This window comes from Aestuariispira insulae, assembly GCF_003385955.1.
GTDB classification, from domain to species: domain Bacteria; phylum Pseudomonadota; class Alphaproteobacteria; order UBA8366; family Aestuariispiraceae; genus Aestuariispira; species Aestuariispira insulae.
The window spans coordinates 988,470-1,044,478 of record NZ_QRDW01000001.1 but is presented as its reverse complement, the minus strand read 5'-3'; the positions used below and the strand labels follow the sequence as shown (position 1 = coordinate 1,044,478).

At 55.9% G+C, this 56,009-nt stretch carries 58 protein-coding genes (2 of these 58 cut by a window edge); 34 read left to right on the top strand and 24 right to left on the bottom strand.

The window, feature by feature from the left end; all coding sequences use genetic code 11:
* A protein-coding gene (locus DFP90_RS05145) for a Rieske (2Fe-2S) protein (RefSeq protein WP_115935299.1) crosses the window boundary here: on the top strand, window positions 1–188 show its final stretch. 1,411 nt of this gene lie to the left of the window's left edge; 188 of the gene's 1,599 nt are visible here — the last part of the coding sequence; its start codon lies beyond the left edge, outside the window; it ends in the stop codon at window positions 186–188.
* A gap of 53 nt (window positions 189–241) precedes the next feature.
* Here the strand turns inward: DFP90_RS05145 and DFP90_RS05140 are convergent, their stop codons facing one another.
* The 5 genes from DFP90_RS05140 to DFP90_RS05120 form a co-directional block, all read right to left on the bottom strand.
* Window positions 242–703 (bottom strand): SRPBCC family protein, encoded by a 462-nt coding sequence (locus DFP90_RS05140; protein ID WP_115935298.1) that lies wholly within the window; start codon window positions 701–703, stop codon window positions 242–244.
* Window positions 704–707: 4 nt separating this feature from the next.
* The gene (locus tag DFP90_RS05135) at window positions 708–1,034 is read right to left on the bottom strand and encodes an ArsR/SmtB family transcription factor (RefSeq protein WP_115935297.1); all 327 of its coding nucleotides are present in this window, start codon (window positions 1,032–1,034) and stop codon (window positions 708–710) included.
* Between the two features lie 74 nt (window positions 1,035–1,108).
* Window positions 1,109–1,690, bottom strand: a complete 582-nt coding sequence (locus tag DFP90_RS05130; protein ID WP_115935296.1) for a TetR/AcrR family transcriptional regulator — start codon at window positions 1,688–1,690, stop codon at window positions 1,109–1,111.
* An 84-nt stretch (window positions 1,691–1,774) separates the two neighbouring features.
* A complete protein-coding gene (locus tag DFP90_RS05125; RefSeq protein WP_245956966.1) occupies window positions 1,775–2,785 on the bottom strand; it encodes a permease in 1,011 nt (336 codons plus the stop codon).
* A gap of 97 nt (window positions 2,786–2,882) precedes the next feature.
* Entirely contained in the window at window positions 2,883–3,182 is a 300-nt protein-coding gene (locus tag DFP90_RS05120) for an ArsR/SmtB family transcription factor (RefSeq protein ID WP_281269680.1), read from the bottom strand.
* Window positions 3,183–3,340: 158 nt separating this feature from the next.
* Here DFP90_RS05120 and DFP90_RS05115 point away from each other — a divergent pair, with 158 nt between their 5' ends.
* Together DFP90_RS05115 and DFP90_RS05110 are read left to right on the top strand one after the other, a co-directional pair.
* Window positions 3,341–3,568: a DUF1289 domain-containing protein gene (locus DFP90_RS05115; protein ID WP_115935294.1), complete on the top strand. Its 228-nt coding sequence runs from the start codon at window positions 3,341–3,343 to the stop codon at window positions 3,566–3,568.
* Window position 3,569: 1 nt separating this feature from the next.
* Window positions 3,570–4,064, top strand: a complete 495-nt coding sequence (locus DFP90_RS05110; protein WP_115935293.1) for a GNAT family N-acetyltransferase — start codon at window positions 3,570–3,572, stop codon at window positions 4,062–4,064.
* On the opposite strand, the gene DFP90_RS05105 is transcribed toward DFP90_RS05110, so the two are convergent.
* The 4 genes from DFP90_RS05105 to DFP90_RS05090 form a co-directional block, all read right to left on the bottom strand.
* Window positions 4,061–5,056 (bottom strand): threonine ammonia-lyase, encoded by a 996-nt coding sequence (locus DFP90_RS05105; RefSeq protein WP_115935292.1) that lies wholly within the window; start codon window positions 5,054–5,056, stop codon window positions 4,061–4,063. The genes DFP90_RS05110 and DFP90_RS05105 overlap by 4 nt on opposite strands.
* 69 nt (window positions 5,057–5,125) lie before the next feature.
* A complete protein-coding gene (locus DFP90_RS05100) occupies window positions 5,126–5,674 on the bottom strand; it encodes a TlpA disulfide reductase family protein (protein ID WP_115935291.1) in 549 nt (182 codons plus the stop codon).
* 32 nt (window positions 5,675–5,706) lie between these two features.
* Window positions 5,707–6,630, bottom strand: coding sequence for a DMT family transporter (locus tag DFP90_RS05095; RefSeq protein ID WP_181905195.1), 924 nt, complete (start codon window positions 6,628–6,630; stop codon window positions 5,707–5,709).
* Window positions 6,631–6,781: 151 nt separating this feature from the next.
* Window positions 6,782–7,678, bottom strand: coding sequence for a LysR family transcriptional regulator (locus DFP90_RS05090; protein WP_115935289.1), 897 nt, complete (start codon window positions 7,676–7,678; stop codon window positions 6,782–6,784).
* A 146-nt stretch (window positions 7,679–7,824) separates the two neighbouring features.
* On the opposite strand from DFP90_RS05090, the gene DFP90_RS05085 reads away from it, so the two are divergent.
* The 6 genes from DFP90_RS05085 to DFP90_RS05060 are packed head-to-tail and all read left to right on the top strand — an operon-like array spanning window position 7,825 to window position 13,320.
* Window positions 7,825–8,451: an FMN-dependent NADH-azoreductase gene (locus tag DFP90_RS05085; protein WP_115935288.1), complete on the top strand. Its 627-nt coding sequence runs from the start codon at window positions 7,825–7,827 to the stop codon at window positions 8,449–8,451.
* A 43-nt stretch (window positions 8,452–8,494) separates the two neighbouring features.
* Complete coding sequence (locus DFP90_RS05080; RefSeq protein WP_115935287.1) at window positions 8,495–9,466, top strand: glutathione S-transferase family protein; 972 nt, start codon at window positions 8,495–8,497, stop codon at window positions 9,464–9,466.
* A gap of 6 nt (window positions 9,467–9,472) precedes the next feature.
* Entirely contained in the window at window positions 9,473–10,252 is a 780-nt protein-coding gene (locus tag DFP90_RS05075; protein WP_115935286.1) for a dioxygenase family protein, read from the top strand.
* Between the two features lie 53 nt (window positions 10,253–10,305).
* Entirely contained in the window at window positions 10,306–11,004 is a 699-nt protein-coding gene (locus tag DFP90_RS05070) for a gamma-glutamylcyclotransferase (protein WP_115935285.1), read from the top strand.
* Entirely contained in the window at window positions 10,997–11,395 is a 399-nt protein-coding gene (msrB, locus tag DFP90_RS05065) for a peptide-methionine (R)-S-oxide reductase MsrB (protein WP_115935284.1), read from the top strand. Before DFP90_RS05070 ends, msrB begins: the two co-directional genes overlap by 8 nt.
* Window positions 11,392–13,320 carry a tetratricopeptide repeat protein gene (locus DFP90_RS05060; protein WP_115935283.1) on the top strand — a complete coding sequence of 643 codons (1,929 nt, stop codon included), beginning with the start codon at window positions 11,392–11,394 and terminating at the stop codon, window positions 13,318–13,320. Before msrB ends, DFP90_RS05060 begins: the two co-directional genes overlap by 4 nt.
* A gap of 15 nt (window positions 13,321–13,335) precedes the next feature.
* On the opposite strand, the gene DFP90_RS05055 is transcribed toward DFP90_RS05060, so the two are convergent.
* Window positions 13,336–14,118, bottom strand: a complete 783-nt coding sequence (locus DFP90_RS05055) for an HpcH/HpaI aldolase family protein (protein ID WP_115935282.1) — start codon at window positions 14,116–14,118, stop codon at window positions 13,336–13,338.
* A 13-nt stretch (window positions 14,119–14,131) separates the two neighbouring features.
* Complete coding sequence (locus tag DFP90_RS05050) at window positions 14,132–15,292, bottom strand: pyridoxal phosphate-dependent aminotransferase (RefSeq protein ID WP_115935281.1); 1,161 nt, start codon at window positions 15,290–15,292, stop codon at window positions 14,132–14,134.
* Between the two features lie 69 nt (window positions 15,293–15,361).
* On the opposite strand from DFP90_RS05050, the gene DFP90_RS05045 reads away from it, so the two are divergent.
* Window positions 15,362–15,808, top strand: a complete 447-nt coding sequence (locus DFP90_RS05045) for an Lrp/AsnC family transcriptional regulator (protein WP_115935280.1) — start codon at window positions 15,362–15,364, stop codon at window positions 15,806–15,808.
* A gap of 101 nt (window positions 15,809–15,909) precedes the next feature.
* Here the strand turns inward: DFP90_RS05045 and DFP90_RS05040 are convergent, their stop codons facing one another.
* Both DFP90_RS05040 and apbC read right to left on the bottom strand, forming a co-directional pair.
* Window positions 15,910–16,806 carry a CAP domain-containing protein gene (locus DFP90_RS05040; RefSeq protein WP_115935279.1) on the bottom strand — a complete coding sequence of 299 codons (897 nt, stop codon included), beginning with the start codon at window positions 16,804–16,806 and terminating at the stop codon, window positions 15,910–15,912.
* A gap of 94 nt (window positions 16,807–16,900) precedes the next feature.
* On the bottom strand, window positions 16,901–18,007 hold the full coding sequence (apbC, locus tag DFP90_RS05035; protein WP_115935278.1) for an iron-sulfur cluster carrier protein ApbC: 1,107 nt from the start codon (window positions 18,005–18,007) through the stop codon (window positions 16,901–16,903).
* Window positions 18,008–18,286: 279 nt separating this feature from the next.
* Here apbC and hflK point away from each other — a divergent pair, with 279 nt between their 5' ends.
* The 6 genes from hflK (at window position 18,287) to DFP90_RS05005 (ending at window position 24,811) form a co-directional block, all read left to right on the top strand.
* Window positions 18,287–19,405 carry an FtsH protease activity modulator HflK gene (gene hflK / locus DFP90_RS05030; protein WP_115935277.1) on the top strand — a complete coding sequence of 373 codons (1,119 nt, stop codon included), beginning with the start codon at window positions 18,287–18,289 and terminating at the stop codon, window positions 19,403–19,405.
* Between the two features lie 10 nt (window positions 19,406–19,415).
* Window positions 19,416–20,288, top strand: a complete 873-nt coding sequence (hflC, locus tag DFP90_RS05025; RefSeq protein ID WP_115935276.1) for a protease modulator HflC — start codon at window positions 19,416–19,418, stop codon at window positions 20,286–20,288.
* 150 nt (window positions 20,289–20,438) lie between these two features.
* Window positions 20,439–20,636, top strand: a complete 198-nt coding sequence (locus DFP90_RS05020; RefSeq protein WP_115935275.1) for a DUF2065 domain-containing protein — start codon at window positions 20,439–20,441, stop codon at window positions 20,634–20,636.
* A 117-nt stretch (window positions 20,637–20,753) separates the two neighbouring features.
* Window positions 20,754–22,259 carry an SH3 domain-containing protein gene (locus tag DFP90_RS05015; RefSeq protein ID WP_115935274.1) on the top strand — a complete coding sequence of 502 codons (1,506 nt, stop codon included), beginning with the start codon at window positions 20,754–20,756 and terminating at the stop codon, window positions 22,257–22,259.
* A gap of 166 nt (window positions 22,260–22,425) precedes the next feature.
* Window positions 22,426–23,016 carry a superoxide dismutase gene (locus DFP90_RS05010; RefSeq protein ID WP_115935273.1) on the top strand — a complete coding sequence of 197 codons (591 nt, stop codon included), beginning with the start codon at window positions 22,426–22,428 and terminating at the stop codon, window positions 23,014–23,016.
* Window positions 23,017–23,293: 277 nt separating this feature from the next.
* A complete protein-coding gene (locus DFP90_RS05005; RefSeq protein ID WP_218044571.1) occupies window positions 23,294–24,811 on the top strand; it encodes a Do family serine endopeptidase in 1,518 nt (505 codons plus the stop codon).
* A 60-nt stretch (window positions 24,812–24,871) separates the two neighbouring features.
* Here DFP90_RS05005 and DFP90_RS05000 read toward each other — a convergent pair whose 3' ends face one another.
* The gene (locus DFP90_RS05000) at window positions 24,872–25,483 is read right to left on the bottom strand and encodes a CBS domain-containing protein (RefSeq protein ID WP_115935272.1); all 612 of its coding nucleotides are present in this window, start codon (window positions 25,481–25,483) and stop codon (window positions 24,872–24,874) included.
* Window positions 25,484–25,533: 50 nt separating this feature from the next.
* On the opposite strand from DFP90_RS05000, the gene DFP90_RS04995 reads away from it, so the two are divergent.
* Window positions 25,534–26,754, top strand: a complete 1,221-nt coding sequence (locus tag DFP90_RS04995) for an MFS transporter (protein WP_115935271.1) — start codon at window positions 25,534–25,536, stop codon at window positions 26,752–26,754.
* Here the strand turns inward: DFP90_RS04995 and serB are convergent.
* Window positions 26,744–27,634, bottom strand: a complete 891-nt coding sequence (gene serB, locus DFP90_RS04990) for a phosphoserine phosphatase SerB (protein WP_218044570.1) — start codon at window positions 27,632–27,634, stop codon at window positions 26,744–26,746. The two genes, DFP90_RS04995 and serB, sit on opposite strands and share 11 nt — an antisense overlap.
* A gap of 165 nt (window positions 27,635–27,799) precedes the next feature.
* Here serB and miaA point away from each other — a divergent pair, with 165 nt between their 5' ends.
* From miaA to ilvN, 3 genes are all read left to right on the top strand, one after another.
* On the top strand, window positions 27,800–28,753 hold the full coding sequence (gene miaA, locus DFP90_RS04985) for a tRNA (adenosine(37)-N6)-dimethylallyltransferase MiaA (RefSeq protein WP_115935270.1): 954 nt from the start codon (window positions 27,800–27,802) through the stop codon (window positions 28,751–28,753).
* A 201-nt stretch (window positions 28,754–28,954) separates the two neighbouring features.
* Window positions 28,955–30,715 carry an acetolactate synthase 3 large subunit gene (locus tag DFP90_RS04980; RefSeq protein ID WP_115935269.1) on the top strand — a complete coding sequence of 587 codons (1,761 nt, stop codon included), beginning with the start codon at window positions 28,955–28,957 and terminating at the stop codon, window positions 30,713–30,715.
* Window positions 30,716–30,768: 53 nt separating this feature from the next.
* Entirely contained in the window at window positions 30,769–31,347 is a 579-nt protein-coding gene (gene ilvN, locus DFP90_RS04975) for an acetolactate synthase small subunit (RefSeq protein WP_115935268.1), read from the top strand.
* Between the two features lie 80 nt (window positions 31,348–31,427).
* Here the strand turns inward: ilvN and DFP90_RS04970 are convergent, their stop codons facing one another.
* Entirely contained in the window at window positions 31,428–32,201 is a 774-nt protein-coding gene (locus DFP90_RS04970) for a substrate-binding periplasmic protein (RefSeq protein WP_115935267.1), read from the bottom strand.
* Window positions 32,202–32,379: 178 nt separating this feature from the next.
* Between DFP90_RS04970 and DFP90_RS04965 the strand changes: the two genes are divergently transcribed.
* The 3 genes from DFP90_RS04965 to DFP90_RS04955 all read left to right on the top strand — a co-directional run bounded on the left by DFP90_RS04965 (window position 32,380) and on the right by DFP90_RS04955 (window position 35,368).
* On the top strand, window positions 32,380–33,207 hold the full coding sequence (locus DFP90_RS04965) for a substrate-binding periplasmic protein (RefSeq protein ID WP_181905194.1): 828 nt from the start codon (window positions 32,380–32,382) through the stop codon (window positions 33,205–33,207).
* 206 nt (window positions 33,208–33,413) lie between these two features.
* Window positions 33,414–34,433 carry a ketol-acid reductoisomerase gene (gene ilvC, locus DFP90_RS04960; protein ID WP_115935265.1) on the top strand — a complete coding sequence of 340 codons (1,020 nt, stop codon included), beginning with the start codon at window positions 33,414–33,416 and terminating at the stop codon, window positions 34,431–34,433.
* A 131-nt stretch (window positions 34,434–34,564) separates the two neighbouring features.
* Window positions 34,565–35,368 (top strand): substrate-binding periplasmic protein, encoded by an 804-nt coding sequence (locus tag DFP90_RS04955; RefSeq protein ID WP_181905193.1) that lies wholly within the window; start codon window positions 34,565–34,567, stop codon window positions 35,366–35,368.
* Between the two features lie 16 nt (window positions 35,369–35,384).
* Here the strand turns inward: DFP90_RS04955 and DFP90_RS04950 are convergent, their stop codons facing one another.
* Window positions 35,385–36,275, bottom strand: a complete 891-nt coding sequence (locus DFP90_RS04950) for a GNAT family N-acetyltransferase (RefSeq protein WP_147300937.1) — start codon at window positions 36,273–36,275, stop codon at window positions 35,385–35,387.
* Between the two features lie 435 nt (window positions 36,276–36,710).
* On the opposite strand from DFP90_RS04950, the gene DFP90_RS04945 reads away from it, so the two are divergent.
* The 6 genes from DFP90_RS04945 to DFP90_RS04920 all read left to right on the top strand — a co-directional run bounded on the left by DFP90_RS04945 (window position 36,711) and on the right by DFP90_RS04920 (window position 42,990).
* Window positions 36,711–37,751: a rod shape-determining protein gene (locus tag DFP90_RS04945; RefSeq protein ID WP_115935262.1), complete on the top strand. Its 1,041-nt coding sequence runs from the start codon at window positions 36,711–36,713 to the stop codon at window positions 37,749–37,751.
* Window positions 37,752–37,816: 65 nt separating this feature from the next.
* Window positions 37,817–38,674 (top strand): rod shape-determining protein MreC, encoded by an 858-nt coding sequence (gene mreC / locus DFP90_RS04940; RefSeq protein WP_147300936.1) that lies wholly within the window; start codon window positions 37,817–37,819, stop codon window positions 38,672–38,674.
* A 111-nt stretch (window positions 38,675–38,785) separates the two neighbouring features.
* Complete coding sequence (gene mreD / locus DFP90_RS04935) at window positions 38,786–39,298, top strand: rod shape-determining protein MreD (protein WP_115935260.1); 513 nt, start codon at window positions 38,786–38,788, stop codon at window positions 39,296–39,298.
* Between the two features lie 10 nt (window positions 39,299–39,308).
* A complete protein-coding gene (gene mrdA, locus DFP90_RS04930) occupies window positions 39,309–41,201 on the top strand; it encodes a penicillin-binding protein 2 (protein ID WP_115935259.1) in 1,893 nt (630 codons plus the stop codon).
* Window positions 41,201–42,355: a rod shape-determining protein RodA gene (rodA, locus tag DFP90_RS04925; RefSeq protein WP_115935258.1), complete on the top strand. Its 1,155-nt coding sequence runs from the start codon at window positions 41,201–41,203 to the stop codon at window positions 42,353–42,355. Before mrdA ends, rodA begins: the two co-directional genes overlap by 1 nt.
* 5 nt (window positions 42,356–42,360) lie before the next feature.
* Window positions 42,361–42,990: a tetratricopeptide repeat protein gene (locus tag DFP90_RS04920; RefSeq protein ID WP_115935257.1), complete on the top strand. Its 630-nt coding sequence runs from the start codon at window positions 42,361–42,363 to the stop codon at window positions 42,988–42,990.
* On the opposite strand, the gene DFP90_RS04915 is transcribed toward DFP90_RS04920, so the two are convergent.
* From DFP90_RS04915 to DFP90_RS04895, 5 genes are all read right to left on the bottom strand, one after another.
* Window positions 42,977–43,582 carry a hypothetical protein gene (locus DFP90_RS04915; RefSeq protein ID WP_218044569.1) on the bottom strand — a complete coding sequence of 202 codons (606 nt, stop codon included), beginning with the start codon at window positions 43,580–43,582 and terminating at the stop codon, window positions 42,977–42,979. The genes DFP90_RS04920 and DFP90_RS04915 overlap by 14 nt on opposite strands.
* 117 nt (window positions 43,583–43,699) lie before the next feature.
* Entirely contained in the window at window positions 43,700–44,509 is an 810-nt protein-coding gene (locus DFP90_RS04910) for an ABC transporter permease (RefSeq protein WP_115935256.1), read from the bottom strand.
* A gap of 21 nt (window positions 44,510–44,530) precedes the next feature.
* Complete coding sequence (locus DFP90_RS04905) at window positions 44,531–45,574, bottom strand: ABC transporter permease (protein WP_245956965.1); 1,044 nt, start codon at window positions 45,572–45,574, stop codon at window positions 44,531–44,533.
* Window positions 45,561–46,646, bottom strand: coding sequence for an ABC transporter ATP-binding protein (locus DFP90_RS04900; RefSeq protein WP_115935255.1), 1,086 nt, complete (start codon window positions 46,644–46,646; stop codon window positions 45,561–45,563). Before DFP90_RS04900 ends, DFP90_RS04905 begins: the two co-directional genes overlap by 14 nt.
* A gap of 105 nt (window positions 46,647–46,751) precedes the next feature.
* Entirely contained in the window at window positions 46,752–47,867 is a 1,116-nt protein-coding gene (locus DFP90_RS04895) for an extracellular solute-binding protein (protein ID WP_115935254.1), read from the bottom strand.
* Window positions 47,868–48,278: 411 nt separating this feature from the next.
* Between DFP90_RS04895 and DFP90_RS04890 the strand changes: the two genes are divergently transcribed.
* From DFP90_RS04890 to DFP90_RS04870, 5 genes are all read left to right on the top strand, one after another.
* On the top strand, window positions 48,279–49,352 hold the full coding sequence (locus DFP90_RS04890; protein ID WP_147300935.1) for an AAA family ATPase: 1,074 nt from the start codon (window positions 48,279–48,281) through the stop codon (window positions 49,350–49,352).
* Between the two features lie 67 nt (window positions 49,353–49,419).
* Window positions 49,420–50,535 carry a hypothetical protein gene (locus tag DFP90_RS04885; protein ID WP_115935252.1) on the top strand — a complete coding sequence of 372 codons (1,116 nt, stop codon included), beginning with the start codon at window positions 49,420–49,422 and terminating at the stop codon, window positions 50,533–50,535.
* 26 nt (window positions 50,536–50,561) lie between these two features.
* Entirely contained in the window at window positions 50,562–52,511 is a 1,950-nt protein-coding gene (locus DFP90_RS04880) for an AAA family ATPase (RefSeq protein ID WP_115935251.1), read from the top strand.
* Between the two features lie 8 nt (window positions 52,512–52,519).
* On the top strand, window positions 52,520–53,809 hold the full coding sequence (locus DFP90_RS04875; protein ID WP_115935250.1) for a DUF6638 family protein: 1,290 nt from the start codon (window positions 52,520–52,522) through the stop codon (window positions 53,807–53,809).
* A 16-nt stretch (window positions 53,810–53,825) separates the two neighbouring features.
* Window positions 53,826–54,545 carry a DUF1523 family protein gene (locus tag DFP90_RS04870; RefSeq protein WP_115935249.1) on the top strand — a complete coding sequence of 240 codons (720 nt, stop codon included), beginning with the start codon at window positions 53,826–53,828 and terminating at the stop codon, window positions 54,543–54,545.
* A gap of 10 nt (window positions 54,546–54,555) precedes the next feature.
* On the opposite strand, the gene DFP90_RS04865 is transcribed toward DFP90_RS04870, so the two are convergent.
* Together DFP90_RS04865 and DFP90_RS04860 are read right to left on the bottom strand one after the other, a co-directional pair.
* Window positions 54,556–55,836 carry an HlyD family type I secretion periplasmic adaptor subunit gene (locus DFP90_RS04865; RefSeq protein ID WP_115935248.1) on the bottom strand — a complete coding sequence of 427 codons (1,281 nt, stop codon included), beginning with the start codon at window positions 55,834–55,836 and terminating at the stop codon, window positions 54,556–54,558.
* Window positions 55,833–56,009, bottom strand: the end of a protein-coding gene (locus tag DFP90_RS04860) for an ATP-binding cassette domain-containing protein (protein ID WP_115935247.1). The gene runs 1,518 nt beyond the window's last position; the window shows 177 of its 1,695 coding nt (coding positions 1,519–1,695); its start codon lies off the right edge, out of view — the gene reads right to left on this strand; the stop codon is at window positions 55,833–55,835. The genes DFP90_RS04865 and DFP90_RS04860 overlap by 4 nt, the downstream gene beginning before the upstream one ends.

The following is a 56,009-nucleotide window of genomic DNA, read 5'->3' as shown; positions in this document are numbered from 1 at the left end:
TCATCATCTCCTGCCACAAGGTCAAAGTGACAGCGGCATTGCGGGCCGAATATGAACACAATCCCGGGGCGGATTGGGTCCAATTGGCCTTTGCGGCGGTGAACCGCTATCTGCATTCGCCCATGAAGCGGCGGCATGCCTTGCGCACCGCGAAACAGTCACTGAATTTTGTCCGGGCGGAAGGCTGAAGCAGAAAAGCCCCGGCGGACGCCGGGGCTTTTCATTGCCATTGGGAAAAGGCTCAGCCGAGGAATTCCTCCAGCGAGGCCAGGCAACCGGACCAGCCGCCCATATGATTGTCCCGTGCGGCTTCATCAATGAAGTTGCTGTGGGTGAGGACAAGCCTTGTGCCATTCGGGGTCGGATGAAATTCCAGCCGCACATCCATCTGTTGGCCTTGTGATCCATCATCCTGTTTCCAGGACCAGCTGATATGCAGCAATTCGTTCGGGACAATGGCCAGCACCTCGCCCTGGGCGGTATGGATGGAGCCTTCGGGATCCTTGATCGGGAAGGCGTAACGACCACCGGCCCTGGCTTCCATCTCGGCATCCTCGCAGCTGTACCCGGTCGGGCCCATCCATTGGCGAAGCGCATCGGTTTCTGTCCAGGCGCGGAAAACAGCTTCAACCGGATGTTTGAAATTGCGTTCTATGGTCAGGCTCAGCGGCGCCTGGTCTGTTTCAAGGGCGGCATCACTCATGGCATCAATCCTTGGCTTGTTTCAAATCATCCAGGTATTTTTCCAGCCCATCCAGGCTTTCGGTCCACATGCGGCTATAGAGATCAACCCAGTCAGAGGCGGTCTTGAGGGCTTGCGGCTGCAGGAAGCAGCGGCGTTTCTGTTTTTCCACTTCACGCCGTATCAGGTTGGCGCTTTCCAGAACTTTCAAATGCCGTGAAACAGCAGGCAGGGAAATGTCAAACGGTTCGGCCAGCTCATTGACGGTGGCGCTGCCTTCCGCCAGGCGGGCCAGAATGGCACGCCGGGTCGGGTCGGCCAGGGCGGAAAATGTCGCGCTTAATGGGTCCATGATATCTCTAACATAAAATTAACCTATTAATTAAATAACATATCGGTTAACTTAATGAAAGCGTGTTTTGAGAATTAGCGCAAGATCCCGACCGCCTGATCGGCAATGGATTTCAAAATGGCTGGGTCGGGCTGGACCTTGCGCATGACCTGCATGCCATGAATGGTATTGAGGAAGAAGCCGGCGGCCGCATGACAATCCAGATCGGCGGCAAATTCGCCCGACCGTCGGCCACCTTCCAGAATTTCCTCCAACGCGCCCTGCATGCGGGCCAGGCCCTGTTGCATGGTTTGTGCGACATCGGAATCACAGGAACAAAGCTCGCAGATGGTGTTGGTGATGAAACAGCCCCGTTGATCGGAATCGCAGTTTTTTTCCTCTGCCAGATGATAGAGCAGGCCGCGGATCACCTCCCGTGCCGGATGGCCGTCGTCATCGGCGGCGAGCATCCGGATCGAGTTTTTTTCCATATAGCGATTCAGGGCCTTCAGATAGAGCGCATGTTTGTCACCGAACGTGTCATAGAGACTGCCCCGGTTGATGCACATGCAATCGACCAGATCCTGCATGGATGTGTTTTTATATCCCCTGGACCAGAACATCTCCATTGCCTTGTCCAGTACTTGATCGGGATCGAATGCCTTGGGGCGCGCCATTATTGTCCGGTAGCTATCTGTTAAACTCTCCAGCAAATATGGTTTTGCGCGCCCGGAATTTCAAACCCGTTTTTGAATGTATGTTCAGGAAAGTTGGGTGATCCAGCCAAGATAGGCGAATCCTACCGCCATGGATCCGAGCAGGGAGACCGCCAAATAGGTCAGGAAAACCGGCCAGCGCGCCAGGGCCTGGACCGCGATGGCGGCGGGAATGCTGGTCACGCCGCCTGCCACCATGAAACTAAGGGCGGCCGCGGGCGACAGGCCCATGGTGATCAGCATGTCAGCCAGTGGAATTGCGGCATAACCGTTGAGATAGGCGGGGACGCCAACAACGGCCGCCAGCGGCACCGACCAGAAACCGATGGTGGTCAACCATTCGCCGATGGCTTCCATGGGGGCGTGATCCAGCATGATTGCCTCCAGCAGGAAAGCGAGCGACAGCCATTTCAACAGGAACCAGCCGTTGGAACGTATTTCGCGCAGAAAAGCGACACGGCGTTCGGCCTGGAGCCAAAAACGCCAGACCGGTTTTTCATCCCTAGTGATGGCACCGGCGCCACAGGTGGAAATAGCGTGATTTTTCAAAGGATCGGAAAAGCCCCCGGCTTTCTGGATCAGCATGACCAGGCCGCCGCCCATAAGCCCTAGCGCTATGGCGGAGAAGGTTTTTGCGATAGCAAATTCCGTCCCCAATGCCGCGCCGGTCAGGATCATCATTTCAGGATCAATCACCGGGGAGGCCAGCCAGAAAGCCATTACCGGCGCCAGCGGCACGCCAGCCGCCAGCAGGGCCGCGATCAAGGGGATGACGCCGCAGGAACAAAAGGGCGAAAAAGCCCCGAGCAGGGATGCCACCAGAACGGCTTTGCCCGCGTGGCTCCTGAAGGCGGCGCCGATCAACCGGTCCGCGCCGCTGGCTTTAATGCTGGCAGCCAACAGTACTGAGAGGCCCAAGAAAATGGCGATCTCCAGGATATTGCCGCCGACAAAGGCCAGATTGGGCATCAACCGATCAGGGCTCAGCACAAAAAGCGCGGCCAGGATCAGCAGGAATGCGATCAAGACCCGATCGACCTTCTTCAATTTTGTCATAATTCTGTAATTTCTAGAATTATCGAAATTACTATCCGAGCAAGATCCAGTGGTGCTTTCCGTGCTCATGGCCCGATCCTTACAGTCTGGGGTTATGTCAGCCGCAATTTGCGTCCTGACAGCAGTTTTCCGTCAAAAAGACCAGCAGCGCATCCATCGCATGATAGTCTGCACGGCAGGTATGGGTGGTGCCGTGTTTTTCCCGCTTCACCAACCCGACCTGTTCCAGATGTTTCAGATGGTGGGTCAGTGTGCTTGCCGGGATATCCAGCGCCTCTTGAATCTTGCCCACGGGGCGACCATCTCCCCCTGCGCGCACAAGATAGCGATACAGCGCGAGGCGGGTTGGATTGCCCAGAGCATCCAGGCGGTTTGCGGCGAGGTCCAATTCAATCATGCCAGCAATATGAGGTCGCAAAAGTGAATTGTCAACTATAATACTAGAATTATCGAAATAATAGTTTGGACAGAATATGTCGCATCCGGCGCTTGAAAGCCTGAGCAATCTGACCTAATTGCGAAGGAGATAAATGAAATCTAAGGGGCGATTGCCTGATGTCGTCATTGCCGGATATTCCATCCCCTTGCACTGGGGTATGCACGCTGGATAAACAAAGCGGGCTGTGCAAAGGCTGCTTGCGCAGCCGGGATGAAATCCGCATCTGGGGCAAATCGGATAATGAGGCGAGGCTGGCGATCCTTCAGGAACTGAAAAAGCGTCGCATGGCCGCGGGCCGCATCAGCGAGAGCGACCTGCGCCCGCGCCGCCGCCGCCGGGGCTGACATGCCTGATCACAGCGCATCTCTGGCGGATCCATTCATTGTACGACCGGCTGTGCTCTGGGAGGCGGCTGAGATCTTTGAGGTCTATCAAAAGGCGTTTGAACAGTTGGAAGGGCGGATCGATCCCCCGACCAGTGCAAAATCACAAACGGTGGAAAGCCTGTCCAAATCCTTCGGTCGGGTTGGTATTGCAGTCTGTGTCCTGGGTGAAACCATTGTCGGCTGTGTCTTTTTCAAACCCGATGGCAACGGTCTTTATCTATACCGTCTGGCAGTCAGCCCCTTTCATCAGGGCAAAGGTGTTGCGAAACGCCTGATTGCCCATGTGGTGGACCAGGCGAGGGTCGAAGGCCGGGAATTTGTTGCGCTGAATGTGCGCATTCCCTTGGTCGATAACCAGCGTTTGTTCCAATCCGCCGGTTTCCGCGAGGTCTCCCGCCATTGCCATGAAGGCTATGACGAAGAGACCTTTATCCGGATGGAATATTCGCTCTAGAAGAGGGCGCGGCCTTCACCGGCGAGTTTCCCGAATTTTTCTTCACTGATGTTGGAGCCGCAGGCGATCACACCGACCTTCCTGCCCCGCATTTCTTCCCGAAGGACAGTGCCTAGGGCGGCAGTGGAGGCAGCGCCTGCCGGTTCCACGGCAATTTTCAGCGCATCAAACAACAGTGCCATGTATTTTCTCAGGCTGTCATCCTCGACCCGGATGATCCGGTCCACATTGTCTTTGGTTACGGCAAAGCTGTAGGGCATGGCAAGAGGAGAGCCCAGGCTGTCAGCGATGGTATGGACCTTTTCCAGCTTTTCCGGCTGGCCGGTCTCGAAACTGCGATACATGCTGTCGGCACCAAACGGTTCCACGCCGATAATCTCGATATTCGGGTTCATTTGGCGGAAGGCACAGGCCATGCCGGAAATCAATCCGCCGCCGCCGACCGGAATGATGACTGCATCCAGATCCGGGACAGCGGTTGCGAATTCCAGGCCACAGGTCGCAGTGCCAAGGGTTGTTCGCGGGCCCTCGAACGGATGGACGACGGTTCGGCCCTCATCATCGCGAATCCGTTCCATCTCGGCAAAGGCGGCATGGACATCACGGGTCAAGATAACCTCCGCCCCCATTTTACGGCAGCCCTCCACCCGGACGGGATCACTGGCTTCGGGCATGACGACTTTGGCATGCACCTTTTCCTGGGCTGCGGCCCAGGACAGTGCGAGCGCATGATTGCCGGCGCTGACGGTGGTCACACCGCGTTTGCGTTCCTCATCTGTAAGGGCGGAGACATTCAAGAGCGCGCCACGGGCTTTGAAGGAGCCGGCATGCTGGAAAAGTTCCAACTTAATCGATACCTCGGCACTTTCCGGCAGATAAGGTTTGATGCGATCAGAGGCCAGCATAGTGACCGGGGTTTCAATAATACGACCGCGCAATTGCTCTGCGGCGTCCCGGATCGCCTGGATGGAGGGGCCCTGCCTGTCTGTCATGTCTGATACCTGTGGAAAGAAATGATGTGGACTGCGAGGATATAAAGGCCCAGCGAATTGGCAAGCGTGTCATCGGAGATTGTTCAACATTTCTTCCATGTTGGAATGTTGTTTGGCAGCGCCTTCCTCATGGATAAAGCGATAAACATTCTTGCCGGTTTGATCGAAAATAAGAACGGAGGGAATGCGCTCTATTTTCCCGAAGAGCGCTGTCAGGCCAGGTTTTCCCGATGATGAAAACAGCGGGAATTGTGGCTTGGTACGGGCCAGGAAACGCGCGAGGCGTTTGCCCGCAGGGTCGGGGAAAAAATCCTCAAACAGATTTATCGCCAGGATGTTCACCTCCTGCGGGCCCCGTTTAGCCTGCAATCGGTTCAGTTCCCGAAATTCGGCTGTGCAGGGTGGGCACCAGCTGGCAAAAAAAGCCACCACCAGCGGTTTGCCGGACAAGGGCCGAATGTCACTGTCCCCAATGGGGCTGAGGTTTTGCAGGTAGCTGTAGCCGTCCGCATCCAGCGTGGGGCCCGCCTGCGCGGGATGCAGTGGAAGTAGAAGAATAGCCAATAGGAAGGTGAGCTTTTTCATGGCCGATTTATGGACCAGGCCGGGGCGATCCACCAATCACGGTCATGCACAAATCTGTGTGGGATTTATTTTGGCCAGAGGCGCGGCCATTTGCGGCGCTGGCCCGGCGCGTAGTTGCGGGTTTCACGATGCATGATGTAAAGGCCGCTGGCGGCGATGAATACCGCGCCGGCATAAAGCCTGGTATCGGGGGCTTCCTGCCAGAAGAGATAGGCGATGATCGCTCCCCAGAGGATCTGGGTGTATTCAAAGGGGGCGACCACGCTCAATTCGGCCAGACGGAAGGCGCTGGTCATGGAAAATTGCGCAATGCCGCCCAGGATCCCGACCATCATCAGCAGGATGAAATCCTCCAGCGGCGGGGTGCGCCAGCCCTGGATGCCAACGCCGATGGCCCCGACAATTATCCCCGCCAAGGTGAAATAGGTGGTGATGGCGACCACATGATCTTTGCGCGAAAGCTTGCGTACGGTGATCATGGCAAGGGCGATGAAAAAGGCACCTGTCAGGGCGATCCAGGTGCCATCGCCGATCACCTCTGCACCGGGGGCCATGATGATCACCACACCGGCAAAGCCAGCCAGGACCGCGCCAAGCCGGTGCAGCCCAACTTTTTCGCCCAGTAACGGGATGGAGAGCAGGGTCATGAAAAGCGGCGCGGAGAAATTAATCGCGATCGCATCGGCCAGCGGCATCAGGGTGAAGGAGGTGAACACACAATACATGGCCGTCATGCCAAAAAGCGCGCGCAGCAGATGCAGGCCCGGCTGCTCGGTTTTCAGGATTTTCAGGCCACCCGCCCGATAGAGCAGAATACCGACCGGGATCATGGCGGCCAGGCAGCGAAAGAAAACAATCTGGGTGACCGGGTAATCATGCCCCAGATGCTTGATCAGGGCATCCATCACGGCAAAGGTCAGCATGCTGGCCATCATATGGGCCATGCCACGCAAGGTATCCCGCGGGTCTTGCACCGCCTGGCTGGTCATTCCTGTCATGTTCCGGCTTTCGAATTTTCTGGGATTGCGTCCAGGATCGGACGGGCCCATCAATATATCAGAAGAAAGAGATTAACCGCATGATCAGGATTGCGGAAGTGTCTTTCAGGAAAAGATCTTGTGCCATTGTGAAAACAGGCGGCTAAAAGCTGGCATGTTTCAACCGCTCTACCAGGAAATCCACAAAGACCCGAACCTTGGTGGAGAGATGCCGGGAATGGGGATAGACCGCATAAACCCCTGATGGCGGGCGGTTAAAGTCATCCAGCACCGTTTCCAGCCGGCCATCTTCATAAGCGTCGGGCGCAAAGAAGGTGGGTAGGGCCGCAACCCCAAGCCCGTCCAGGGCCGCCTTCAGGGCGAAATCACCGCTGTTGCCATGCAGGTTGCCCTGGACCGGCACCCAAAGATCCCGGCCGTTTTTATCCTGAAACTGCCAGCTTCTGGGTGAGGGGGCATAGGCATAGGTGAAACAGTTATGCTGGCTCAGTTCCCGGGGATGTTCCGGTCGGCCATGCCGGTCCCAATATTCCGGACTGGCGGCGACGGCAAAATGCACATCGGCCAGTTTGCGTGCAATCAGGCTGGAATCACGCAGGTTGCCGACCCGGATCGCCAGATCGAACCCTTGCTCCACCAAATCAACCATTTGCCCGGACAAGTGAATTTCCAGTGAAATATCGCCATATTTCTTCATGAATTCAGGCAAGAGCGGGGCGATATGACGGCTCCCGAAACTGTGAGAGGTGCTGATCTTGAGAAGCCCGCGCGGACTGTCCTGCATGGTGGTGACCGCCAGCTCCGCTTCCTCCGCTTCTTCGACGATCCGACGGCAACGCTCGTAATAATCCTGGCCCACATCGGTCAGTTTCAGCTTGCGGGTGGTCCGGTTCAGCAGCCTCGCGCCCAGCCGGTCCTCCAGTTTGGTGATCTGCTTGCTGATCGAGGATTTGGACTGGCCAAGATTCTGGGCGGCGGCGGTGAAGCTGCCCGCCTCCACGACGGCGGCAAAAACAGCCATGCCATTCAGGATATCCATGGGAAGGGTGCTTCTCTATTGGTTTAAAATTGGAAACAATCAATTTCCAATATATGGGTTTATGCATCAATCGTCTACAATATATCTTCTCCGTAACGCAAGAATTCAAAACCAGGCTCTGGCCTGTAGCGCTTAAGGAGACTGACATGAGAAATCTTTTAATTGTGAATAGCAGCCCGAACCCGGAACAATCCGTCACCCGTGGCCTGACAGCGGAATTCGTGGAGGCCTGGACATCGAAAATTGACGACCCGAAGGTGGTTCATCGCGATATCGGACAAAACCCGCCGCCGCATCTGGATCAGGCGACCATCGGCAGCTTCTATACGATGCCGGAACAGCGCTCTGCCGAACAGAAATTGGCGATTGCCCTGTCGGAGACTTTGATTGCGGAGTTGCGTGAGGCTGATGTGATCGTGATCGGCGCGCCGATGCATAACTTTGGCAGCCCCTCTTCGCTGAAAACCTGGTTCGACCATGTGGCCCGTGTGGGGGAAACCTTCCGCTATACGGAAAACGGCCCGGAAGGCCTGTTGAAGAATAAGAAGGTTTTTGTGATCACCGCGCGCGGCGGCAATTACGCGGAAGGCGCGCCGGCGGCACCGATGGATATCCAGGCCCCCTATATCCGCACGGTTCTGGGCTTCATCGGTCTGACTGATGTGACCTTCATCCACAGCCAGGGCCTGAATATGGGGGACGAGGTGCGCGAACAGGCGATCCAATCTGCCAGCACGGCCATTGAAACAGCGGTATCCGACCTGGCGGCATAAGTTATCATCCATAGTGAACGAGTATTTGGGAAGGAATTGGGACATGGGCAAATTGGTTGACGGCAAATGGGTCGATGAATGGTATGACACGGCCAAAACCGGAGGAAAATTTGTCCGGAAACAGTCCCATTTCCGAAACTGGGTAACGGCGGACGGGGCGGCAGGCCCCAGTGGTGACGCGGGTTTCAAGGCGGAGCCGGGCCGCTATCACCTTTATGTTTCCTATGCCTGTCCCTGGGCGCACCGGACCCTGATTTTCCGGGTGCTCAAAGGGTTGGAGGAAATGATCGATATCTCGGTGGTCCACTGGCATATGGGACCGGAAGGCTGGCATTTTGCTGCGGGTGAGGATGTCATACCCGACCACGTTAACGGCATGACCCGGATGCATGAAATCTATACGGCCGCCGATTCCCATTATTCCGGCCGGGTCACGGTGCCGGTGCTCTGGGACAAGGAACGAAACACCATCGTTTCCAATGAGTCTGCTGAGATTATCCGTATGTTCAATCAGGCATTTGACCAGGTGGGCGCCCGGGAAGGGGATTTCTATCCTCTTGATTTGCGTGAGGAAATCGATGCGATCAATCAGCCCATTTATGACCATGTGAATAATGGGGTCTATAAGGCGGGCTTTGCCACCACGCAAGAGGCCTATGAAACGGCGGTTACCGATCTTTTTGCCGAGTTGGACCGGCTGGAAAAACATCTGGAGACCAACCGCTATCTGGCAGGGGATCGGATCACGGAGGCCGATTGGCGGCTGTTTACCACATTGATCCGCTTCGATCCGGTTTATGTGGGCCATTTCAAATGCAATATCCGCCGGATTGCGGATTATCCTAACCTGATGGGGTATCTGCGTGAGCTGTATCAGGTGCCGGGTGTGGCCGGGACAGTGAATATGGAGCATATCAAGCGCCATTATTATGAAAGCCATGGGGGCATCAATCCAACCGGCATCGTGCCGGTCGGCCCGGAAATCGATCTCTGGGCACCGCATGGTCGGAGGTAACGAAACATGAAACGGATACCATCGCTGTTTGTATCCCATGGCGCGCCCACATTGGCATTGGACCCTGGTATTGTTGGTGAAAACTGGCGGGCGGTTGCCGGCGGTTTTCCCAAACCCGAAGGCATCTTGGTCATCTCTGCCCATTGGGAAGCGGAAAGGCCGACGGTCTCAATCACGGAAAAGCCGGAGACCATTCACGATTTTTACGGCTTTCCTGCTGCCATGTATGAAATGGACTATCCAGCACCAGGGGCACCCGACCTGGCCGGAAGGGTCCGGGACCTGATCGACGGTGGTGGTTTGGATGTTGCTGTTGACCAGGACCGGGGGGTGGATCACGGCGCCTGGGTGCCCTTGATGCAGATGTTTCCCGACGCGGATATTCCGGTGGCCCAGCTTTCGGTCCAGCCGGCGCTTGGCCTGGACCATCATTTCACCCTAGGGCGGATCCTGGCACCTTTGCGCCAACAGGGAACTTTGATTCTGGCGTCCGGTGCATTGACCCATAATCTGGCGGATTTCAGGCACTATCAGCACGACAGGGATGGGCCGCCGCTTGATTATGTTCAACGTTTCGAAGACTGGGTGACAGAAAAGGTTGAAGCGGCCAGCTGGGATTGCCTGATGCATCTGGACTATGCCCCGGACTATCGGCGCAATCATCCAACGGTGGAACATATCCTGCCGCTTCTTGTGGCAGCGGGCACGTCCGGCGGTCCGGGGCGGTCCTTTTCGGAGAGCTATGCCTACCGCATCCTCTCGATGAAGGGGTTTATCTTTGATTGACCGGCGCTTTCTCCGTTGGGATAGTGAACGGGTAACAAACCACCCGGTGAAAGATGTCGGTCCTCAATCGAGACAGTATCAAAAACGGCTTCGTACAGAAAATCGCTGAAGAGGGAGAGCGGCTTGGCCTGGTCAAGCGCCTCTCCGTGGAAGAGCGGGTGGCCAGTCGGGAGGCAACCCTGGCCCGCAAACCGGACCATGTCCGGGATATCTGGGTTTTTGCCTATGGTTCCTTGATGTGGAACCCAGCCTTTCATCATGTGGACAGCTGCCGGGCCAAACTGTTCGGTTATCATCGCGCTTTCTGCCTTAAGGCGGTGATCGGACGCGGCACCATGGATTACCCGGGACTGTTGCTAGGGCTGGAACATGGCGGATCCTGCCTGGGACTGGCCTTGAAGGTTGATCCTGAAAATGTTGAAGAAGAACTGGATGTGGTTTGGTCCCGGGAAATGGTGACTGGTGCCTATCGACCGGCCTGGGTTACGCTGGCATCCGATAAGGGGCCGCTTACCGCGCTGACCTTCTTGATGAACCGGGATTATGAACGCTATGTGCGCGGGCTTGGTGAGGCGGAAACCGCCCGGCTGATCGCGACCGCGGAAGGGCCGCTTGGCAAATGTTCCGACTATCTTGAACAAACTGTGATCGCGCTTGATCAGCTGGGCATTGCTGACGGCCCCATGCATCGTTTATGGGAACGAGTGGAAAATTTGCAGAAAAAGTCAGGAGGAGGAACCGCCCATGTCTGACAAGGTTACAAAAACCGATGCGCAATGGCGCGAGCAGATGACGGCGGATGAATATCATGTCTGCCGGGAAAAAGGCACGGAGCGGGCCTTCACCGGGGCCTATTGGGATCACTGGGAACCGGGCCAGTATCATTGCACCGGGTGTGGCGAGCCGCTGTTTGATGCGGAGACCAAATTTGACGCAGGCTGCGGTTGGCCCAGTTTCAATGCGCCATTGAAGGACGGGGTCGTTGACGAGCATGAGGATCTCAGTTTCGGCATGCGCCGGGTCGAGGTCACCTGTCATAAATGCGGCTGTCATCTGGGACATGTCTTTCCCGATGGGCCGGCTCCAACGGGCCAGCGTTATTGTATCAATTCGCTTTCCATTAAGCACGACCAGGATACATGAGCCGGAAACATTCCACGGGCGCTGCAGCGGTTTCACCGGCACAGGAAGGGGCCTGGCTTCAACAGGCGGCTCATCTGCATCAGGCCGGTCGACTGGCAGAAGCCGAGCAGATCTACAAGCGCGTGGTGGAGGCTTTTCCAAAAAGCCGGGATGGGTGGCATCTGCGCGGAAATCTTTATTTCCAGGCCGGTCAGCCGGATAACGCCCGGAAATTTATCAAACGGGCGATCAAACTGGCACCGAAAGAAGGGATCTTCTGGTCCAGCCTGGCGGTGGTCGAAGAAAAGGTCGGCAATCGAAAAGCGGCGGAAAGCGCCTATGCCAAGGCGGTGAAATTTGCCCCGGATCATGCGGAAGCCTGGAATAACTACGGGACTTTTCTGTCCGCCTGCGGCCGGGTGGAGGAGGCGATCAAGGCCTTTGGCCGGGCGGTTGATATCCAGGCCGGCTATATGCAGGCGATCTATAACCTTGCCGTGACCCTGATGAATGCGGGACAATTTGACCAGTCCCTGCCGGTCTTTGAGCAGGGGTTGGCGCATGAACCCGGTCATCCGGAGCTACTGATCAGCTACGGGGTCGCGCTCAAGAAACTAAAGCGGCTGGACGATGCCGAAGCGGCGCAATTGGGTGTCCTGGAGGCACTTCCGGAAAATCCGGGCGCGCTGGCCAATCTGGCGTCGATCTACTATGAAACCAACCGGATGGAACAGGCGGCGGATGCGGCCGCCCGTGCTGTCAAACAGGCCCCCAACCTGGCAGAAGCCTGGAACAACCTGGGGAATGCGCAATCTGCGCTGGAACAGTTTGGCGATGCGGAATGCGCCTTTCGCAAGGCTCTGAACCTGGACCCCGGCAATGCGGATGCCCATGGCAATCTGGCGAACTTGCTGAAGGTAACCAACCGTCTGGAAGACGCCGAGCAAAGCTATCGCAAGGCCATAGAAATACACCCCCAAAACCCCCGTCATACGTTTCAATTGGCCATGCAGCGACTGATCGTGGGCGATCTGGAACAGGCCTGGCCGCTATATGAGGCGGGGTTTGAATGCGGTGAGCGCAGTCCGAACCGGTGCCAGACTCACCCGGCCCCGCGCTGGCAGGGGCAGGCCATGCCGGGGGAATGTCTGCATATCTGGCCGGAACAGGGCATCGGAGATGAATTGATCGCCGCTTCCATGTATGAAGAGGTGCGGGGGAGATCCCTGGCGAAACGGGTGGTGATTGAATGTGACCGGCGTCTTCAGCGGGTTTTTGAACGGGCCTATCCCTGGGCGGAAATTGTTGCATGCGGCGATTTCGATGAAGAACAGGCACAAGCGCAGATACCGCTCATGTCCCTTTGCGGAATCCTGCGCAAAGATCCTGCGTCATTCCCCAGACATCAGGGATATCTGACCGCTGATCCTGCATTGGCGGAAAAATGGCGCGCGCGTATCGGCGCGTTAGGGCAGGGGCTCAATATCGGGATTGCCTGGGGAAGCGGTCTGGTGAATGCCAAGCGCAATCGGGCGCTGACGGACCTGTCTGACTGGGCGGATATTTTCCGGCTTGAGGGGATCAAGCTGGTCAACCTCCAGCATGGCGACCGCGAGGCGGAAATCAAACGGGCGGAAGAAGAGCACGGTTTCACGTTGCACCGCTGGCAGGATCTCGATCTGCGCGATGATATTGAAGATGTGCTGGCGCTGATGGCCAATCTAGATTTGGTGATTACTGTCGGGACCTCCGTCGCCGCCATGGCAGGTGCTTTGGGAACCCCTTGCTGGGCCTTGTTGCGCCAGCCGGAATGGAGCCAGTTTGGCACCGGGAATCTGCCATTTCTCCCAAAATTGAAAATCTATGGCCGCGATCATGACATGTCCTGGCGCCAGGTCTTGAGCCGGGTGGCAAAAGATCTGGCGGCGATGGATGGTTCGCGCTAATCAGGCCGAGGAGTGTCAGTATCCAGGCAGGCTTTCTTTACCGCCACGAAGAGTTTCCAGGGTCTCGGATGCGGCCTTCAGTAGATAGCCGATATCAGTGGAGACGGATGCAAAGCGATAGCCCCAGTCAAACATCTCCCGTGCCATAGCGGTGTCGCCGCAATGAATGCCGGCAAATATCCCCTTTTCGGCGCAGGCTTTGGCCACTCGCTTCATCGCCTCGACCACTTGCTTGTCATCGGGCATGGCTTTGGGCCAGTTGCCATAGGTGAAACCCAGGTCATTGGGGCCGACCAGGATGCCGTCCAGATGCGGTGTCGCCAGGATGTCGTCCAGATTGTCGATGGCTTCTCTGGTTTCAATCTGGGCAATGGCCAGGATCTGGTTGTTGGCTTCCAATGTGTAGTCACTGCCGTAATGAATGTTTGGCCGCATCGGTCCCCAGCTGCGGCCGCCTTCCGGGGGGTAGCGGGTGGCTTCGACAAAGCGGGCGGCCTCCTCTCCGGTATTGACCAGCGGGCAGACCACGCCCAGTGCACCATAATCCAGGGCGCGCATGATGGCACCCGGTTCGTTGGAGGATACCCGCACGATCGGGGTGCATTCGGTGGTGTTGATGGCGGTGATCATGCCCAGCATATCCTTGTCCCCGATCAGGCCATGCTGCTGGTCGACAAAGATGAAATCGAACCCGAGACCGGCCAGGCCTTCGGCGACGATGCTGCTGTCGATATCGGCAAAGAGGCCGATGCCGGTGCCGCCGTTTTTCAACAGAGTAAGCAGTTTGTTCGCTTTCATGTATTTCTCTTTCCTAACGGTCAAAATAGTCGGCAAGACGGTCCAGCGCCTCTGCCATCCGATCGGTCCGGTTGGCAAAACAGATCCGGAGATAGCCTTCCCCTTCCGGACCAAAGGCGGCCCCGGGCGCAAGCCCGACCCTTGTCTGGGCCAGGATATCCTTGGCGGTCGCAACGGAATCAGACATGCCTTCAACGGCAAAGAAGGCATAAAAGGCGGCATCCGGCGGGCTGATCCGCAGCCGGGTGCATCCGCCCAGCCTATCCATGACCAATTGCCGGTTGGTTTTCAGTTCCGCCATCATCTCGGCCAGGGCATCTTCGCCTTTTTCTAGGGCGGTGATGCCGGCATGTTGAACGAAGGGTGGCTGGCAGGAGGTGTTGAATTCGGTCAGTTTGGCATATTGGTTCAATAGTTCCGGCGGTGCGACCACCCATCCCAGCCGCCAGCCGGTCATGCGCCAGGCCTTGGAAAAGCTGTTGATGGAAATGAACCGATCACCGGGTTCAACCAGTTCCAGGAAGGAGGGCGCGTGACGGCCATGATAAGTGATCCTGGAATAAACATCGTCGGACAAGAGCCAGACTCCGCGTTCCCGGGCGAATGCCAATAGGGTTTCCTGTTGTTCGCGCGGCATGACCCAGCCGGTCGGATTGCCCGGGGAATTGATGAAAATCACTCGTGTATGTTGATCGACCCTGGCCATCAGCTTGTCGAGATCCAGGCTCCAGACCCCGCCATGCTCATCCAGGGGCACAATGCGCGGCTCGGCACCCATGATATCGACCGTTCCGGGGATGTTTGGCCAGGTCGGGCCAGTGGTCACCATATTATCGCCCGGTTCCAGCAGCATCTGGATGGAGAGCATGACCGCCTGCATCCCGGACCCGGTCACGGCGATCTGGTCCAGATCCAGCGCGCAGCTATAGAGATTATTTGAATAAGTCCGAATAGCTTCGCGCAGGCCGGTCAGGCCCACATTGGCGGCATAAAAGGTTTCATCCCGGTCCAGGGCCTCGACGGCGGCCTGTTTGATCACGGCCGGTGTCGGGCGGTCGGATTCCCCGAACCAAAGCGGGATCACGCCATCAAGCCCCATGCCCGCATCGGCGACCTCGCGGATGCGGCTTGCGGGCATGGACTGAATCTTCGCGCGAATGGCCTGATCATTCATGGTTTTATTCCTGATTGACGCTGGTGGTTGAATATTTCACTAATCCTGAAAAAGCGGGAGGCAAAATTCATGGCGGGACTGGACGGAACCGACCGGAAAATCATCGCGGAACTATCCGCCAATGCCCGGCTGCCGGTAACCAAACTGGCGGCCAGGGTCGGTTTGTCGAGGACGGCTGTGCAACTGCGCATCGACCGGATGGAGCGGGATGGCATGATCCGGGGATATCGTGTGGAACTGGCCGAATCGGCCATCGAGAAACCGAAACCAACAGGGGCCTTCATTGAAATCCGGCTGAAAGAGCGGATGAAATATGCGCCGATTGTGGCGGTGATGAAAAAGATCCCGGAAGTGCGTGAATGCCATAATGTCAGCGGCGACGGAGATTTAATTCTGGTGGTGGAACAGGCGACGCCGGAACGCATCCAGGAGATTTGCGAGCATCTCTGGAACCATCCCAATGTGCAATCCACCAATACCATCTTTGTTCTGTCCTCACCCATTTCCCCGGTCTGAACGCCGGTTTTTCCTGATCAGCAGTTTCATTCTGCCCTGGCAGATTGCAAGCCGCCATCTGGCATAGTGCAAGTTTGTCGTCAGATTGCCTGTCCGGTTGGTTATGGATAAGGTTGTCCCATGGTGATGGCCCAGTAATGGCTGAGACGCACCCGACCGCGGTCATCGGGCAGATAGCGATAGCCGACCCCGATCTCGCTCACCCGCTTGTCCAGCATCGCTTCCCGGTGGCCGTCTTTTGATGCTTTCCATTGTTCAACGGTTTCCCGCGGATCCCGGGCACCGCCTGCCAGATTTTCGCTGACCATGTAAAACCGGTAATTGAAAGATTTTGCCCGTTCACCAGGGCCAGTTCCCAAGGGAGAGGTATGGTCGAAGTAATCCTTCACGGCCATATCGTCTGCGTGATATTGCGCCGCCCGGTTTAAAACCGGATTGATCGTCAGGGGGGGCAGGCCATGTTGCCGTCGGAACAGATTGACGTATTTCACAATGCCTTCGCGCCAGCCCGCATCTGCCATGGTATCGTGCTGGGCGGCAATCACGACCCAGATGGACCGGATGTTACGGGGCAGTCTTGCGCTGTTGGCATCCAACACAGCAATGCCGATCTCATAGGCCTTTTTTGTGCCCATCAAGGTGCGGCCCAGCTCGCTTTTTTGCAGGGCTTTGAGAAATTCGCGCTGATTCCGGTAGTTGAAATCCACAATCATCGCGGTTTCACGCGACGGATATCTGACGGCGGACACCTCACGCGCCATCAAGCCGCTATGGTAAGATTCGGGCCCCCGTTCCGCGAGATAGCGGGCCACATTGCGGGCGGCGCGGGCCAGGCGCGGCTCTGCCTGATGGTTTGGCAGGATCCGGGCGCTGCGATAGCGGTTCACATCCACCAATGTCTCTCGGGACAGGTCGGCCAGCCCCTGGCCGGCCAGGCTGACTATCGCAGACCATAGGCCTAATAACAGGATTAGAGGGCGATATCTCAAATGGGGCATTCTCCGGTCGTGGATGGTTCAAGAAAAAACCTGCCACAGAGTGTAGCAGGTTTTCTCATCAGTTCTTTGTGAACAGGCGTTTCAGCCGGTGCTTTCAGGAAAAAGAGATCTTCGGACCGGCGGGCTGGCCTTCGCCGCTGGAAAGCTTGCCCCAGACCTTTTCCGCGATGGCCATATAGGCCTTGGCATGGGCGCTTTCCGGATCGCTGACCACGATGGGATTGCCGCCGTCGGACGTGGTCCGGATATCCATATGCAGTGGAATCTCGCCCAGGAAATCGGCCCCGATCCGCTCCGCTTCGTCCCGGGCACCGCCATGGCCGAAAATATCGGACTGCTCACCGCATTTCGGGCAGAGGAAGTAGCTCATATTTTCGATCAATCCCAGGACCGGCACATCCACTTTCTTAAACATGTTCAAACCCTTCCTGGCATCCAGCAGGGCAATATCCTGAGGCGTGGAAACAATCACAGCACCGGCCAGCGGCACATTTTGCGACATGGAAAGCTGTGCGTCGCCAGTGCCTGGCGGCATATCGACCACCAGCACATCCAGCGGCCCCCAATTCACGTCATTGAGCATCTGCTGCAAAGCGCCCATGACCATCGGGCCGCGCCAGACAACGGGCTGGTCTTCGGCGACCAGGAACCCCATGGACATGGATTTGACGCCGAAATTCTCCATTGGCTCCAGGGTTTTGCCGTCGTCACTGGCGGGACGGCCGGAAATGCCCATCATGCGCGGCTGGCTGGGGCCGAAAACATCGGCATCCATCATGCCGACCGCGAGGCCAAGCGATTTCAGCGCCAGGGCCAGATTGACCGCGGTGGTGGATTTGCCGACCCCGCCCTTGCCGCTGGCAACGGCAATGATATGGCGTATTTCGGCGGCACCGGTGCCGGTTTCCTTTTTTTGCGGCTGCGGCTGGGCCGGTTTTTTCTGGGCGGCGCGCTCCGCGGTCAAAATGGCGGTCACGGAAATGACGCCGGGCAGGTTGCGCACGGCCTCTTCGGCCTGTTTGCGGATCGGTTCCATCTGGTCCGCGCGGGACGGGTCGCCGATCTCGATGGAAAACTGGACCATGCTATCCTTGATGGCGAGGCCGGAAATCATGTCGGCGGCGACCAGGTTTTTATGGCTGACCGGATCATTGATGCTGGCGAGGATGTCCAGGATCTGGGCGCGGTTGATGTCTGACATGGGGGTCTCCAAGGATAATAATTTTATCAATCACTGATCCATCCCGTCCGAGGGCTGGTATTATCAGTGAAGCATTCATATATGGAGGAATATGCGTTCCGAAAAGATGAATAAAGGGCAATGGACAGGAAAATTTGCGTTTATTCATCCATTAGGCTATCCCGGAAGCAGTTATAACCGGGTGGCATGAATGGCAATTCGGTTGAGGGGTTGATAAAAGCGCGTTTTAATACGCAACGACGTAAACCAGATAAATCTGAGAACAACGGGAAATAATACATGCCTTGGCAAAGCAATTCCGGCGGCGGCGGCCCTTGGGGCGGTGGCGGTAATCGTGGAAATGGCGGCGGTCAGAGCCCTTGGGGCTCCGGCGGCGGCAGCGGTGGCGGCGGTGGTCAACAGCCGCCCGACGTCGAGAAACTGGTGCGCGAAGGCCAGGAAAAGATCAAGAAAATGTTGCCCGGTGATATGGGTGGCATGGGGATTTTGGTGCTGGTTCTGGCCGCGGCCGCCATCTGGATGCTGACCGGCATTTACCGGGTGCAGCCGGAAGAGCTGGGTGTTGAGCTGGTTTTTGGTAAGTTTTCCGAACGCACATCCCCGGGTCTGCATTACAATTTCCCGGCCCCGATTGGCGAGGTGATTAAGCCGCAGGTGACCCGTGTAAACCAGGTGGAAGTCGGTTTCCGCTCTGGTGTTGGGCGCAGTGGTGCCGGCACCAACTTTGCCAAAGAAAGCCTGATGCTGACAGGGGATGAGAATATCATCGATGTTCAGTTCGCGGTTTTCTGGCGCATCGCGGATGCACAGAAATATGTGTTTAACATCCGAAACCCGGAACCCACGGTGAAGGACGCGGCCGAGGCGGCCATGCGTGAGATTATCGGTAAATCCGGTTTTGAATATGCCCGTACCAGCGGCCGTGGAGAGATCGCGCAGCAGACCAAAACCCTGATCCAGTCGATCCTGGATGACTATGGTGCCGGTATTGAGATCACCAATGTCAACGTGCAGAAGGTGGATCCGCCGAGCGCCGTTATCGAAGCATTCCGCGATGTCCAGGCGGCCCGTGCCGACCAGGAGCGTGTAATCAACGAGGCCCAGGCCTATCGTAACGAGGTGACCGAAAAAGCCCAGGGTCGCGCAGAACAGCTGATCCAGGCGGCAGAGGGTTATAAAGGCGAAAAGATCGCTATTGCCAGCGGTGATGCTTCCCGTTTCCTCCAGGTTTATGAGGAATATCGGAAGGCCAAGGATATTACCAAGCGCCGTATTTATCTGGAAACCATGGAAAAAGTTCTGGGTGGCATGGACAAGGTTCTGATCGAGGAAGGGGAAAACGGTTCCGGTGTTCTTCCTTATCTTCCGCTTAACGAACTGACCAACAAGAAGAATTGAGGGCGAATTAATGTTTAAAAGCAGCACTTTTCTTCTCATTGGCACAATCGCTGTGGCGGCTGTGGCCTATTCTTCAATGTTCACGGTCCGTGAAACAGAGCAGGCCTTGGTGTTTGAGCTGGGTAAACCGGTTGAAAAGAAGGTTGAAACAGGTCTGAACTTCAAGATCCCCTTCATCCAGGAAGTCCGGTATTTTGATAAACGCGTGCTGGATTATGATGCCAGCGCCAAGGAGATCCCCACCGCCGACCAGAAACAGGTCGTCGTGGATGCCTTTACCCGGTACCGGATCAACAATCCGCTCGGTTTCTATACTGCGGTCAATAATGAAATCAGTCTCCAGCAACGTCTGGATGCGATCATCGATAATTCCCTGCGTGATGTGCTGGGTGATGTGCAGTTGGCCGACGTCCTGACCCCGAAGCGGGCCCAGATGATGCGGGATTTCACCCAGTTGGTCGAAAGCCAGGCGACAGGTTTTGGTGTTGAAGTGGTTGATGTCCGCATCAAACGCATCGATTTGCCGGAAGCCAACAGTCAGGCGATCTATCGCCGGATGTCCACCGAGCGCGAGAAAGAGGCGCGCCTCTTCCGCGCGGAAGGTGAAAAAGCCTCCCGTCGGATCAAGGCGGATGCCGACAAGCAGAAACGTATCATCGAGGCAGAGGCGGCTAAGAAAGCTGAAATCCTGCGCGGTGAGGGCGACGCCCAGGCCCAGGCAATCTATAACGATGCCTATGGCCAGGATGCGGAATTCTTTGATTTCTGGCGCTCCATGCAAGCCCTGGAAAAAGGATTAAGCTCTGAAAAAACAACCTATGTCGGTCCGCCGTCCGGTGAGTTTTTCCGATATTTCAGCACTGATGGCGGCGTGAAACAGTAAGTTTCGCCATGCCTTTGGCGTTGTAAGACACTAGATTGAGGGCGGTCGGTCATTCCGGCTGCCCTCCGTTTTTTTGCAAGAGCTGTATTTGTCAGGCTGTTACCGGTTCTTTGCGCTTTTGAAGCCCTGCCGGTAGGAGGCATCAAGTTTATGAATGAGTTTTTTATTGCGCTGATAACGGCGGTGGGGCTGGTGCTGGTCCTGGAAGGGGCGATCTATGCGCTGTTTCCTGATGGCATGAAACGGATGATGAGCCAGATGTCCTATGTGCCGCCGGATGTGTTGCGCCGGGCCGGGTTGGTGGCGGCGGTGATCGGAGCGGCCATCGTCTGGTTTGTACGCGGCTGACCGGAAAAATCGGGCATGATATAATGGAGCTGGCCCGACTCTTGCTCCTGATATTTTCATAGCGGTTATAGTGCCTTGCCGCCAGGGGCGGGGATTTAAGGAACGGGAAAGAGAAAAATGCCGCATTGGTTCCGCATTGGTCTTATCTTTCTGGCAGTGACATTGCCAGCACTAGCCCCTGCAAGGGCGCAGGATGACATTGGCGTGGCTATCATCATCGGCAACAAGAGCTATGGCGCGGATGTGCCGAAAGTCCTCTATGCGCACCGGGATGCGGACGCTTTCCGGGATTATGTGGTTGATGTCCTGAAAATGGAGGAAGAAAACATCATCGACCTCCGGGATGCCAGCCAGGCGGAGATGCTGGCGGTCTTCGGGTCCGAGCGGTCACATCAGGGCAAGCTGTGGAGCTATCTTGATCCGGCGGGGAAATCGGATGTGGTGATTTATTATTCCGGTCACGGGGTCCCCGGCATCCGGGATGGCCGTGGATATCTGCTGCCGGTGGATGCGGATCCAAACCTGGCGGAAATCAATGGATATCCCCTTGATTTGCTGTATCAGAACCTGGGGCGGCTGGAAACCGCGTCGGTGACAGTGTTTCTGGATGCCTGTTTTTCCGGCGACAGTCCCAATGGCGTGCTGATCCGTGCGGCCTCTCCCGGTCTGATGCAGGTGGCCCTGCCGGAAGAGGCGGCCAAGATGACAGTTCTTACCGCCGCCAGTGGCAGCCAGCTGGCCAGCTGGGATGAAGAGGAAGAACATGGCCTGTTCACCGGCTACCTGATGGAGGGGCTGTATGGCGAGGCCGATGGCAATGATGATGGCGAGATCACGGCGGCAGAGGTGAAGGCCTATCTGGATGCGGAAATGACCCGCGCGGCCAGGCGGCGTTTCCTGCGCGACCAGGTGGCCAGCTTGACCGGGGATGGTACCCGGGTTCTGTCCCGGCCCGGCGAGGATGGTTTTCCGGAAGAGGATGAAGCTCTCGATGAAGAGGGCTATCATGTGGAAATCCCGGCCAGCGGCTATCTTTATGTCGGACCGGAATATCTGAATTTGCGCGCTGGTCCCGGCACGATATACGAAAAACTGGCGGTGCTGTCGCCCAATACCCGATTGCAGGTATTGTCGCGCGCCGGCGATAGCGATTGGCTCAGGGTGTCGCTGACGGGCGGTCAGAAAGGTTACGTTTTCGGCCAGTTCTTGCGACAGGAACCGCCCGGCCGTCCGGAAACACCGCGTCCGATCATTGAAGAGGTGCCGGAGGATGAAGAGCTGTTCCTGCCGCCGCCCGCGGCTGCCGCGCGCCCGCCGAGACCGGAGAATTTCTGGCGTCCCATTCCGGGCGATCTGCAACAATCACAGCCGATCCGCCGCAACCCGGTCCAGATCGGACAGGTGAACCGCCTGGATTTCAAGAAAGGCAATGTGGTCATTGCGCTCAACGGCGATGTCCGTGCCCAGCCGCTTCGCCCCAGAGGCCGTCTGGTGACCATGACGCGGGACGGGCGGATGATTTTTCTGACCATTATCAAGGTCAACAAAAAGAAACTTTGGGCAAGGGTGGCCGGGGATGTTAACGAGATGGAGGTAGGGCTGCGGGTCTTTGCCCGGCGGTGAGGGCCTACGGGGGGATCATGAGACGGAAAACAATCGGGCATACCGGATCCTGATTTTGTATTCTTTCCAAATTGGGGTTTAACAATTTGGAATGGATGACTATATTTCGCCCACGATCAGGATTACATATCTATTGCAACCATTTTATCAGGATTGAGGACGCATCATGGCTTTCGAACTGCCGGCGCTGCCCTACGCGAAAAACGCTCTGGAGCCGCATATTTCCGAAGAAACTCTGGATTTCCATCATGGCAAACATCACAACACCTATGTTGTGAACCTGAACGGCCTGGTTGATGGCACCGAGAATGCAAGCAAAAGCCTTGAAGAGATCATCATGGATTCCGCCGGTGACGCTTCCAAGGCTGGCCTGTTTAACAATGCCGCCCAGATCTGGAACCATACCTTCTACTGGAACTGCATGACCCCGAATGGCGGCGGCAAGCCGGAAGGCAAAGTTCTGGAAATGATCGAGGATGCTTTTGGCTCCTACGAAAAATTCCGTGAAGAGTTTAAAACCGCATGTCTGACCCAGTTCGGCAGCGGCTGGGGCTGGCTGGTGCTGAAGGACGGCAAAATGGCCATCCAGAAGACCCTTGGCGCCGATCTGCCGATGGCTCATGGCAACAAAGCCCTGCTGACCTGCGATGTTTGGGAACATGCCTATTACATCGATTTCCGCAACCGTCGTCCGGATTACGTCGATACCTTCCTGGATCACCTGGTGAACTGGGAATTCGTGGCAAGCCAGCTCTAAGGATTGCCCCGCATCCTATGAATTAAGGATGCAGACGGAATTAAATAAAAAGGCGGAAGCGGTTGCTTTCGCCTTTTTCTTTGGTGCTTAGGGTTGATTGTCCGGTAGGATGAAACCGCGCGATATGGCAAACTTGTCGCATTGGACCGGCGCAATGGGGCAATTTTGTGATTTCTACGCTCCAGGCGGGGCTGCAGGTTGAACGGAGCGGTAAACTCCCCTAAATCCAATATGCGCATTTGTATCGTGGGTTAACTGATTGATGGAGAACGGTTCAATGACTCAGACCTTCAGGATTGCTGCGCGGGCTTTGACGCCCATGCGGGAAGGCATGATCCTCCCGGCATTGCTGGTGATCTCCATGATTGCCGCCCTCTTGAACAGCCCGGCCTATGGCCGTGGCACACCGGACGGTTTTGCCGATCTGGCAGAAGAGCTGCTGCCGTCTGTGGTGGATATTCGGGCGATCCAAAATGCCCGGACGGCGGATGCTCCTAATCAGCCGCAGGCGGAATCACCTTTTCCGCCGGATAGCCCGTTTGGCGATCTGTTTGAGCGTTTCCGACGTCATGGCGAAGGAAATCAGGGCCCGAGACGCCGAGAGGCGGCTGGCTCCGGCTTTGTTATCGATTCGGATGGCATCATCGTCACCAATAATCATGTGATTGAAAATGCCGACGAGATTTATGTGATTTTCAATGATGATGACCCCAAGGAGTATCCCGCCGAGATCCTGGGCCGGGATGAAGGGGTTGATCTAGCGGTTTTGAAGGTCAAGGCCGACCGTAAGATGAAAGCCGTGAAATTCGGCGATTCCGATAAGGCGCGTGTCGGTGAATGGACCTTGGCTATCGGCAATCCCTGGGGCTTGGGCGGCAGTGTGACCGCCGGCATCATCTCAGGCCGGGCGCGTGACATTGACCGGGATTCCTTCACGGAATTCCTGCAGACAGACACCCCGATCAACCAGGGCAACTCCGGCGGACCGCTATTTAACATGAAAGGCGAAGTGATCGGCGTAAACACCGCAATCTTTACGCCCACCGGCGGATCGATCGGTCTTGGCTTTGCCATTCCATCGAACCGGGCTAAAGCTGTTGCTAAGCAGTTGCGTGAATTTGGCACGACCCGGCGCGGCTGGTTGGGGGTCTCCATCCAGAATGTGTCGCCGGATATTGCGGAGAGTGTCGGCCTGGACGAACCCTTTGGCGCTATGGTTTCGACCGTTTATGACAACAGCCCGGCCAGCCGGGCCGGACTGGAAGCCCGCGATGTGATCTTGAGCTTCAATGACCGGCGGGTCGATAATTCGGCCAGGCTGCGCCGGATGGTAGCGGCCACAACGGTTGGCGCGGAAGTGCCGGTGGTGGTGTGGCGCGACGGGTCCAAGATTAACAAAACCGTGGTCCTGGGAGAGCGGGAAAAAGTGAATATCGCAGCCCTGAGCGGTGGTGATCCTGTCCCGGAAAAGCCGGTTACCTCCCAGGCGCTGGACAGTCTGGGCCTGGAAATTGCCCCGGTATCGGATGTCCTGCGCCAGGAATTCAACCTGCGTGATGATGTCCAGGGCGTGGTAATCACAGATGTCCGCCAGGGCAGTGGTGCCGAAGCCAAGCGACTGCGCCCGGGCATGGTGATTGTCGGCGATGCCAAAGGGCCGGTCAAATCGGTTGCTGAATTGCGCCAGCGCGTTGAAAAAGCCCACGAAGACGGACGACGCAGCGTGCTCTTGCATGTCAGTATCGATGGTGAGCTGAGCTTTGTCGCCATTCGGTTCGACAATAAGGAAGGCTGAAGGCCTGGATAGGCCTGTGGCATTAAAAAGAGGGTTGGCTTGTTCAGCCCTCTTTTTTTATCAGCCTACAATGAACCGGGAATTGTATGTGTCATCCATTTCCGGTGTTTTTCGTTCAGCCGGTTCCTTTTTTAACTGCTCCTGGTAATGCTTTAAAAATCCCCTGAGAATATCCCGTCGGCTGACCATTCCGAGGAATTCCCCATCTTCTACCACTGGCATATGCCGGAATTTGTGTTGAAGAAAGATGCATGAAAGTGTCGGCAGGTCGGTATCAGCTCTGACGCATACCGGATTCATGCGTGCTTTTCGGGCAATGGGGACATCGGGCGATTGGTAAAGAGTGCTGTCGAAAAAGCATTCCAGCAGGTCTTTTTCAGACAGAAACCCCAGCAGGATCCTCTTACCACTTTCCTCACGGATTACCGGGACGTTGGAAACGCCCTGCCCCAGAATCCGACTGGCGGCAGTTTCCAGGTTTTCATCTTCCCTGATTGTAACGCATTCCCGTGTCATCAGGTCTGCGGCGGTTTGTTGGTGATAGTAGGATGTCATCGAAACACACCGTTCTATTGGACAAAGCTGTGTGTAGAATAATGCCGATCGTAACCATATGCATTGATCTGGATTAGGGAATTGTTTGGAGGCAATGTAATCCTTGGCATGGCGCATCAATCCCACAATAGTGGCGGGCAGATTGTGTCAGAGGAGCCGGGAAGCAGATGGCGATCACCAATGAAAAGGAACAGGGATTATTCTCGCGTATGATGCCGGCCGGTCTGGTTGGGCTTGGCCATGGGGCGACCCATTGGGTGGCAGCTGTCTTTCTTTTCTGTCTACCGTTTCTGTCCGAGGAAACCGGCATTGGCATTGTTGAGGCGGGTTTCCTGGCGTCGGTTTTTCATATTGCGTCCTTCCTGGCCAATTTGGGCAGCGGCCCGGTGGTGGATATGACCGGCCGCAGGGTTCTCTGGCAGGTGGTGTCTTTGACGATCGGCGCTGCGGGGCTTGTGGTTTTTGCCTTCTCTCCGGCTTTATGGCTGGCTGTGCTGGCGGTGTCGGCCATTGGGGCCTCTAATAACCTCTGGCACCCGGCGGCGATTTCCTATCTCTCTCAGCGCTATCCGGGCCGGCGTGGATTGGCACTTTCCATCCATGCGCTGGGGGCTAACCTGGGGGATGCTGTGGCACCGCTGGTGCTGGGGCTGGTGATTGCGGTGTTTGGCTGGCGGGAATCAGCATCAATTTCGGTGATTGTGCCGGTTCTGACCGCGCTGGCGCTCTTGTTTTTTCTGAAGCGAACAAGTGCGGGCGGGGCTGTATCGGCGTCGGAAGGCAAGGCCGGAAAGGCGGATTTCCTGGCCGGATTGAAGTCTCTGGTCGGCAATCGGGCGGTGCTGGCCATGTGTCTGATGTCGGGTTTCCGCAATCTGGCGCAGGCGGGGTTGCTGGTCTTTCTGCCTTTTTATCTGTTGCGTGAAATCGGCTTTTCCGTTTGGGCGGCGGGGGCGGCCATGTTTGCCTTCCAGATCTGCGGCATGGTCGCGGCACCGGTGGCTGGCCACCTGTCCGACCGGATCGGACGGCGGCCGGTTGTGATGGCGGGGCTCAGCCTGTCAACGCTTGTCCTGGCAGGCCTTAGTTTCGTGGAGAGCGGGCCGGTTTTTGTCGCGGGTATTTCTGTGCTGGGTTTTGCATTGTTTGCGATCCGCCCGGTGGTGCATAGCTGGTTGATGGATATCGCGCCGTCCCATATGGGGGGATCGGCGACCAGCCTGATGTTCGGTGTGCAGTCCCTGCTGGCGATGATCGCGCCGGTGGCCGGCGGCTGGCTGGCGGATCAATATGGTCTGATTGCCGCCTTCTATTTCCTTGGGGCGGGTATGCTGGTGGCCAATGCCATGGTGTTTGCCCTGCCGAAACAAGACAGCGTCAAAGGCTGACGAATTCGATATCCGCATAACCCTGGAAATAGAGCAGGGTGGTCATATCGCCATGGCGGATGTTGAAAGGCGCGCGTTCCAGCACGATCGGTTTTCCATGATAGCCGACCCCCATGCCCGCCGTTTCCAGCATGTCGAGATCGTTCGCGCCATCACCGATCGCACAGGTCAGTTCCTGGGGGATGCCCAACCGGTTTGACAGTTCTTCAAGAGCCAGACGCTTGCTGTCGCGGCCCAGGATCGGTTCGATCACTTTGCCGGTGAGATACCCGTCGATAATCTCGAGCCGGTTGGCACGATGTTCATGGAAACCCAGCTTTGCATGCACCACGTCGGTGGTGAAAGTGAAACCGCCGGAGACCAACGCGGTATGGCAGCCGTGGGCGACCATGGTTTTTACAGTGACTTCGGCGCCCGGCGTATAGGGAATATTCTCCATGACTTTTGCCATGGCGGTGGTGGGCTGGCCTTCCAGAAGCGCGACGCGGGTGCGCAGGGATTCCCGGAAATCCAGCTCGCCGCGCATGCCGCGCTCGGTAATTTCCTCAACCTGTTGTCCAAAGCCCAGTTCCGCCGCCAGGCTGTCCAGACTTTCTAATTGGATCATGGTCGAATCCATATCCGCCAGCAGCAGTTTTTTGCGGCGGTTCTGATCGGTCTGGACGGCATAATCCAGGCCTTCGGCCTGCGCATGGGCCAGATGCCTGACCGTGGCCTGATCCAGTCCCTGGATTTCCAGGTCGCCGGCGCGGTCGGGGGATAGCCATCTGGGCTCGCCAACGATCCCGCCTTGTTGCTGCAGGCGATCGGCGATCATGCCAACCATGTCGGCAAATCCGGTGTCAGCGACTGGCGAAACCAGGGTCAGGATGATCGGCATGAAGGTTTCCCATCTTTGTTGCGGCGCAAAATGTGAAATAGGTGGCGCGCTTTTTATAATCGGGTGAACCCCGGCTTAGCAATCATCTGATAAGATATATTATCGATGCTGGCCGTGGGGTGAAATCATCGCTATTACAGGCAGACAAGCCAAGGGAGCGTCAATTTGTCTGAAGAAGCATCAATCCTGATCATTGCCGGTCCGACTGCCTCGGGGAAATCCGCGATGGCCATGGCCGTTGCCGAGGAATTTGACGGTTGTGTGATCAATGCGGACAGCATGCAGATCTACGCTGATCTCAGGGTATTGTCTGCCAGGCCGTCGGAAGCGGACGAGGCCAGGGTACCGCACCGCCTGTATGGAGTTCTGGACGGTTCCGAGGTGTGCTCGGCAGCGCGCTGGCGGGAATTGGCGGTCCAGGCAATCCGGGAGACGCTGGCCGAAGGCAGGCTGCCGATTATCTGCGGCGGCACGGGTCTTTACATCAAGGCCCTAACGGATGGCTTGAATGAGATGCCGGCCATTCCCGATGATGTGCGTGCTCGGGTGCGCGCCGACCTGGAGGAAAAGGGCAGCCCTTTCCTGCATGAAGAGTTGAAGGTGGGCGACCCGGAAACGGCCGAACGTCTGGAACCGGGCGACAGCCAACGGGTGGCACGGGCGGTGGAGGTCTTGCGTGCCACCGGTAAATCGATCACTTGGTGGCAGACGCAAGCGCCGGTGATCGAGCCGCCGGAAGGATGGAAATTTACGACCATAGCTTTGATTCCGCCGCGCGAAGAACTTTATGACCGTTGCAACAAACGGTTTTCCAAGATGCTGGAAGAGGGCGCAATTGAAGAGGTGCAGGCGCTGGCGGCACGCGGCCTGGATCGCAGCCTGCCGGTGATGCGGGCGCTCGGTGTGCCGGAACTGATGGCCTATCTGGCCGGCGAGATAGACCTGGAAGAGGCGGAGCGCCAGGCCTCACAAGGGACCCGGCGCTATGCCAAAAGGCAGAATACCTGGTTGTCGAATCAGATAATTACAAAAAATGCCATTCATTCGAAATATTCAGAAAGTTTGCTTCCCTCAATTTTTGCAATAATTCGACAAACAGTCTTGACCACCCCAAGATAGCCCCCTATTGTGCGCCGGCTTTCGCAGGTGCAACAGCTGCGGAGGTGGCGAAAACCCTGGCTTGCAGAGACAATTGCCATCGAAACAAGCTGGCGGGAGGAATGTGGCCATGTTATGCGGAATGCTCGCCACAACCATGTTGCGTGACATTTTGAAACCAAGACCGATGGTGCGGTCGTAAAATCAAGAGGAATAGGAGTCATGAGTACTGACGCCATAAGCGGAGCGGAAATCGTCATCAAAGCCCTGGCGGACCAGGGTGTGGATGTCGTGTTCGGGTATCCGGGCGGCGCGGTGCTACCGATCTATGACGCGCTGTTCAAACAGAACCACATCCGCCATATTCTGGTCCGGCACGAGCAGGGCGCGGTTCACGCGGCCGAAGGCTATGCCCGTTCCACCGGCAAGCCGGGTGTTGTTCTGGTGACTTCCGGTCCCGGTGCCACCAATGCGGTGACCGGTCTGACCGATGCGCTTCTTGATTCCATCCCTCTGGTCTGCCTGACCGGCCAGGTGCCGACCCATTTGATCGGGAATGACGCATTCCAGGAATGTGACACCACCGGCATCACCCGCCCCTGTACCAAGCATAACTATCTGGTCAAACGGGTCGATGATCTTGAAAAAACGATGCATGAGGCTTTTTATGTGGCGACCTCCGGTCGCCCGGGGCCGGTTGTTATCGACATTCCGAAAGATGTCCAATTTGCCTCTCATGACTATCAGGGCAAGACCAACGGCCATCACAAGACCTACCGCCCGCAGGTCAAGGCGGACCATGCCCGGATCGAGGAAGCGGTTGAGCTTTTAATGAATGCCAAGAAACCGGTCATTTATGCCGGTGGCGGGGTAATCAATTCCGGTCCTGCAGCCAGCCAGTTACTGACCGATTTCGTCCGCATGACCAATTTCCCGGTCACCCTGACCCTGATGGGCCTGGGGGCTTTCCCGGCGCAGGATCCGCAATTCCTTGGTATGCTGGGTATGCACGGCACCTATGAAGCCAACTGGGCGATGCACGATTGTGATGTAATGCTGTGCCTGGGCGCGCGCTTTGACGATCGGATCACCGGCCGGGTTGACGCTTTCGCCCCCAATTCCAAAAAGATCCATATCGATATTGATCCAAGCTCGATCAATAAAAACGTCCGGGTGGATTTGCCGATCGTGGCGGACGCGGCCCATGCGATGGAAGACCTGATCAAGGTTTGGAAATCCAAGCATAAAAAACCGTCCGAAGCAGCCCTTGCCGCATGGTGGAAACAGATTGAGGAATGGCGTTCCAAGGACTGCCTGGCTTATGATCCGGAAGGCGAGACCATTAAGCCGCAGCATGCGATCAAGCGCCTGTATGAATTGACCAAAGACCGGGATCCGCTGATCACCACGGAAGTTGGCCAGCATCAGATGTGGGCGGCGCAGTATTTCCAGTTTGAAAAACCGAACCGCTGGATGACCTCGGGTGGACTGGGGACTATGGGCTACGGCATGCCGGCAGCCATCGGTGCCCAGCTGGCCCATCCGGAGAAACTGGTCATTGATATCGCGGGTGAAGCCTCGATCCTGATGAATATCCAGGAAATGTCGACCGCGGTTCAGTATCGCCTGCCGGTCAAGGTGTTCGTCTTGAATAACCAGTATATGGGCATGGTGCGCCAGTGGCAGGAACTGCTGCATGGCAGCCGTTATTCTGAAAGCTATTCCGAAGCTCTGCCGGACTTCCTGAAGCTGGCCGAGGCCTATGGCTGGAAAGGGGTGCGTGTCACCGATCCGGCGGATCTGGATGCGGGTATTCAGGAGATGATCGACCATGACGGGCCGGTATTCTGTGAAATTGCCGTGGATCAGTCGGAAAACTGCTATCCGATGATCCCGTCGGGCGCGGCGCATAACGAAATGCTGCTGGGGCCGGTGCAGGAAGGCGAAGAAGCCATCGATGAAAAAGGAAAGGTCCTGGTCTGATCGATGAAGATCACAGGAGCCGATAGAAAAAGAGACTAGAGGAATTAAAGATCATGGCCATTTCCGGACCGAGTGAAAAAAACGCCAAGCAGCCGGGCGCTGCTTATGAATTTATCAGCAATACCGAAGACAAGCGCCGCCATACTTTTGCGGTGATCGTCGATAACGAACCCGGTGTTCTGGCCCGTGTGATCGGCCTGTTTTCCGGGCGCGGTTACAATATTGAAAGCCTGACGGTTTCCACCGTCACCGAAGATGAAAGCACCAGTCGCATCAATATTGTGACCATCGGCACCGCCATGGTGATCGAACAGATTAAGGCTCAGCTGGAACGCCTCGTGCCGGTTCATAACGTGCATGACTTGACCATAGAAGGCCCGCATGTTGAAAAAGAGCTGGCATTGGTCAAGGTGAAAGCAACCGACCATCAGCGCCGCGAGAGCCTTCGAATTGCGGATATCTATAAGGCGCGGGTTGCCGATACCACGTTGGAGAGCTTTGTCTTCCTGATTGATGGTGAAGCGGAAAAGGTCGACAGTTTCATCGAAATGATGCGGGCGCTGGGCGAGGTGGAAGTGGCCCGGTCCGGCGTTGTTGCCATCAGCCGCGGTAGCACGATCACACCTGTCTGATCATGGCGGAATATATGATGCTATGAAAAAGGGCCGCAATCGCGGCCCTTTTCTATTTGCGGATTTGAGGCCTTCACGGTTCAGCGATACTGGGTCAACAGGTCGTCAAATTCCCCGGATGCCTGGAAGGCAGCGAAATGGCGGTCAAAGGCTTCCACAAAAGGGACAAGGTCATCGCGTAGGGCAAAACGAAAACGGAAACCGACCGGATCAAAGCCCTTTGCGCTGACATCGAACTGATCCAGCTGCAGCTCGGTTTTGGTGCGGAACAGCCAAAGCGCAACATTACGGTCCAGGATGGCGCCATCCGTGCGTTCCAGCATCACCATCTTGAGCAGAGAACTGAAGTTTTGTGTGTTGCGACGGATGATAATACCATTGGCAAAGCCAGTATCAAAAGAGGGATAACTATACCCGATCATGGCGGCCAGTGATTTTCCATGCAAATCCTCCACCCGGCTGATGGCGATAGGGTTATCCTTCCGAATGATGATATGATCGGCCACGGTGATGATGGGGACTGTCCAAAGGAAACGTTCCGGTCCACTCACCCATTCCTGGGCTTGGGCGGATGCTTCCAAGTTACCAACCAATTGCAAGGCCAGGGCGCGGTTGTCCGGCATATATTCGATCTGGACCGAATAGCCCTGTTTTCCCGCAAGTCGGGCCAAGATGGCTGTCATGATGCCGGGTTGATCGGCCCCCTGAGGCATCAGATAAGGCGGATAACCGACTTTTGGAAATCCCAGGCGGATGACATTGTCGCCCTTGGCAGCCTGTCCCGATGCCGCGGAGAAGCTCCCAAGGAAGAGTGCAAAAAATAACAGAATATTTTTGGTCCAGTCCTGGATCATTGTCTCTGCATCTTAACGTGGCTTTAAGGTCTGTCCGACCACGATAAGGTGGAAACCTTAACAAAATGTGATGTGCTGTTTGCCATTTTATCTATTTAAAGAGATTGTAAATAACCTTGCTCTACAGTTACTGGCCGGTTCGCGTTTTTTGGTATTATCGATGCCGGGTGAAAGAGTAATGATGAAATTCCCACGATTGTTTGACCATTTCCTTCGGCATGCATCCCTGTTTGTGGCCGGGATGGTGATGACAATTGGTCTTGGGTGGCAACAAGAGGCGCACGCCCATTGTGAACGAACCTATCTGATGGCGCATTCCGGTGACTATGTACCTTATCAATATATGTCTGAGGATGGTGTCCTGATCGGTCTGGATGTCGATATCCTGGCGGGAATCATGCGGGAAATGGGCTGTGGGTATGAGCTGAAGAAACTGCCTCCGCGTCGGGCCCAACTGATGCTGCGGGAAGGTGAGATGGATGTTATGGCAGCCGCCTCAATCACCGCTGAACGCCATCAATATGCCCATTTCAGCCTGCCCTATAGAGATGAAAAGATCGTCATGTTTGCCAGGGTGGAGGATGCACCCAATTATCAAACTCTGGACCTCAAAGGGGCTTTCGCTCAAAATCTGACGGTTGCAGCTGGGATCGGCGGCTGGTACGGGTCGGAATATGGGGAATTGAAAGATACCGAGGCGGCGAAAAATTCGCTGGTGCTCAATAACAGCACCCGCGCTCGGATCCGCCAGTTGATCACCGGTCGGGTTCAACTGGTTCTAGCGGATCTCTATGTGGGATATTACCATGCGGGTGAGCTTGACGCCCGAAACCGGATCATTGAACTGCCACACGCTCTTAATGCGGATCCGGTTCATTTCATGCTGAGCCGGAAGACTATGTCTGGTAGCGATGTGGACAGTTTCAATAAGGCGCTTTCACGATTTATGTCTTCCGAGCAATATACGGATCTGATCCTGGAATACCGCCCGCGCGGGCTGGAGTAAGCAAAAGCACCGCTTTTAGATGCTTCTGCAAGAAAGCGCTCTCAAAATTGAAATAATCGTGCTTGTGAGCCTCCGGAAAAGGCATTTTGACGAATTTTGTGCCGAAAATGCCGTAAGTGTCATTGCGCCGGTGGCTCAAGCCTTATAGAAAGACGGCGGTTTTGAGAGATTCCGTTGGGATTGAATTTTAAAGAAGGAGCGCCAGTATGCGCGTCTATTATGACCGTGATGCGGACGTTAATCTGATTAAGTCCAAAAATGTTCTGATCGTTGGTTACGGCAGCCAGGGCCATGCCCATGCCATGAACCTGCGTGACAGCGGTGTGGAAAATGTCCGGATCGCGCTGCGCGAAGGTTCTGCGACCCGCAAGAAAGTCGAAGGCGCAGGCTTCACCTGCATGACCCCGGCTGAAGGCGCTGCCTGGGCCGATCTGGTCATGATGCTGACCCCGGATGAACTTCAGGGCGATATCTACGCGAACGACCTGCATGGCAACATGAAGGAAGGTGCCGCACTGGCCTTCGCTCATGGCCTGAACGTTCATTTCAACCTGATCGAGCCGCGTGCTGATCTGGACGTATTCATGATCGCTCCGAAAGGTCCGGGCCACACGGTCCGCTCCGAATATCAGCGTGGCGGCGGCGTGCCGACCCTGGTTGCGATCCATGCTAACAAATCCGGCAATGCCATGGAATTGGCCCTGTCCTATGCTTCTGCCAATGGCGGCGGCCGTGCCGGCATTATCGAAACCACCTTCAAGGAAGAGTGCGAAACCGACCTCTTCGGTGAGCAGGTTGTCCTGTGCGGCGGTTTGGTTGAACTGATCCGTGCCGGTTTCGAAACCCTGGTTGAAGCTGGTTACGCGCCGGAAATGGCGTATTTCGAATGTTTGCATGAAACCAAGCTGATCGTGGATCTGATCTACGAAGGCGGTATTGCCAACATGAATTATTCCATCTCCAACACCGCTGAATATGGTGAATATGTCACCGGTCCGCGCATCATCACCCCGGAAACCAAAGCCGAGATGAAACGCGTTCTGGAAGACATTCAGACCGGTAAATTCACCCGTGACTGGATGCTGGAAAACAAAGTGAACCAGGCTTCCTTTAAGGCGACCCGCCGTTTGAACGATGCCCATCCGATTGAGGAAGTGGGTTCCAAGCTGCGTGCCATGATGCCCTGGATCCAGGAAAACAAGAAAGTGGACAAGGAAAAGAACTAATCCTTGTTCCGGTCTTGCTCGATCAGGAAAGCCCCGCCATATGGCGGGGCTTTTTCTTTTCGGCCTGATTTCTGTCAAGAAGGGTGGTAGGTTTGCATCTCTAAAGTTTAATCATGACGTGGGGGGGCGAAATGATCGGAGTAAAAAAGCTGGGCTTATTGCTGTTTGGCCCGTTGATTTTCTTGATATCTTCCGTTGGCGCACAGGCCGCCGACTGTGTCGGCAGCATGGTGATCCGGCTGTCTGAGGATTACTTGCCATTCAGCATGCAGAAGGGCGAGGAGGTGACGGGCATTGATGTCACCTTCATCAAGATGGTGATGGATGAAATCGGGTGTCCTCATAAAATGGTTCTGCAGCCCTGGAAACGGGCGGTGCTCCAACTGGAATACGGTCAGATTGACATGATCCCGTTTGCGTCTGTCACGCCGGAGCGAAAACTGTTTGCGCATTTTTCGGTACCCTACCGCAAGGAAACGGCGGGCCTGATTATCCGGCGCGAAGATAGGGGTAAATATCGGATCAAATCATTGGATGATGTGATGACACTTGGCATGCGTCTCGGGCATACAAGAGGCACATGGCGGGGGGAGGCCTTCAAGGAGTTTGCCAGCCAAGCGGAAGCGGACGGTGTGATTTTCAACGTTACCTACACTAGCCAGGGGATCAAAATGCTGGTCAATAACCGGATTGACGCGCTGGTGGAGATGCCGGCGGCTGTCATGGCCCAGGCCCGCGATATGGGAGTGGAAGACCGGCTGGCGGAACATCCCTTCATTCTGATGTCGGAACCGGTTCATTTCATGTATTCGCGTAAAACCGTATCACCCGCTTTGGTCAAACAGATTGATGCCGCCATTCTCAAGCTGATTAAGACCGATGCCTACCGCAGGCTTTATGGCAGTATAGCATTATCCGAGGATGCCATGCTGTGATCAGGGGGGGGAGGGGTCAGATAGGCCAAAGCAGACTAAGGCTGCTCTGTTTTTGGAAACCGTATCGCTCATAAAAGCGGAGGGCGGCATGGTTGTCGCCAACCACCTCCAATACGGCGTGGTCCATGCCGGTTTCAGTGAAGATATAGGGCAGGAGATGGCCGAGAATCTGTCCGCCTATTCCCCGGTTCTGGCGTGCTGGAGTGACCACGATATTGGCGATGTAATTCTTGTCGTGCCAGGCTAGGCCTACAGGCTCGTCATCCAGCCAATAGGCGTGAAAGCTGCCCTTATCGATGTATGGCGTGATTTCTTCCAAGGCCTGTTCCGGATACTCCGATGCCCAAAGGAAGGGTTGTAACCCGATCCTGCGCCTTAGAGCTTCGAAGCCGTGGGCCCACAGTGATAGATACCGGTACTTATGGGCTGCTTCAAACGGCCTTCTTGTCACTGAGCAGGCGGCAGGTGAGAAAAACTGCTGGTCTATGCGGTAATTTTCCAAAGTGAAACCGAGATTGTAATCTTTTCCGGATAGGTGCGAGATCAATCCCTCGTTCCTGTTGGAGAGAATGAGGACAAAGCCGTTGGGGTGTGATTGTTCCTGGCCGATCCGTTGGAGCCATCGCCTGAATTCCGCCATCGGGAAAACTGCATCTCTTTCGGGATGGCAACAGATATAGCAGGCGGTTTCGGCCAACCCTTCATATTCCGGATTGAGAAAAATCGCGGTTGTCAGTTTTTTGTCACGCCAAATACCAAAACATCGCCCTTCAGCGATGCCAGGCGAGTGAGAGGCTGCCAAAGGATCGGTTTGCCGCAACAGGGCATCGAATTCGGAAAGCGCTGCCGAGGCGGTGATCGGAGTTATCTGTTCCACCATGAAATGCCGGGAGAATTGTTTTGCCACAAAATAGAAAAAGCCATGAAAGCACCGAACGCCGGTCCGCAAAAGACACAATTTCCACTTAAATTGTGGCGGAAAAAAGAAATTGCAGATCGGGCCTAAAACTCGTAAACCCTAAGACATGCGTCGGTTTCTGCATGTTTCTGTCCTTTCGGTTCCCATCCGGTCAAGAATTTGAACTCTGAATACAACTGCGTTAAAGTATTCAATGTGGGTTTATTCTGATGTTTTCTGTGAATTTGCAGTTTTCAAGGGATGGAAATTAAGTAAAGATATCGGCGCGTATAGTAATTTTGTGATTACGGCCATCCGGCCATGGAAATAAAGTGCATGGAGCGGCTCTCCTGCTGACCATGTGATCATTGATTTTTTTCAGTTGGTTACATGGATCGGTCTGGTGAAGCTGCCGGAATTAAAACTTGGAGGCTGTCGCTCGACATGATTTCGCGACTTCTTGGATTTCTCTCTGCCGATATGGCGATCGACCTGGGCACTGCCAACACGCTGGTCTATGTAAAGGGGCGTGGGATCGTCCTGAATGAGCCGTCGGTTGTTGCGATTGTTGAAATCAAAGGAAAGAAACAGGTTCTTTCTGTCGGTGACGAAGCGAAGATGATGCTGGGCCGTACGCCAGGCAATATTCAGGCGATCCGGCCTCTGCGCGACGGTGTCATTGCGGACTTTGATGTTGCGGAAGAAATGATCAAACATTTCATTCGCAAGGTTCACAACAGGCGCAGTTTTGCCCGGCCCCAGGTTATTGTTTGTGTGCCGTCCGGCTCCACTGCCGTTGAGCGCCGCGCGATCCAGGAATCGGCTGAAAGTGCTGGCGCCCGTCGTGTCTTCCTGATTGAAGAACCGATGGCAGCGGCCATTGGCGCCCAGTTGCCGGTGACCGAACCAACCGGCTCCATGGTTGTGGATGTGGGCGGCGGTACCACTGAGGTTGCAGTTCTCTCGCTGGGTGGTATCGTATATTCACGTTCGGTCCGTGTCGGTGGCGACAAGATGGATGAGGCGATCATCGCCTATATCCGCCGCAACCATAACCTGCTTGTGGGTGAAGGTTCCGCTGAACGGATCAAGAAAGAGATCGGATCGGCCTGTCCGCCGGAAGATGGTGACGGCGAACAGATGGAAATCAAAGGCCGCGATCTGATGAATGGCGTGCCGAAAGAGCTCAAAATCACCGAACGACAGATCGCGGAAAGCCTGGCAGAGCCGGTTGGCGCGATTGTCGAGGCTGTGAAAGTGGCCCTGGAGCAGACCCCGCCGGAACTGGCGGCGGATATTGTGGATAAGGGCATCGTCTTGACCGGCGGTGGCGGCATGCTGCGGAATTTGGATTCTGTGCTGCGCCAGGCAACCGGCCTTCCGGTTTCCATCGCCGATGACGCGCTGTCCTGCGTGGCGCTCGGCACAGGACGCTGCCTGGAAGAAATGCGCACCCTGCGCAACGTATTGATCAGTATGTATTGATCAAGCGGGCTGGTGCCGGTGGCTTTATCCCTTCGGCACCAGCGGCAATGTAGAAGAGGGTTGACGTGAAACAACGACCTGGAACCATGACAAGGATTGCGGCACTGCGGACGGTGCTGCAACGCTTTGCTTTCATGCTGTTGCTTGGAAGTGCGGCGGCGATCATGGTGATGGGCCGAACCAATCCGGAAGCGTTTCAACAGGCAAGAACCGTTGTAACGGATGCAACCACGCCAATCCTTGATGTGCTTTCAAGGCCGACAGCAACCGTCAATCACTGGGTCGCGGAAGTAAAGGCACTGGTGAGCCTGCGGGAAGAAAACCAGCGTCTGCGTGAAGAAAACGCCAGGCTTTTGCAATGGCAGGCGGCGGCACGCATCCTGGATGTTGAAAATCGTGAGTTGCAGGCACTGCTGGCCTATGACCGCAAGGACGCCATGCGTTATGTGACGGGCCGGGTGGTCGGTCTTGGCGGGACATTCGTTCGCTCAGTTTTGTTGAATATCGGCACCAATGACGGGGTGCGCACCGGTCAGGTGGCGGTGGTTGGTGAAGGCTTGATCGGCCGCGTGGCTGAAACCGGGAAATTCAGTTCCCGGGTCCTGCTGGTGTCGGACCTGAACAGCCGGATCCCTGTGATTGTTGAAGAAACCCGGGTGCGGGCGGTTTTGGCCGGTGATAACAGCCTCCAGCCTCAAATTGTTTATCTGTCGGCGGATTCGGAAATTAAGGAAGGCCAGCGCATTGTGACCTCCGGCCATGGCGGCGCATTCCCGCCAGGCATCCCTGTTGGTGTGGTGGCTTCCGTTGGCGATGCGGGGGTGCGGGTCAAGCTATTTGCCGAGGCGGATTCCCAGGAATATATCCGGTTGATGGATTTCGGTCTTCGCGGGGTGCTTGAATCTTCGGCCGAGGGACAATAAGCGAATATTGAGCAGCCCCCGGTGCCCGGGTATGATGGACAGACGGCTGGCATGGTATAAAACAGACGTGCCCTGCCGGAGTAAACAACATTTTCCTGATTGTATTTTGACATGTATGGGTTCTGGATCCGGATCGATATCATAGCGCGCAGCCTGATCCCCTTCATGCTGACATTGACGCTTGTGGTGCTGGGACAGGTGCCCAACCATATTGCCGGTTTTGACCGCATGATGCCCATGTTGGCATTGATCTCGATATATTATTGGTCGATCTACCGACCGGATCTGATGCCGATGATTATGGTTTTCCTGTTGGGGCTGCTGCAGGACATTCTGGCGGGCTCACCGTTGGGCATGCATTCCTTCCTGTTTTTGATCGGATATGCGTTGGTCGGTTCCCAGCGCCGCTTTTTCCTGGGTAACTCCTTTGGTATCGTTTGGTGGGGCTTCATGCTGGTCTGTGCGATCATCGCCTTTCTGGAATGGCTGTTGGCATGTTTGATCGGGCAGCAGTTCCTGTCACCATCCCCAGCGATTTTTTCCTATCTCTTCAGCATGGCGGCATTCCCGATCTTGGCCGTTCCCATGCTGATGCTTCACAGATTGCTGCCCAGCCATGGATAAGGGTGGAATCATGAAGCGCGAAAAAGATCGCGCCAGACAGTTTAATCGACGGGCGGCATTGCTGCTGGGCGGGAAATTCGTGCTGATGAGCGGCCTTGCGGCCCGCATGTATTATCTTCAGGTGATAGAAACCGACCGCTACAAAATGATGGCCGATGACAATCGGATCAATCTGCGCCTGCTGCCGCCGCCCCGCGGTTTTATCCTGGACCGGAACGGCGACTATCTGGCGATCAATATCCAAAACTACCGGATCATCCTGGTACGTGAGCAGGCGGAAAATGCCTCCTCTGTGCCGGAAGTCCTGGCCAGGCTGGGCCAATTGATTGATCTGGAGGATCATGAATACCGGCGGGTGCTGAAGGAGGTTGAGCGCCGGCGGGCCTTTGTGCCGGTAACGGTGCGTGAAAACCTGTCCTGGGAAGAGGTGAGCCGTATTGGCGTGAATACGCCTGAGCTGCCCGGTGTTACGATAGATGTTGGCCAGACACGTCACTATCCCTATGGCCCGACCATGGCGCATGTGCTGGGCTATGTTGCCGCGGTTTCGGAAAAAGACAACCGGGACGACCCCCTGTTGCAGCTGCCGGGATTCAAAGTCGGCAAGCGCGGTGTGGAACGCTATTATGATCTGGCATTGCGCGGTCAGGGCGGTACCAGCAAGGTTGAGGTCAATGCCTTGGGCCGTGTCATCCGGGAGCTGGAACGCAATGAAGGTCAGCCGGGCCATGAGCTACGGTTAAGCCTGGATATGCGCCTGCAGGATTATATCGGCAATCGGGTTGCGGACGAGAAGGCGGCCTCTGTGGTCGTTATGGATGTCCATAATGGTGAAGTGTTGGGCCTGGTTTCAACGCCATCCTTTAACCCTAACGCCTTTAGTGAGGGGTTGAGCACAGAAGAATGGAAAGCGCTGCAGAATAACCCTTATAAGCCGCTGTCCAACAAAACCATCGCCGGCCAATATGCGCCCGGTTCCACTTTCAAGATGTCGGTTGCGCTGGCGGCGCTGGATCATGGCATCAGTCCGGATCATCGGGTTTTCTGTCCGGGTCATATGGATCTTGGCAACCATCGGTTCCATTGCTGGAAACGCCATGGCCACGGTTGGATGAATATGACCGATGCGATCCGGGAATCCTGTGACGTATGGTTTTATGAAGTGGGCATGAAGGTCGGGATTGAAAAAATCGCGGCCATGGCCCGCAAGCTGGGGCTTGGCGATAAAACAGGTCTGGATCTGCATGGTGAGCGGGCGGGTTTGATCCCGGACAAAGCGTGGAAAGAGCGTGCGATCGGTGAACGCTGGCAGGGCGGGGAAACCGTGATTGCCGCCATCGGCCAGGGCTATGTCCTGACCACACCGTTGCAGCTGGCGGTCATGACCGCCCGCATGGTGAATGGTGGCAAGGCGGTTGTGCCGCACTTGACCAAGCAGAAGTTTGAAGGCCGGGATTTGCTCGATTCCAACTGGGTGCCTGAATTTGAAGATCTGGGCATACCTAAGAAGCATCTTGATATCGTCTTGCGCGGCATGGATGAAGTGGTCAACCATCCGCGCGGCACCGCCAATTCGGCGGCCATTAAAGAAGACGGCACTGAAATGGGCGGCAAAACCGGCACGGCCCAGGTCCGCAGGATCAGCGAGGCGGAGCGGAAATCGGGCATCCTGAAAGGGGAGGATATTTCCTGGCGGTTGCGCGACCATGGTTTATTTGTCGGATTTGCGCCGGTGGACAATCCGCGCTTTGCGATTTCCGTGGTGGTGGAGCATGGCGGCGGATCCAAGGCGGCCATCCCCATAGCAAAGGATGTGATGGTTGAAGTTCAGCGCCTGATGGGAAGCGCACAATCCAGTGAAGCAGAACCACGGCCGCATTATCTCAATAAGAAGGAAGGGTGATGGCTGGCTCGCTCGGCGACTATCGACAGCAGGAGATGTCCCTCTCACAGAAATTGTGGCAGGTGAATTGGGGCTTGTTGCTGCTGATCACTATGATTGCCTGTGTCGGTTTCGGCATGCTCTATTCCGCGGCCAATGGAAGTTGGGACCCGTGGGCGAGCCGTCAGATGCTGCGGTTTGGCGTTGGGCTGGTCCTGATGCTGGTCATTGCCTTGATTGATATCCGCCATTGGTTGCGTTTTGCCTATCTGCTTTATGCGGTTGGTTTTGTCCTGCTGATCGGGGTGGAGTTTTTTGGGACCCAGGGAATGGGGGCTAAACGCTGGCTTGATTTCGCGGTTTTCCGTGTTCAGCCTTCCGAAGTGATGAAAATTGCCATGGTTTTGGCGCTGGCGCGCTATTTCCATGGGGTCGCGCAAGAGGAAATCGGTCGACCCAGCCGATTGATCATGCCCATTTTGATGGTGATCCTGCCCGTGTTGCTGATCCTGCGCCAACCGGATCTGGGCACGGCCCTGATGCTGGTGATCGGCAGTGGTGTGGTATTTTTCCTGGCCGGTGTGCGCTGGTGGAAATTTGCGCTTGTGATCGCGGCGGCGCTTGGATCCCTGCCGGTTGCCTGGCAATTCCTGCGCGATTATCAAAAACAGCGCGTGCTTACATTCATGGACCCTGAGAGAGACCCGCTGGGAGCCGGGTATCATATCACTCAGTCGAAAATTGCCATGGGATCGGGCGGGGTTTTTGGCAAAGGTTTCATTCAGGGCACGCAAAGCCATTTGAGTTTCCTGCCGGAAAAACAAACGGATTTCATCTTCACCATGCTGGCGGAAGAGTTTGGCCTTGTGGGCGGTGTGACGCTGATGGGCCTCTATTTTCTATTGATGGTCTACGGGCTTGCCATTGCGGTGCAGAGCCGAAGCCAGTACGGGCGGCTGGTGGCGTTGGGGCTGACCACGACGGTGTCGCTTTATGTGTTCATCAATATCGCCATGGTGATGGGGGTGATCCCGGTGGTGGGGGTGCCGCTGCCGCTGGTCTCCAACGGTGGTACGGCGATGATGACGGTCCTGATTGCCTTTGGCCTGATAATGAATGTCTATATTCATCGTGAGGTTAAAATCTCACGCCGCTGGTCGGATCCCTTGGCCTGACCCCAATGGCTGGGACTTTGGAAAAACTGGCGAAGGTCACGGCCCAGGCTGTCGAGGCCCATCAGGCCGGGCAATCCGACAAGGCGGAACGCCTGTTCCGGAAAGCGGCTGCCATGAAGCCACCGCAGCCCCAGGCGCTTTATAACCTGGGTGTGTTCTTACGCCAGGCCGGTAAACCCCGCGAAGCCCTTGCAGCGTTCAACAAGGTTTTGACCGCCAGCCCCGATCATCTGGGCGCGTTGGTTGAGAGCGGCTTTGCGCGCTTGTCCCTAAGTGATATCGAACTTGCCGTCGGCCTGTTTTCCCAGGCGCTGGAGATATCGCCTGAGGACCCGGACGCCCTGGCAGGCCTTGCGCAATCCGCCTTTCAGGCCGGAGACTGGGAGCGCTCTGTGGCGGGGTATGAAAATCTGGCGCGTCAAACAGGGCTTGGGGAAGAAGCGCAATTGATCCGTATTCGAGCGTTGTTGGAGACTGGCAGGGCGGATCAGGCCCGCTCGCTTGTAACAATGCTGGGGCAAGCCCGTCCGGCCCTTGCCGGTGACCTGTTGAAGGCGGTCACCCGCCGGGCGCGGGGTGGTTTTTCCCTGAATGAGGAAAAACTGGCAAACGAGCTGGGGATCAGCGTTTCTTAGCGCGGAATTTTTTACGATAGCCGCCAGGGGCGGATGACAAGATTTCCAGCGTCTCTTCAAACCGGCAGGCATCTCCATCGGTCAATGTGCCAAATGCCGCCTCCACGGCGCGCGGCACCAGCCAGATATGGGCAACCGGTGTGCCTTTGGGCAATTTGCCGGAAAATGCCTGGTCTTTCCAGACGGCCGGAAAATGGGTCAGGCCATGGGTAAAATGATCGGCATCCACCAGCCCGGTTAAGGTTTGAAAGGGCAGATCCGGCCGGTTGGCCGGATGGGAAAACAGAATGGAGAAACCCTCCGGCGCTTCCACGGCCCAGAAGTTGGAAAATTTCAGATAAGCCTCGCCATCCTGAGCCAGCGGTGATCCCGTGGCCTGGGCGCTGACATGCAGCCCCAAAGGGGATCGATGCAGCTGTTCAAACCGGGTTGGCGGCAAGTCCCAGTCCCAGGAAAAATGCCCATCTTTTACTTCAATATCGGCCATCAGCGGCATCAACCAGCCCGATCCCATGGCATCTAGGAAGGGCGGGCATTGTTTGACGGTGCGCACCTCCTCCCCAATCAGCGCGCTCTTGGCGTTCGCCGGCATTTCTTTCAACCACTCTGGCAGGCCTTTGGCGGCCGGAAGGGGACGGGGCAAAATATCCGCCCATTCCGGGGGGCAGCGGAAAGTGATGGTCAGGGGCAAGGTTGGCTCCGGTTTTGATCAGGCGGTGGCCAGCTTGCGCTGGCGCTCTTTTTCCTTTTGCAGAACATAGAGGCTGGCAGCAATCACTGTAAAGATCACGAAGATCACCCCGATCACATTGATCACCGGGCTGAGGCCAAAGCGGAAGCGCGATCCGATCTCTGTCACCAGGGTCCAGTCCCCGCCAATGGCAAAGACAGTGGTGTTGTAGTTTTCAATGGATTGCAGGAAGGCGATCACGGCCGCTGTGATGATGGTCGGCATCAGGAAGGGGATGGTGATCCGTCGGAAGACCATGAAGTTGGATGCCCCCAGATCCAGGGCGGCTTCTTCCAGGACCCGGTCCTGGCGCTGCAATCTTGCCATGAACATCAACATGGAATAACTGGCGATGAAGCTGGATTGCGCGATGATGGTCAGCAACAGGCCGCCCGGCACGTTAAACCGACCCCAGAAGATCAGGGTGGAAATGCCCAGGATGATGCCCGGCATCAGCAAGGGCGACACGAGCAAGGCATAAAGCAGGTTGTTATAGCGCCCTTCCAATCGGGTCAGGACGAAGGCACCGGCCAGTCCCAAGGGCAGCGACAGCACAATCACGCCCAACGCCACAATGATGGAATTTGCAATCCCCTTCAGAATGCGGTCGTCATTGGCCAGCTCGCCAAACCATTTGAGCGTCCAGCCCTTCCATTGGGTGACCGAGGGATAGTCATAGGCGTTGAAGGCGGCAAGCGACATCACTAGCAGAGGTGCAAAGAGATACAGGAAAAAGAAGCCGATATAGACATTCAAAATGATGTCGGAAAGGCTGCGGGATTTGGTCATTTTCTTCTCCTCCCCTCGCGCTTATTTCGCAATATCGCGGATGCCGACTTTGAAGCTCTTCATCATAATCAGAATGAAGGCCAGGCAGACGATCACCAGGCTGAAGGAATAGGCGGCCCCTGTATTCCAATTCTGGCTCTCGAAAAACTGCCGGTAGATCAGCTGGCTGAACCAGTCACCGGATTTGCCCCGGGTCATGATCTGAGGAACGGAATAGGAGCCGACGGACAGCATGAAGGTCATGATGCAGCCGACCGCAATGCCGGGTTTGGCATGGGGGATCACGATACGCATATGGGTTTTCCAGGTGGAAGCACCTAGATCTTTGGCGGCTTCCAACTGGTTTTTGTCCAGCGTCTCGACCGTGTTGTAGATCGGGAAAATCATGAACAATACATAGGCATAAATCAGCGCGACAAAGACCGATCCAGGGTTTTCCAGGAAGGGAACCCAGGTCTTGGCCTCGAAACTGACCAGGCCCAGCCAGGCAAGCGCGCTGTTGATAACCCCTTGATAGTCGAGGATCATCAGCCAGGCATAAACCCGCAACAGCTCGTTAATGGCATAGGGAATGATCAGGCCCAGCATCATTAGAGCGGCCTTGTATGGGGTGGCCAGTTTGGCGATGGTGAAGGCCATCGGATAGCAGACGACCAGCGCCAGCACGGTCACCATCAGCGCAAAGACGATGCTTTTCAGGAAGATGGTGAAATGCAGCTCCGACATCTTGGTGTAATTGTGGATGCCATAGATCTTAGGCGGTTCGGTCTCTTGCGCTTCCAGGGCCGCGATCTGCGCTTTCAGTGCGTCAATGCGGGTCTGGAATTCTGCACGGACTTTCTCGGTCTTGGCGGCTTTCAGGTCATATTCCACCAGCCCCATCTCCGAATAGGCCCGGTCGATCTTCATGCCCAACTGGTCATCCCGGTCGATATGCCAGAGCGAATGCTCGATCATGAAGGCCTGCGGCAGCGCGATCATCACCAACAGCCAGAAAGCGGTCAGGCAGACGAACAGGCTGGTGAGTGGCTTGCCGTAGGATCGGATCAGACTATGCATCGTCATTCACCTCGCCACTGGCCATGACAACGGCGTCATCGGCATTGAAACCCAGTTGGATCGGTCCATCGAAGCCGTTATGCAGCCGCAGGTTCGCTTCATGAACGATGAAGGGGTTGTCGCCCAGGCGGAAATGCAGGTTGACGAAGGCCCCTTCCAGGTCACGCCGTTCAAACCGGGCATCAAAGGCATTGTCGGGTGTGGTGCCGTTGACGATGGCGGCCCGCTCCGGGCGCACGAATAGCATGGCGCTGTTGCCGGGTTTCAGGCTGTCCTGGTTGCGGCCCCGGAAAATGCCATGGGCGGTTTCGATCTGGGCAAAATCCTTATCCGCATTGGTGACACGCCCGGGCAGGACATTGTTTTCGCCGACAAAGGTGGCGACAAATGGGGTCAATGGCTTGGAATAGATGTCATCGGTGCGTCCAACCTGTTCGATCACGCCGTTTTTCATTACCGCAATCCGGTCGGACATGGTCAAGGCCTCGCCCTGGTCATGGGTGATGAAGATGAAAGTAACGCCGGTTTTGCGCTGGATTTCCTTCAACTCCGCGCGCATATGCTGCCGAAGCTTCAGATCCAGAGCGGATAGCGGCTCGTCCAGCAGCAGCACGGAAGGCTCCACCGCCAAGGCCCTGGCGATGGCGACGCGCTGGCGCTGGCCACCGGATAATTCGGAGGGTTTTTTCATTTCCTGGCCGCTGAGGCCAACGAGCGCCAGCAATTCATAGGCCTTATTCCGGCGGGTTTTCTTGTCAATGCCACGGGCTTCCAGGCCAAAAGCGACATTTTCCCAGTTGGACATCAGGGGGAACAAAGCCAGATTCTGGAAGATCAGCGCGGTCGGCCGTTTGTTCGGTCCCTTGCCGGTCATATCCTCGCCCCCGATCAGGACGCGGCCTTCGCTGGGCTCCATGAAGCCGGAAACCATGCGCAAGATAGTGGTCTTGCCGCAGCCGGACGGTCCAAGGACCGAGAAAAATTCGCCTGCATTGACCTCCAGGTTGGTTTGGTGAACGGCGGTAAAATCGCCAAAGCGCATCACCACATTTTCCAGCTGAACATTCTTGCCGCGCATGCCTGGCCTCTATCGATAAATGAATAAAAGAAAGAAATGAGAAAGATTAATCAAAATGGGCGGGACCCGGAGGCCCCACCCATTTCCCATGAGATCCAAGCCCGGTTAGGCGTTGGTGATCTTCTCAACAAATTCCTGACGGACCGGCGCGAAGAACGGGGTATCCGCCTGCCACCACCACAGATTGGACAGGGTGTCGGCATTGTAGACTTCGTTGAACTGTTTCTTATATTCAGCACCGGCAAAGTCGGCGGCGCCTTTGACAGCGGAATTATAGCCGGTGTTGGCGGCGAACATGCCGGCCATGCGCGGCTCCAGCATGGCGTTGATGAAGGCATAGGCCTGATCAACGTTTTCCGCGCCACTGGTCACACCCATGCTGTCCATCCAGGTGATGCCGCCTTCTTTCGGCATGCGGTATTTCCATTTGGAATCTTCCCGGTTCAGCAGCAGGCCGGTGGTGTCCCAGGTCTGGCCGATGGTGGCTCCCGCATCGGTGAAGGCGGCGGTGGCTTCGGTCGCGTTGTTCCAGAAAGCGGCAATATTCTGTTTGCGCTCCAGGATGAACTTGGTGCAGGCACCCCAGACACGGCGGGCATCATCTTCGGATTTATAGACGTCGAGCATGCGGTTGGAGGGGACCTCACCGATGGCATCCAGATACAGGCCAACGCCCATGATCACGGATTTCTGACGGAAGGCGGCAGCGCCCGTTGCGTCCGGTGCCCACATGGAACCGAAGGACACATCGCCATCGGCCATCGGCATTTTGGCGGAATCGAAGGTGATCGCCTCGGTGCCCCAATCGAATGGCAGCAGATAGCGCTTGCCGCGATACTGGGCGCCCAGATTGATGGAATCGCGCACCATGGACGGGATGATATTGTCCATGTTGACCTTGCTCTCATCCAGCGGGGCCAGCAACTGGTCCGGGTAATAGCTGGGGCCGTTGGTCACCGAGGGGAAAATCACGTCGAAACCCTTGCCGCCGGCAGCGCGCAGCTTGTTTTCGGCTTCGTCGTTGGAACCGAAAGTGGACAGGTTCACCTTGATGCCGGTGGCGGCTTCGAATTTCTGGATCATATTGTCCTGAACATAATCGCCCCAGGCGAAAACATTGACCTGGCCGGAAGAGGCCAGGGCATCATGGGCGCGCAGGACTGCCGGCATGGCAACGGCGGCGGCGGCCCCTTTCAGGACGGTGCGTCGGGTGAAGGTCATTTCGGATACTCCGTTTGAATTATGTCATAAAACCCCTGCGCCGGTTTTTATGTGGAGTCCGAGACAGATGCGTGACGCTTGGGCGAATTTTCTGTGGCGCGGCAGTGAAGCTTTGGTAAAGAAATCGAAACAGCAGCTATGATGCTATCAATTGAATTTATGGCTGTGGGGAAATTTGCAATCATATCAATGGCCGAATGACGGCCCCAATCTTGAAACTGATAAGCTGTCTTTCCATATAAAAAGGGTCGGAAAGGTTGCATTCATTGAATTTGCTTGATGTTCGCTAGGCTGCTTGCATAATCGGTATGCCGATTCTGCTGAAAGAACGATCCGGGCATTTTCGGCGGCTTTTTTGACTGGCTCCATGAGCCGGGAATGAGGGTGAGACACTTTTTTGGGGGGATGGTGATGAGCCAGATCAATCAGCAAATCATTTCTAAAATCGAATCTGAATTTAATACCTATGTCGATAAACAGACCAAGGTGGACGACGCCTTGGAACAGGTTGCCAACAAGGTCGACCAGGGTTTGGGCATCAATATTGATATTGAACAGGCGACCCTGGATGACGTGCATACCAATCAGGACGTTTTGAATGCCAATATCGCGGAACTGATTGTTCATCTTGATAAGGTGACTAACAAATTCGGTGATACCTTCTCGGATATGAAGGCTAAAACTTTTTCCGAGAAATTTGTTGGTTTCTTCAGCAAGAACGCTTCTGATTCCATGCGGGAAAAGCGGATCCGCACCACGGATATCCAGAGCAACCTCAATGACCTGATCGATAAGTCGAACCGCATTGAGAGTATTCTGGTCAATCAGCGCGACGTTCTGGATACGCGTTTGAACCGGGCGTCGGAAAACCTGAAAACCATCATGCAGACCCGCGAGGAGCGCGAGGTTGAACTGAAGAATGTCGGTGCGGAAATTCGGGATCTGGAACCGCAGCTGACCCGTATGGATGAAAAAGTGGCCGCAGCCACCGACCCGGCGGAGCGTACCGCGCTGGAATCCGAACAGCAGGCGCTGAACGAGAAATACAACACGCTAGTGAACAAGGAAAAGGAGCTGATCGCGGTTTCCCAGAGCCTGGATAATTATATCCGTAAGTTCCAGGTCGGCGTGAACAGCCTTCAGGATCAGTTGAGCAATGTCTCGGTGATGATTTCCAAGATTCGGATCGACACGGAACAGCGTTCGATCCTCTATGATGATCTGGCGACTTCCCTGCGGACCGCACAGCAGCAGGATATTGCGCATAAGCTGAATGATATCGGCACGGCGGTTGATAATGAAGCAACGGTTACGATGGCTGCGGTCGGCGCGGCCAGCAACCAGCGCATGGCCAGCATGTTGGAAGCTCATGCGGGCACCATGGCAACCAACCAGGAGATCCTGGAGCGTAAACGCCGTGCGGATGACGCTTTCATGCGTCGCATGTCGGCGGTTTTGGAAAAACACGCGACCAACAGCTACTGATGCAGCTGCCAATATATGCTGATCGGCGGGGCTGTGCCATGGCGCCATCCCGCCGGGGGGCGGCGGAATGACTCTGGAAAAGCTCTCGGATAACCGGCAGGTCAGGGCCTATTTCTTCAAGTTCGGGCAGATTGTCGATCATTTGATCGACATGGCGGCCCGGGAAAATGAGGAAGGTCAGGATGACGGGTTTGATCTGGCCATTCTGGATTGCCTTAAGCGCCTCTCCAAGACGTTTGACGCGCTGACCCTGAAATACCTGTTTGCCGGTTTGGATGCCTGCTGGGTGGAAAAACCACTGAGCCTGGATGTTAAGGATTCCGGATTTCCCTTTTTCACGGAAATTCTGGAGATGGAAAATGACCGGGTGCAGGCGCGTAAAGTGCTGGAAGAAATGCCGGACGCCGGTACGCTGCGCCAGGATATGGTGGATTTCATCCTGAAATATAAATCCACGCCCCATGACCTGCGAGCGGCCATGGCCAAACGGGCCTATTTCCAGAATTTGGCCGGGGGCGGGCATTTTTATTGCCGGAATCAACCAACAATTCAGCGGATCAACCCGGATTGCCTGCCATCAGGTGAATTGCGCGGGGCGTTATACCTGGTGACATGGTCGGTTTATGATTCAAGCCGAAATCAGCCGGTGATCTATCTGATGGTTCTGGATGACAGCGGCAAAAAACCGATTCTGGAGGATGAGGAACGGCTGGCGGCCTTCAAGGCTCATATCATGAACCAATCAATGTCGACCCTGAAACTGCTGACCATTGCGCAGGGGGTGGATAAAGATTTTGCCGATCTGCATCCCAAGATGATGAAACGCCTGTTTATCGGGCCAATCTATTCAAACGCCTTTACCACGCATGGCGATCGTTTGTCCCATTTCCTGGGGAAATCAGATTTTGGGGGCAACAGCTGGTTGATGAGCTGGACCGTGGAAACGCTGATATCTGAACGCTCCGAGATGAGCAAATCCGGATTGTTCGGCAGCCAGCCGAAGGAAATCTATCACATCCCTACGGAAGACCTTGCGGCCAGCGCATCCGGGGCAACCCGCGTGGACCGGCGCGTGATCATGCCTTACGAGGTGCGGCAGTCCCTTGGGTCGGAAGAATGGCGCGTTCTGGATAACGCCCAGGTTTATGTGGTGGGCGAAGACAACATTGTCCTGCGTCTGTGACGCGGGGCTGACGGGGGAATTGAAATATGACAGCGAAAAACCTTGTTGAAATCCGCGAAGATGATGTGCACGAGCATTACGAAACCGCTTATGGTTTGCTGAAATCGGCTGCATTCGCAGGAGAAACAGGTAAAGCGGGCGAGACAGGCTCTGACGGGGGCTATCCGTTCCGGCGTTTGCGTAGCCCGGTTGCCGGGATGCCGAACCGCACGTCATCGGGCGGTAGCCGGGATGTAACGGCCAACCTGCTGGAGACGATTTCTGGCCTGGAGGCGGAAGACCCGCTTCATTCCGAAGTGCAAAATCATGTCCTGAGAGTTTTGCGTCGTGGTACTGCTTTGGCACTGGCCATGAACGACATGTATGGTAAGGCGACCGGTCTGGACCGCCTTAAAGACACGAATAAATTGGGCCGTTTGACCGATGCGGAACGCACGGACTATCGGGCGCGCCTGTCGTCCGCTGCGGCGATCAGCGGTTTTACGCTCTGTGCCTTTGCCCGCCATCAATTGACGGATTATCTGCCCGATTCCAAGTCTGTTCAAGTGCAGGTGAATCATCCGGATGGTATCAGCCTGGCCACCCCTATCGAGACGCTGGAGACGGTTCTGGGGGCGCTCGATGGCGCAATCCGTAAAGCGGCCAAGGATGATGTGACCCTGGTCCGGGTGGTCGAGGATTTTCTGCTCAAAGTGGCTGATGATATCCGTATGCGCCGGGACGGGCTGAAAGGGCTCGACCAGTTCGAGGGAAGCTGTTACCGGCTCGAAGCGGACAAGTTTGAAATCCAGGGGTTCCGGGTGGCCGAAAATAAGGGCCAGGCACCGCTCACAATGGCATTCAAGAAGCCGGAAGAAGTGATTGGGAACCATGTGGCCAAACATCAGATGATGAAGCTGGCCAAGATGCTGATGGCCTATGATTTTACCCGGCAGATGAATCCCTTTGCGGAACTGGGCGGCTTTGTCTTCACGTTCATGGGGGATGGCAAACCAGGAACCGGGAAAACCACCTTGATCCAAATGGCGGCAGGGTTAATGAGCGGCTATTGTGAGAATGCCGGTTATCCTTTTGTCTATCAGAATTTCTCAATTGATCAGATCGACAGCTATCAGGGCAAATCCGGACAGAATGCTCGCGATTTTGTGCGCGCGGTTCTGGATCCGACAGTGATTGGTTTTGGCACCATTGATGATATTGATCAGATCGCGGGTAAACGCGGTGACAAGCAGTCTTCAGCGGGCCAGCAGGAAGTGACCGCGGTTCTGATGGAGAGCTTTGCCGGTGCCAATACGGTCGTGCGCGGGAACTGTACTTTCGGAATGTTCTCGAACTATCCGGAAAATGTCGATGATGCCCTGCGCCAAAGGGCGGGTGGACGGTATCTGGTGGACGGTCCGCAGGACCGCGAGGATTATATTGATATCCTGGCCCTGCTATTGGGCAAGAACCATGACATTCCCGTAGGTGAGCATAATCTCTACGAGAATCAGGTGCTGAAGAAGGCCGTTGAAAAATCCTATGCTCAGCATGCAAAACCGCAGGAAGCGAAACTGTCCGATGTCTTTGAGACGGTGCGCGGCCAGGTCGGTGAACTGGATACGCTTGCCAAAATGGGCACCTATCTGAATGCGATTCGTGAAGCGGATGAGCGTTTCACCGGCCGGGCGATCAAGAATATCACCGATGCCGTGAAAATCCGGTCGATGGATGTGGAGCTGCCGGATGAATGGATGGAAAACCCCGATTTGTTCATGCGCCAGGACTATGATCGCAAACTGGCGATGATCAAGGAGATGATGGTGCCGATTACTCCGGAAATGGTGATCCAGGAAATCAACCGCTATGCGGACTCGGAATTCCGCTATGGGGCTTCCAGTGACGATGCGGCTGTATCGCAAATGGTTCGGGATATGGGGCTGCGTGATCGGGCCGCCCGGCAATATGCGGGCAATCACAATAGTGATGGGGTCTAGAGGCGTTCATGCACAGGCTTATTGAAAACAGGCTTCGTTTCGGTGGTCTGTTCCGTGTGGACCAGGCCCATTTGATCGAGCGCTATAACGCGGCATTGGAGGCGATCTGCGGCCGTCGAACCGAGCTTGAAGCCTTTGACCTTGATGCTATGGGGTATTCCCCGCAACTGGCCGAGGAATTTGAGGATGAGGATTATCTGGACCGGCATGGAATCAACCCGCATTTCATCCTGATCTCCACCAAACAGCGCAACCTGCCGGTCGTGCGGGGCTGGTTCTCGGCCTATGAAGCGATCATGAAAGCGTTTTGGGATGCAAATTTTGCCTCGCTCTTCACGCTGACCACCCTGACTGCGGTGCAGGGGATGATCCAGAACAACACTTATCGAGTGAATGCGCCTGAAGATCTGTTGGCAATCAACACCGTTCGGTTTGAATTGGATACGCCGGATGATTTGATCGATACGGCAGGGGCACTGGAACGGAATATCGACAAATTCGTAACCGTAAGCGATGCTTGGCTGGATGACGGGTTGGTGGAGGAAATGTGTGATCAGGCGCGCCTGGTTGGAGACATTCGACGCCAGCCGCTGGTACCATCTGAGCTTGTGTTTGAAAAAGGGCATTTCTATACCCAGCATTTCGGCGGCCTCTATGTCTTCCGCATCGATGGCGGCTATAGCCTCTTCAGCTTGGATCCGGCATTTGAGCCACCTAAATCCGTCAGCGGTTCGGATGTGGTCCATATTTCCATGCAGAATCGGGACGACGTGTTCAAATTCCTCCGGGATCATGACCTGGTAGAGCAGATTGGCGCGACATCCAGTCGTGAGAGGACCGCGGAAGCGGACCTCCGTTTCCTGGAACGCCGCCGTGACATGATGGTTCTGCTGCATATGGCGGATATGGGCGTGGTGGATGATTATGCGACCATTGATGAAACGGATCTGCGGCGGCATCTGGTGGAGCATGCAGAGGCGATGCCGGCGGAGGTCAGCTCGTTGGTTCTGGCTATCAAACAGTTGGAATCCGGTCGGCGGTTCTGGGTTTGGGATGTGCCCAGGGCCCATCGCAGCTATTTTCTGCGCGCGAGGAAAGGCGTTTTTGAGGATCTGGTCAATCAGATGCTCAGCCATCATTGCGAGCTGGACCCGCTATTCCTGTTCGCGACCAATAAACCACTTTTTTACAGCTTGTATGAGACTTGGCCCGAGAGCCGGAAGTCGATTTTAGTCGGCTATATCAAACAGCACTGGCTTGAGAACCGCACGGGAACTGCGGCGATCCTGTTTGAATGAGGGAGCTTGAAGCGAGATGAAAAATTCCAGGTTTTTTTGGATCGGGCTGTTTGTGCTGCTGTTCAGCGGACTGTTTGTGGCGGTGGATTTCTACCTGCCCCGGCCGGAGCTGGTGAAAATTACCGGTACCGACGTCAAACGCATGGATCGCAAATTCAATGAAGGTGCCATGGACCGGATCAAGGGCATCAACGAGAATGACCGTATTGACGTCGGCAAAACCCGGGATGTGCGTTTCATCTATGCCGAAACGATCGACGGTGGCACGCGGGTTTACCGGAATGAGGATACCGGCTGGGCGTTCCCCTGGTATTTCAAGTTTGATTCAGGTTCGGTCGCGTCCAAGGCGTCCGCTCTCTCCAACCGCGGTGCGGGTGATGCGCAGCGCTATGCGGTGGTGCGCACCTACGGCTGGCGGATTGAGGTATTGTCGATGTTCCCGAATGTGATAACGATCCGGGAATCCGACCATGCGGCCTTTACCTTCCCCATTGCCAAAACGATTGCCTATCTGCTGCTGGTCGGGTTGGCCCTGCTTCTGTTCCGATGGACTGCGCGTTTTCGCCGAACCCTCTCGGACGGGGTGGAGGAACTGGCGGAAACCGCATCGGACATGATGGATGGGGCCGGTGCCGCCATGGACCGGGCGGCGGATAGTTTCAAATCAGCTACGGACCGGCAATCGAAGCCCTCTCCCAAAGCCACGGTAGACCCGGAACGCTTTTTTAAGAAGTAAGCCGGTTCAATCAGCGTTCCCGGAACGCCTGGCCGCCGACCCCGAGAAAGGGTTCCAGCAGGTAATCCATGACGGTGCGGGTGCCGGTCTGGATACCCACATTGACCGTCATGCCGGGATAAAGCCGGTAGGTGATCTCATCGCGCCGGAAATGGTCGGCATCGGTCTGGATACGCACTTTGTAAAAGGGCTGGCCCGCTTCCGTGATCCAGGTATCGGGGCTGATGGTGGTCACGGTGCCGTTCAGGGCGGCAAAGCGCATGGCGTCACCTGATGCTAGGCGTACCTTGGCCGCCTGACCGGTGCGGACATAGCCGATATCGCCGGTCGGCAGGGCTGCCTCAATGACCAGCCGATCACCGGCCGGCACGATATCAGCCAGCGGATCACCGGGCTTCAAAACACCGCCAACGGTGACCCGATAGAGGGTTTTGACAATACCGTCGACCGGCGAACGCAAGACCGTTCGCTGTTGGCTGGCCTGGAATTTCTGTAGTCGTTGGGACAGTTCGTTGAAATTACGCTGGGCAAGCGCCCGAGTCTCGCGGGCATCTTTTTCAAAGCCGCTTTTAACCGCGGCCAGACGGGCCTGGGCTTCCTTGGCACCGGCCAGTGCTTTCTGGCGGGCCACCTGATCCTGGGTGATACGGCCGCGTAATTCCTGGGCTTCCTTCAATAGGCTCAGATGCTGGTAGCGGTTGGATAAGGCTTCGGCCAGCAATTCATCGGAAATCCGCACCTGTTCCTCGACCAGTTTCAGCTGAGCCGCCTGGTCGTTCAACCGCGCGCGGATCTGATCGGCTTCCAACTGGCGTTGCCGGATCAATTCATTGAGAACGGTAATCTCATCCTGCCGGTTGCGCAGGCGCGATTGAAACAGCGCCATCTGCCGTTCGATCAGTTGGGGATAGGCGGCGCGCATGATGTCTGGAAAAGCGGGAGAAGCTTCCTGGGACAGCTCCGCATCCAGGCGGATGATCTCCGCTTCCAAAGCGGTCAGCCGCACCTGTAGTTCGCCAAGATCTGCATCGGTCGCGGAGGATTCCAAAACAGCCAGAACCTGGCCCGCTTTCACCGCTTCACCTTCCCGCACCATGATTTCCTTCAGGACCCCGCCTTCCAGATGCTGGACTTGTTTGAGCTGGCTGCTGGGGATCACTTCGCCGCTGGCGAGGGCGACAATATCCAGCCGCCCGGTGGAGGCCCAGAAAACTGCGGCAGAGATGGCGGCAACCAAGAGCCAGAGCAACAGATGGGTCGGCAATGATGCTGTTGTCTGTTTTTTGCTCATGACCGGCTGGCCTCGTTGGCGGCCGGGCGGAGCAGTTTTTTGCCCGCCGTAGCCCTCAGGATCGGGGTTGGCTTATTATTCAGGTCCAGATGGTAATGGGCGGCCTGGGTAATCTTTTCATCCTGGCTGGCAATCAGAATGGTTTTTCCTGCAGACGTCAGATGGTTGAGGAC

Bases quoted from the DNA above. Each gene is read 5' to 3' on its own strand.
- DFP90_RS05140 (WP_115935298.1), bottom strand. From the start codon at position 703: ATGAGTGATGCCGCCCTTGAAACAGACCAGGCGCCGCTGAGCCTGACC.
- DFP90_RS05135 (WP_115935297.1), bottom strand. From the start codon at position 1,034: ATGGACCCATTAAGCGCGACATTTTCCGCCCTGGCCGACCCGACCCGG.
- DFP90_RS05130 (WP_115935296.1), bottom strand. From the start codon at position 1,690: ATGGCGCGCCCCAAGGCATTCGATCCCGATCAAGTACTGGACAAGGCA.
- DFP90_RS05125 (WP_245956966.1), bottom strand. From the start codon at position 2,785: ATGACAAAATTGAAGAAGGTCGATCGGGTCTTGATCGCATTCCTGCTG.
- DFP90_RS05120 (WP_281269680.1), bottom strand. From the start codon at position 3,182: ATGATTGAATTGGACCTCGCCGCAAACCGCCTGGATGCTCTGGGCAAT.
- DFP90_RS05115 (WP_115935294.1), top strand. From the start codon at position 3,341: ATGTCGTCATTGCCGGATATTCCATCCCCTTGCACTGGGGTATGCACG.
- DFP90_RS05110 (WP_115935293.1), top strand. From the start codon at position 3,570: ATGCCTGATCACAGCGCATCTCTGGCGGATCCATTCATTGTACGACCG.
- DFP90_RS05105 (WP_115935292.1), bottom strand. From the start codon at position 5,056: ATGACAGACAGGCAGGGCCCCTCCATCCAGGCGATCCGGGACGCCGCA.
- DFP90_RS05095 (WP_181905195.1), bottom strand. From the start codon at position 6,630: ATGACCAGCCAGGCGGTGCAAGACCCGCGGGATACCTTGCGTGGCATG.
- DFP90_RS05090 (WP_115935289.1), bottom strand. From the start codon at position 7,678: ATGGATATCCTGAATGGCATGGCTGTTTTTGCCGCCGTCGTGGAGGCG.
- DFP90_RS05085 (WP_115935288.1), top strand. From the start codon at position 7,825: ATGAGAAATCTTTTAATTGTGAATAGCAGCCCGAACCCGGAACAATCC.
- DFP90_RS05080 (WP_115935287.1), top strand. From the start codon at position 8,495: ATGGGCAAATTGGTTGACGGCAAATGGGTCGATGAATGGTATGACACG.
- DFP90_RS05075 (WP_115935286.1), top strand. From the start codon at position 9,473: ATGAAACGGATACCATCGCTGTTTGTATCCCATGGCGCGCCCACATTG.
- DFP90_RS05070 (WP_115935285.1), top strand. From the start codon at position 10,306: ATGTCGGTCCTCAATCGAGACAGTATCAAAAACGGCTTCGTACAGAAA.
- msrB (WP_115935284.1), top strand. From the start codon at position 10,997: ATGTCTGACAAGGTTACAAAAACCGATGCGCAATGGCGCGAGCAGATG.
- DFP90_RS05060 (WP_115935283.1), top strand. From the start codon at position 11,392: ATGAGCCGGAAACATTCCACGGGCGCTGCAGCGGTTTCACCGGCACAG.
- DFP90_RS05055 (WP_115935282.1), bottom strand. From the start codon at position 14,118: ATGAAAGCGAACAAACTGCTTACTCTGTTGAAAAACGGCGGCACCGGC.
- DFP90_RS05050 (WP_115935281.1), bottom strand. From the start codon at position 15,292: ATGAATGATCAGGCCATTCGCGCGAAGATTCAGTCCATGCCCGCAAGC.
- DFP90_RS05045 (WP_115935280.1), top strand. From the start codon at position 15,362: ATGGCGGGACTGGACGGAACCGACCGGAAAATCATCGCGGAACTATCC.
- DFP90_RS05040 (WP_115935279.1), bottom strand. From the start codon at position 16,806: ATGCCCCATTTGAGATATCGCCCTCTAATCCTGTTATTAGGCCTATGG.
- apbC (WP_115935278.1), bottom strand. From the start codon at position 18,007: ATGTCAGACATCAACCGCGCCCAGATCCTGGACATCCTCGCCAGCATC.
- hflK (WP_115935277.1), top strand. From the start codon at position 18,287: ATGCCTTGGCAAAGCAATTCCGGCGGCGGCGGCCCTTGGGGCGGTGGC.
- hflC (WP_115935276.1), top strand. From the start codon at position 19,416: ATGTTTAAAAGCAGCACTTTTCTTCTCATTGGCACAATCGCTGTGGCG.
- DFP90_RS05020 (WP_115935275.1), top strand. From the start codon at position 20,439: ATGAATGAGTTTTTTATTGCGCTGATAACGGCGGTGGGGCTGGTGCTG.
- DFP90_RS05015 (WP_115935274.1), top strand. From the start codon at position 20,754: ATGCCGCATTGGTTCCGCATTGGTCTTATCTTTCTGGCAGTGACATTG.
- DFP90_RS05010 (WP_115935273.1), top strand. From the start codon at position 22,426: ATGGCTTTCGAACTGCCGGCGCTGCCCTACGCGAAAAACGCTCTGGAG.
- DFP90_RS05005 (WP_218044571.1), top strand. From the start codon at position 23,294: ATGACTCAGACCTTCAGGATTGCTGCGCGGGCTTTGACGCCCATGCGG.
- DFP90_RS05000 (WP_115935272.1), bottom strand. From the start codon at position 25,483: ATGCGCCATGCCAAGGATTACATTGCCTCCAAACAATTCCCTAATCCA.
- DFP90_RS04995 (WP_115935271.1), top strand. From the start codon at position 25,534: ATGGCGATCACCAATGAAAAGGAACAGGGATTATTCTCGCGTATGATG.
- serB (WP_218044570.1), bottom strand. From the start codon at position 27,634: ATGCCGATCATCCTGACCCTGGTTTCGCCAGTCGCTGACACCGGATTT.
- DFP90_RS04980 (WP_115935269.1), top strand. From the start codon at position 28,955: ATGAGTACTGACGCCATAAGCGGAGCGGAAATCGTCATCAAAGCCCTG.
- ilvN (WP_115935268.1), top strand. From the start codon at position 30,769: ATGGCCATTTCCGGACCGAGTGAAAAAAACGCCAAGCAGCCGGGCGCT.
- DFP90_RS04970 (WP_115935267.1), bottom strand. From the start codon at position 32,201: ATGATCCAGGACTGGACCAAAAATATTCTGTTATTTTTTGCACTCTTC.
- DFP90_RS04965 (WP_181905194.1), top strand. From the start codon at position 32,380: ATGATGAAATTCCCACGATTGTTTGACCATTTCCTTCGGCATGCATCC.
- ilvC (WP_115935265.1), top strand. From the start codon at position 33,414: ATGCGCGTCTATTATGACCGTGATGCGGACGTTAATCTGATTAAGTCC.
- DFP90_RS04955 (WP_181905193.1), top strand. From the start codon at position 34,565: ATGATCGGAGTAAAAAAGCTGGGCTTATTGCTGTTTGGCCCGTTGATT.
- DFP90_RS04945 (WP_115935262.1), top strand. From the start codon at position 36,711: ATGATTTCGCGACTTCTTGGATTTCTCTCTGCCGATATGGCGATCGAC.
- mreD (WP_115935260.1), top strand. From the start codon at position 38,786: ATGTATGGGTTCTGGATCCGGATCGATATCATAGCGCGCAGCCTGATC.
- mrdA (WP_115935259.1), top strand. From the start codon at position 39,309: ATGAAGCGCGAAAAAGATCGCGCCAGACAGTTTAATCGACGGGCGGCA.
- rodA (WP_115935258.1), top strand. From the start codon at position 41,201: ATGGCTGGCTCGCTCGGCGACTATCGACAGCAGGAGATGTCCCTCTCA.
- DFP90_RS04920 (WP_115935257.1), top strand. From the start codon at position 42,361: ATGGCTGGGACTTTGGAAAAACTGGCGAAGGTCACGGCCCAGGCTGTC.
- DFP90_RS04915 (WP_218044569.1), bottom strand. From the start codon at position 43,582: ATGCCGGCGAACGCCAAGAGCGCGCTGATTGGGGAGGAGGTGCGCACC.
- DFP90_RS04910 (WP_115935256.1), bottom strand. From the start codon at position 44,509: ATGACCAAATCCCGCAGCCTTTCCGACATCATTTTGAATGTCTATATC.
- DFP90_RS04905 (WP_245956965.1), bottom strand. From the start codon at position 45,574: ATGACGATGCATAGTCTGATCCGATCCTACGGCAAGCCACTCACCAGC.
- DFP90_RS04900 (WP_115935255.1), bottom strand. From the start codon at position 46,646: ATGCGCGGCAAGAATGTTCAGCTGGAAAATGTGGTGATGCGCTTTGGC.
- DFP90_RS04895 (WP_115935254.1), bottom strand. From the start codon at position 47,867: ATGACCTTCACCCGACGCACCGTCCTGAAAGGGGCCGCCGCCGCCGTT.
- DFP90_RS04890 (WP_147300935.1), top strand. From the start codon at position 48,279: ATGAGCCAGATCAATCAGCAAATCATTTCTAAAATCGAATCTGAATTT.
- DFP90_RS04885 (WP_115935252.1), top strand. From the start codon at position 49,420: ATGACTCTGGAAAAGCTCTCGGATAACCGGCAGGTCAGGGCCTATTTC.
- DFP90_RS04880 (WP_115935251.1), top strand. From the start codon at position 50,562: ATGACAGCGAAAAACCTTGTTGAAATCCGCGAAGATGATGTGCACGAG.
- DFP90_RS04875 (WP_115935250.1), top strand. From the start codon at position 52,520: ATGCACAGGCTTATTGAAAACAGGCTTCGTTTCGGTGGTCTGTTCCGT.
- DFP90_RS04870 (WP_115935249.1), top strand. From the start codon at position 53,826: ATGAAAAATTCCAGGTTTTTTTGGATCGGGCTGTTTGTGCTGCTGTTC.
- DFP90_RS04865 (WP_115935248.1), bottom strand. From the start codon at position 55,836: ATGAGCAAAAAACAGACAACAGCATCATTGCCGACCCATCTGTTGCTC.